This window comes from Plantibacter cousiniae (nom. nud.), assembly GCF_977070315.1.
Genome location: NZ_CDRVEU010000010.1, coordinates 229,807 through 272,915 on the forward strand (window position 1 = coordinate 229,807; position 43,109 = coordinate 272,915).

At 61.0% G+C, this 43,109-nt stretch carries 40 protein-coding genes and 2 riboswitches (1 of these 42 running past the window's edge); of the genes, 18 read left to right on the plus strand and 22 right to left on the minus strand.

All coding sequences use genetic code 11. The annotated features are described in order from the left end of the window. Together ACW55A_RS19605 and ACW55A_RS19610 are read left to right on the plus strand one after the other, a co-directional pair. Positions 1-799: the 3' portion of an MATE family efflux transporter gene (locus ACW55A_RS19605; protein WP_455808963.1), read on the plus strand. 563 nt of this gene lie to the left of the window's left edge; 799 of the gene's 1,362 nt are visible here — the last part of the coding sequence; the start codon falls outside the window, past its left edge; it ends in the stop codon at positions 797-799. 97 nt (positions 800-896) lie between these two features. Continuing rightward, on the plus strand, positions 897-1,472 hold the full coding sequence (locus ACW55A_RS19610; protein WP_498811147.1) for a TetR/AcrR family transcriptional regulator: 576 nt from the start codon (positions 897-899) through the stop codon (positions 1,470-1,472). Between the two features lie 16 nt (positions 1,473-1,488). Here the strand turns inward: ACW55A_RS19610 and ACW55A_RS19615 are convergent, their stop codons facing one another. The 4 genes from ACW55A_RS19615 to ACW55A_RS19630 all read right to left on the minus strand — a co-directional run bounded on the left by ACW55A_RS19615 (position 1,489) and on the right by ACW55A_RS19630 (position 6,883). Next, on the minus strand, positions 1,489-4,182 hold the full coding sequence (locus ACW55A_RS19615; RefSeq protein ID WP_498811148.1) for a glycoside hydrolase family 3 protein: 2,694 nt from the start codon (positions 4,180-4,182) through the stop codon (positions 1,489-1,491). Positions 4,183-4,226: 44 nt separating this feature from the next. Then, on the minus strand, positions 4,227-4,469 hold the full coding sequence (locus tag ACW55A_RS19620) for a hypothetical protein (protein ID WP_044309348.1): 243 nt from the start codon (positions 4,467-4,469) through the stop codon (positions 4,227-4,229). Between the two features lie 925 nt (positions 4,470-5,394). Then, positions 5,395-6,273 carry a glycoside hydrolase family protein gene (locus ACW55A_RS19625; RefSeq protein WP_248688337.1) on the minus strand — a complete coding sequence of 293 codons (879 nt, stop codon included), beginning with the start codon at positions 6,271-6,273 and terminating at the stop codon, positions 5,395-5,397. 130 nt (positions 6,274-6,403) lie between these two features. Then, positions 6,404-6,883: an LEA/WHy family protein gene (locus tag ACW55A_RS19630; RefSeq protein WP_455808966.1), complete on the minus strand. Its 480-nt coding sequence runs from the start codon at positions 6,881-6,883 to the stop codon at positions 6,404-6,406. Positions 6,884-7,073: 190 nt separating this feature from the next. Here ACW55A_RS19630 and ACW55A_RS19635 point away from each other — a divergent pair, with 190 nt between their 5' ends. Beyond that, positions 7,074-8,282, plus strand: coding sequence for an acetyl-CoA C-acyltransferase (locus ACW55A_RS19635; protein ID WP_004413828.1), 1,209 nt, complete (start codon positions 7,074-7,076; stop codon positions 8,280-8,282). Positions 8,283-8,371: 89 nt separating this feature from the next. Further along, positions 8,372-9,145: an enoyl-CoA hydratase gene (locus ACW55A_RS19640; protein WP_004413827.1), complete on the plus strand. Its 774-nt coding sequence runs from the start codon at positions 8,372-8,374 to the stop codon at positions 9,143-9,145. On the opposite strand, the gene tssI is transcribed toward ACW55A_RS19640, so the two are convergent. Continuing rightward, on the minus strand, positions 9,085-10,707 hold the full coding sequence (gene tssI, locus ACW55A_RS19645; protein ID WP_455808967.1) for a type VI secretion system tip protein TssI/VgrG: 1,623 nt from the start codon (positions 10,705-10,707) through the stop codon (positions 9,085-9,087). The two genes, ACW55A_RS19640 and tssI, sit on opposite strands and share 61 nt — an antisense overlap. A 326-nt stretch (positions 10,708-11,033) precedes the next feature. Between tssI and ACW55A_RS19650 the strand changes: the two genes are divergently transcribed. Beyond that, the gene (locus tag ACW55A_RS19650; protein WP_003364547.1) at positions 11,034-11,738 is read left to right on the plus strand and encodes a YebC/PmpR family DNA-binding transcriptional regulator; all 705 of its coding nucleotides are present in this window, start codon (positions 11,034-11,036) and stop codon (positions 11,736-11,738) included. Between the two features lie 20 nt (positions 11,739-11,758). Here ACW55A_RS19650 and ACW55A_RS19655 read toward each other — a convergent pair whose 3' ends face one another. Continuing rightward, the gene (locus ACW55A_RS19655; protein ID WP_498811149.1) at positions 11,759-13,063 is read right to left on the minus strand and encodes a leucine-rich repeat-containing protein kinase family protein; all 1,305 of its coding nucleotides are present in this window, start codon (positions 13,061-13,063) and stop codon (positions 11,759-11,761) included. Between the two features lie 78 nt (positions 13,064-13,141). After that, positions 13,142-13,687, minus strand: coding sequence for a TetR/AcrR family transcriptional regulator (locus ACW55A_RS19660; protein WP_003364542.1), 546 nt, complete (start codon positions 13,685-13,687; stop codon positions 13,142-13,144). 106 nt (positions 13,688-13,793) lie between these two features. On the opposite strand from ACW55A_RS19660, the gene ACW55A_RS19665 reads away from it, so the two are divergent. After that, a complete protein-coding gene (locus ACW55A_RS19665; RefSeq protein ID WP_042930247.1) occupies positions 13,794-15,023 on the plus strand; it encodes an MFS transporter in 1,230 nt (409 codons plus the stop codon). A 36-nt stretch (positions 15,024-15,059) separates the two neighbouring features. Here ACW55A_RS19665 and ACW55A_RS19670 read toward each other — a convergent pair whose 3' ends face one another. From ACW55A_RS19670 to ACW55A_RS19680, 3 genes are all read right to left on the minus strand, one after another. Beyond that, a complete protein-coding gene (locus ACW55A_RS19670; RefSeq protein ID WP_129485198.1) occupies positions 15,060-16,196 on the minus strand; it encodes a M14 family metallopeptidase in 1,137 nt (378 codons plus the stop codon). A 101-nt stretch (positions 16,197-16,297) separates the two neighbouring features. Beyond that, complete coding sequence (locus tag ACW55A_RS19675; RefSeq protein ID WP_455808968.1) at positions 16,298-16,849, minus strand: DUF4880 domain-containing protein; 552 nt, start codon at positions 16,847-16,849, stop codon at positions 16,298-16,300. Between the two features lie 492 nt (positions 16,850-17,341). Beyond that, positions 17,342-17,809, minus strand: coding sequence for an Lrp/AsnC family transcriptional regulator (locus ACW55A_RS19680; RefSeq protein WP_004413813.1), 468 nt, complete (start codon positions 17,807-17,809; stop codon positions 17,342-17,344). Between the two features lie 172 nt (positions 17,810-17,981). On the opposite strand from ACW55A_RS19680, the gene ACW55A_RS19685 reads away from it, so the two are divergent. Next, positions 17,982-21,464, plus strand: coding sequence for an indolepyruvate ferredoxin oxidoreductase family protein (locus ACW55A_RS19685; RefSeq protein ID WP_498811150.1), 3,483 nt, complete (start codon positions 17,982-17,984; stop codon positions 21,462-21,464). A gap of 87 nt (positions 21,465-21,551) precedes the next feature. On the opposite strand, the gene cobM is transcribed toward ACW55A_RS19685, so the two are convergent. Genes cobM through ACW55A_RS19705 form a run of 4 tightly spaced genes read right to left on the minus strand, consistent with a single transcriptional unit; the run spans position 21,552 to position 23,676 of the window. Then, a complete protein-coding gene (gene cobM / locus ACW55A_RS19690) occupies positions 21,552-22,301 on the minus strand; it encodes a precorrin-4 C(11)-methyltransferase (protein ID WP_455808970.1) in 750 nt (249 codons plus the stop codon). 32 nt (positions 22,302-22,333) lie between these two features. Next, a complete protein-coding gene (locus ACW55A_RS19695) occupies positions 22,334-22,783 on the minus strand; it encodes a cobalamin biosynthesis protein (protein ID WP_455808971.1) in 450 nt (149 codons plus the stop codon). Then, positions 22,761-23,483, minus strand: coding sequence for a CbtA family protein (locus ACW55A_RS19700; RefSeq protein ID WP_498811151.1), 723 nt, complete (start codon positions 23,481-23,483; stop codon positions 22,761-22,763). The genes ACW55A_RS19695 and ACW55A_RS19700 overlap by 23 nt, the downstream gene beginning before the upstream one ends. Positions 23,484-23,493: 10 nt before the next feature. Further along, positions 23,494-23,676: a CbtB domain-containing protein gene (locus ACW55A_RS19705; RefSeq protein WP_003342053.1), complete on the minus strand. Its 183-nt coding sequence runs from the start codon at positions 23,674-23,676 to the stop codon at positions 23,494-23,496. Positions 23,677-23,775: 99 nt separating this feature from the next. Beyond that, positions 23,776-23,990, minus strand: a riboswitch (cobalamin riboswitch). Between the two features lie 58 nt (positions 23,991-24,048). Beyond that, positions 24,049-24,270, plus strand: a riboswitch (cobalamin riboswitch). 119 nt (positions 24,271-24,389) lie between these two features. Between ACW55A_RS19705 and cobW the strand changes: the two genes are divergently transcribed. The 4 genes from cobW (at position 24,390) to ACW55A_RS19725 (ending at position 30,921) form a co-directional block, all read left to right on the plus strand. Beyond that, complete coding sequence (cobW, locus tag ACW55A_RS19710) at positions 24,390-25,454, plus strand: cobalamin biosynthesis protein CobW (protein WP_011268157.1); 1,065 nt, start codon at positions 24,390-24,392, stop codon at positions 25,452-25,454. Positions 25,455-25,457: 3 nt separating this feature from the next. Continuing rightward, positions 25,458-29,222 carry a cobaltochelatase subunit CobN gene (gene cobN, locus ACW55A_RS19715; RefSeq protein WP_498811152.1) on the plus strand — a complete coding sequence of 1,255 codons (3,765 nt, stop codon included), beginning with the start codon at positions 25,458-25,460 and terminating at the stop codon, positions 29,220-29,222. Then, positions 29,222-30,256 carry a magnesium chelatase ATPase subunit I gene (locus ACW55A_RS19720; protein ID WP_072366080.1) on the plus strand — a complete coding sequence of 345 codons (1,035 nt, stop codon included), beginning with the start codon at positions 29,222-29,224 and terminating at the stop codon, positions 30,254-30,256. The genes cobN and ACW55A_RS19720 overlap by 1 nt, the downstream gene beginning before the upstream one ends. A 77-nt stretch (positions 30,257-30,333) precedes the next feature. Continuing rightward, a complete protein-coding gene (locus tag ACW55A_RS19725) occupies positions 30,334-30,921 on the plus strand; it encodes a vWA domain-containing protein (protein WP_004413799.1) in 588 nt (195 codons plus the stop codon). 160 nt (positions 30,922-31,081) lie between these two features. Here the strand turns inward: ACW55A_RS19725 and ACW55A_RS19730 are convergent, their stop codons facing one another. After that, positions 31,082-31,348, minus strand: coding sequence for a hypothetical protein (locus ACW55A_RS19730; protein WP_003315350.1), 267 nt, complete (start codon positions 31,346-31,348; stop codon positions 31,082-31,084). Between the two features lie 328 nt (positions 31,349-31,676). Here ACW55A_RS19730 and ACW55A_RS19735 point away from each other — a divergent pair, with 328 nt between their 5' ends. Then, positions 31,677-33,002, plus strand: coding sequence for a sigma-54-dependent transcriptional regulator (locus tag ACW55A_RS19735; RefSeq protein ID WP_044309336.1), 1,326 nt, complete (start codon positions 31,677-31,679; stop codon positions 33,000-33,002). On the opposite strand, the gene ACW55A_RS19740 is transcribed toward ACW55A_RS19735, so the two are convergent. Then, positions 32,979-33,524: an AAA family ATPase gene (locus ACW55A_RS19740; protein ID WP_003364515.1), complete on the minus strand. Its 546-nt coding sequence runs from the start codon at positions 33,522-33,524 to the stop codon at positions 32,979-32,981. The genes ACW55A_RS19735 and ACW55A_RS19740 overlap by 24 nt on opposite strands. After that, the gene (pnuC, locus tag ACW55A_RS19745) at positions 33,521-34,084 is read right to left on the minus strand and encodes a nicotinamide riboside transporter PnuC (protein WP_248680761.1); all 564 of its coding nucleotides are present in this window, start codon (positions 34,082-34,084) and stop codon (positions 33,521-33,523) included. The genes ACW55A_RS19740 and pnuC overlap by 4 nt, the downstream gene beginning before the upstream one ends. 251 nt (positions 34,085-34,335) lie before the next feature. Here pnuC and ACW55A_RS19750 point away from each other — a divergent pair, with 251 nt between their 5' ends. Then, complete coding sequence (locus ACW55A_RS19750) at positions 34,336-35,166, plus strand: undecaprenyl-diphosphate phosphatase (RefSeq protein ID WP_004413791.1); 831 nt, start codon at positions 34,336-34,338, stop codon at positions 35,164-35,166. Continuing rightward, the gene (locus tag ACW55A_RS19755) at positions 35,163-35,597 is read left to right on the plus strand and encodes a DUF1294 domain-containing protein (protein WP_032609763.1); all 435 of its coding nucleotides are present in this window, start codon (positions 35,163-35,165) and stop codon (positions 35,595-35,597) included. The genes ACW55A_RS19750 and ACW55A_RS19755 overlap by 4 nt, the downstream gene beginning before the upstream one ends. On the opposite strand, the gene ACW55A_RS19760 is transcribed toward ACW55A_RS19755, so the two are convergent. Beyond that, positions 35,592-35,960, minus strand: a complete 369-nt coding sequence (locus tag ACW55A_RS19760; protein ID WP_003364507.1) for an MmcQ/YjbR family DNA-binding protein — start codon at positions 35,958-35,960, stop codon at positions 35,592-35,594. The genes ACW55A_RS19755 and ACW55A_RS19760 overlap by 6 nt on opposite strands. A 126-nt stretch (positions 35,961-36,086) precedes the next feature. Between ACW55A_RS19760 and pcaD the strand changes: the two genes are divergently transcribed. The 4 genes from pcaD (at position 36,087) to ACW55A_RS19780 (ending at position 40,190) form a co-directional block, all read left to right on the plus strand. Beyond that, a complete protein-coding gene (pcaD, locus tag ACW55A_RS19765) occupies positions 36,087-36,878 on the plus strand; it encodes a 3-oxoadipate enol-lactonase (protein ID WP_498811153.1) in 792 nt (263 codons plus the stop codon). A gap of 80 nt (positions 36,879-36,958) precedes the next feature. Further along, on the plus strand, positions 36,959-37,918 hold the full coding sequence (locus tag ACW55A_RS19770) for a LysR family transcriptional regulator (RefSeq protein WP_003364502.1): 960 nt from the start codon (positions 36,959-36,961) through the stop codon (positions 37,916-37,918). A 74-nt stretch (positions 37,919-37,992) separates the two neighbouring features. Beyond that, the gene (locus tag ACW55A_RS19775; RefSeq protein WP_455808974.1) at positions 37,993-38,601 is read left to right on the plus strand and encodes an FMN-dependent NADH-azoreductase; all 609 of its coding nucleotides are present in this window, start codon (positions 37,993-37,995) and stop codon (positions 38,599-38,601) included. A 548-nt stretch (positions 38,602-39,149) separates the two neighbouring features. Next, positions 39,150-40,190, plus strand: a complete 1,041-nt coding sequence (locus ACW55A_RS19780) for an alpha/beta hydrolase family protein (protein WP_004413784.1) — start codon at positions 39,150-39,152, stop codon at positions 40,188-40,190. Between the two features lie 9 nt (positions 40,191-40,199). On the opposite strand, the gene ACW55A_RS19785 is transcribed toward ACW55A_RS19780, so the two are convergent. The 4 genes from ACW55A_RS19785 to ACW55A_RS19800 form a co-directional block, all read right to left on the minus strand. Next, positions 40,200-40,853, minus strand: a complete 654-nt coding sequence (locus tag ACW55A_RS19785) for a glycosyltransferase family 2 protein (RefSeq protein WP_003364497.1) — start codon at positions 40,851-40,853, stop codon at positions 40,200-40,202. Beyond that, positions 40,822-41,448: a class I SAM-dependent methyltransferase gene (locus ACW55A_RS19790; protein ID WP_003364496.1), complete on the minus strand. Its 627-nt coding sequence runs from the start codon at positions 41,446-41,448 to the stop codon at positions 40,822-40,824. Before ACW55A_RS19790 ends, ACW55A_RS19785 begins: the two co-directional genes overlap by 32 nt. After that, entirely contained in the window at positions 41,445-42,218 is a 774-nt protein-coding gene (locus ACW55A_RS19795; protein ID WP_003364494.1) for a PIG-L deacetylase family protein, read from the minus strand. Before ACW55A_RS19795 ends, ACW55A_RS19790 begins: the two co-directional genes overlap by 4 nt. Positions 42,219-42,231: 13 nt before the next feature. Beyond that, positions 42,232-43,109, minus strand: an 878-nt coding sequence (locus tag ACW55A_RS19800) for an acyl-CoA dehydrogenase family protein (protein ID WP_499140611.1), incomplete at its 5' end; no start/stop codon positions are given.

Here is a 43,109-nt window from a genome sequence, read left to right on the forward strand (position 1 = left end):
GCTCGGCCTGGGGCTCGACGGTGCTGGTATCGCGTTTGCCGTGTCTGCAGCAGTTTCCGCGTCCACCGGTCTGTATTGGGTGCGCAGCCGAATAGGCATGGTGTTCACGCGTCATCTGAAACTGTTGCGCCTGCACGCGCGGCATACCTTCAGGCTGGCGCTCCCGGCGATGGCGGCAAATCTGGCGACGCCAGTCGGTTTGGCTTATCTTGTCGCCTCGCTTTCGGCATTCGGCACCTCGGCTCTGGCCGCGATGACCGTGCTGGATCGAGTCATACAGTTTTCGTACTGCGCTTTTTTTGCCTTGCCTGGCGCGCTGGCTCCGGTGCTGGGTCAGAACATTGGTGCGGGCCGCGATGATCGCGTGCGTTCCGCGGTCACTTTTACCCGGCGACTGGTGGTCTGCTACGGGCTGGCCGTGTGGATGGTGCTGATGCTTTGTGGAGGCATGATCGCCGACCTCTACCAACTGGGGGACGAAGCCCGCGCCGTGTTCATGGCCTTTTGTTTGTGGGGCGGCGGTCTCTGGGTTTTGATTGGTCTGGATTTTGTCGCCATCGCGGTATTCATCACCATGAACAGGTCGTGGTGGGTCGCGGTGTTTGCCTGGCTCAGGGCAACGGCGGGTACAGTGCCGTTCGTCTTCGCCGGGACCCATTGGTTCGGCAGCAGCGGCGCCTTGCCCGGCATGTTTACCGGCAATGCGCTCATCGCGCTGATCTCCATCACCACGGCGTCGCTGACGGCGAAACGGTTTTTTACCAGCAGGGCCCCGGTCATGAGCATCGGGGCACATTGAATCAAGGCGTTATCAGGTTTTTATGGTCATCGAAGAATCAGGGAATGAATCCGCAGAAACGGCTCCACCCAAGCGTCGCCGCGCACCCAAGGGAGACATGCGCCGAAAGGCCTTGCTGGACGCCGCTACTGTTGTTTTTGCCAGAGACGGCTATTCGAGTGCGTCGATGCGCGAGGTTGCACTGCTTGCCGGTATCACCACGGTCGGATTGCTTCACCATTTCCCCAACAAGGAAGCATTACTCGCGGCCTTGCTGGAGCGCAGGGACCAGCGGGTCACGTCGCGCTTTCAGGATCTGGTCACCGAGCCGACGCTCGAAGGGTTTCTGAAGTTTCTCAAGCTGAGCATGAGTTTCAGCATCGAGAATGCCGAGGAGTGTCAGGCAGCTTTGCTGATGAATACCGAGAGCCTGTCGAAGGCGCACCCGGCCTGGGCCTGGCACCTTGAACGATTCCAACTGACCCACGAACACGCACGCGGGCATTTGCAGGGGTTGATAGAGGCGGGGGAAGTGCGCAGCGATATCAATGTCAAAGCCCTGGCCCAGGAGATCTTCTCGGTCATGGACGGCTTGCAGATTCAGTGGCTGCGAAGCCCTCAGGGCGTGGATGTCATGGCGGTTTTCGATATCTACGTGCAGCGATTGGGAAGGGATATCAAGGCTCATCCATGAGCCTTGAAGGGGTCCATCAGTAGGTCTGTGCCGTGCTGACCTGGACTGCCTTGCGCAGTGGCAATGGCAGCGGGTTGCTGTCACGCGTGGTCAGTTTTTCCGGGTACAGGGTGATCAGCGTCCTGTTGAGTGTGAGGTTCTCCGAATCCGCACCGACGAGGATCTTGAACTTCCCGGCATCGACGTCCCAGCTTGCAGTCTTGTCGACGTAGTAAGCCAGGGAGCGCGAGTCTATCGGTACGCTGACGGTCTTGCTCTCGCCCGGCTGCAGGTACACCTTGGTGAAGCCCTTGAGCTCTTTCTCCGGACGGTCCACAGCAGGTTTGACCGGCTGCACATACAACTGCGCCACCTCGAAGCCTGCCTTGTCGCCGGTGTTGGTCACCGTGAATTTCACGTCGATCGTCGAGCCTGGCGTCAGCACGTTGGTCGACAGTTTCAGGTCGCTGTAGCTGAACGTGGTGTAGGACAGGCCATAACCGAACGGATAAAGCGGCTTGGCGTGTTTCTTGTCATACCCGCGATAACCCATGTACAGGCCTTCGCTGTAGGTCATCTCGGTCAGCGGGTTGCTGCCGCGATAGGCTGCCGGATCCGGATAGGAGGCATAGCTCGGGTTATCCTCGATCTTTTTGTCGATCGTGACCGGCAACTTGCCCGACGGGTTGACCTTGCCGTAGAGAATCTCGGCCAGTGCCTGACCGCCTTGCTGACCCGGGAACCAGGCTTGCAGCGTGGCGCCGACCTTGTTCGCCCATGGCTGCATGTTGGCCACGCCACCGCCGTGCATGACGACGATGGTGTTGGGGTTGGCCTTGGCGACGAAGCTGATCAGTTCAGCCTGTTGGTCCGGCAGATCGAAGCCATGGTCGGAACCTTCACCTTCGTTTTCAGACGTAGTCCCGGTCGCAACCACCACCGCATCGTACTTCGACAGGTCCTTTGGCGGACGCAACGCAGCCCAGCTCATCTGCACGCCTGTCAGGCCGCCCAGTACCGGAATGAAATTACCCTGCACGCGCTGGTATTCCAGTTTCACGGTGTAGGTCTTGCCGGCCGACAATGCTGCAGTTTTCCCCGACGTTGTCAGCGCATTCACCACATCGCCCGAGTAAGGCACACCGTCGCTCTGCACGATGAGCTCATCGTTGACCCAGAGCTTGTATGGGCCGTCCGCACGCACCTTGAACGCCTGGGCGCCCGAGATGGTGGGCTTGATGGTGGTGGTGAAACGTGCCGAGAAGGCGCCGGGTGTCGGGCTGAAGCCAGACACCGCAGTGCTGCCTGTGTTGGTCACGTTGCTGCCGGTGGTCCAGTTCAGGTTCACGCCGGGTTCGACACGCGTCAGCACCGGGTCACCGGAAAAGCTGGTGTTGGAGAAGTATTCGGCTTTTACCCCGGCGTTGCTGATCCCGTTATCGCCGGTTGCTGGCTGATACCACACCGAGCTCGCCGGATTCAGGCTCATCTCTGACAGATACGTGACATCGCTGCTGCTGGATGCCAGTTGCTGCAAACCGCTCAGCTCGGTCACGTAGCTGTTGGGCGGGGAATTGGCGGTGCCGAAAGGCGACGCCGGTACGTCGTGCGCCCAGTTGCCGATCACGGCGATTTTTGCCGAACGGTCCAGCGGCAGCAGTGGTTTGCCGGCAGCGGTGTTCTCGTTGCGCAGCAACACGATGGATTCGCGCGCGGTATTCAGCGCGGCACGCATGCCGTATTCCGGATGCTCGAGAGTCTTGGCGGTGTTGAGGTTGTTCTGGAGGTCGTAGCTGACGATGCCGCGCAGGTTGCGTTTGACCTTGTCGTCGATCACGTTCTGGGTCAGTTGCCCGCTCCACAGGTAGGGCAGGAGTTTGGCTTCGGTAAACTGCAGGCCGGAGGGCATGTCGATGTCCGTACCAGCCCATGCGCCCTTGAAGGCATCATGAATGGCGTTGAAGTCACTGATGACCATGCCCTGATAGCCCCATTCGCCCTTGAGCACTTCGGTGATCAGGTGATGGTTTTCACAGGCGTAGTCGCCGTTGACCTTGTTGAAGCCACACATGATCGAGGCGACATTGGCGTTCTTCACCATCGACTCGAAGCCTGGCAGGTACAGTTCGCGCAGGGTGCGCTCATCGACCTTGAAGTCGACCGCCTGACGATTGGCTTCCTGTTCGTTGGCCAGGTAGTGCTTGCCGCTGGCCTGGATACCTTGAGCCTGAATGCCGTTGACGATAGCGGGTGCCAGCACGGCGCCGAGGAACGGGTCTTCACCGCTGACGTATTCTGCCGAGCGGCCGTTGTAGGGTGTCCGGTACAGGTTCACGCCTGGCGAGAGCATCTGCTGACCGCCGGAAATGCGCGTTTCATAAGCGATGGCCAGTCCGAACTCCTTGGCCCGGTTGATGCTCCAGGTCGCTGCCAGCGCAGACTGCGAAGGGTATTGCGCGCCGAACGTGGCGTTGTTGACGTGTACCCCCATGGACGAGTCATACGCCACGGTGCCCTTGATGCCCCACTTGAGCAGGGACGGGATCATGTGGCCGTCGTCGACGCGGGTGAAGTTGATCTTTTCCGACTGGTTCATGTTGTCGAGAATCGAGCTGACGCGCGCTTCGACTTCGTTGCCGGTCGCCGGGGTCACGGCGGCGAGTGCCAGGTTGGCCTGCATGACGCTGAACGTCAGCAGACTCAGGCCCAGGGTCTGTTTGAAAGCTGACAAGGCAAGTGTCCTTCCGGTCGATGTGATCGGTTGATTGAGGTTGTTCATGGTCGTTGTGCCTGGGCAGGGGCGTCGTCGGTGTCCACCGGCGTTTCGAGCAGGGACGACGAACTCTGTTGTTGAGCCGGTTTGATCTTGTCGGCGCCTGATAACTGGTCGCGCTTGGCTTCCACCTGCGTCCGGATCTGTTGATCGGACCCGGTGGCAGGTGTGCTGGAAGTTGAGTCTGCGGCGAAAGTTAAGGCACTTTGCGCGCACAGAAGTACTGCACTGAAAACAGACAGCATTGATCTAGTCATCGATTGAATCTCGATTGATGGTTTGCAGGATAAAAACGGACGGCTGTTGCAATCGCCTATTGCTCGGCTGAACACTCAGTCCAGCGAGAGCGAAAAAAGTTCACCGGTCGCTAAAGTATGAGTAATGAAGATTTTAATAAATGATGTCATGTGGCTATCATCTGATTTTTCCAGATGAAGGCAGAGAATTTAAGCGCGTTTTAAAGAATAAATTAGATAAAATGGCTATTTTTCAGCTATAAAAATCCAAAATAACGAATAAAAATAGGGTTTTATTGTTTTTTGATAAACCTAATTGTCGTTAGGTTTAGAGGGCTGGTAAGCTTTGCATTCTCGCGGTTCGTGCGCGCTTTAAAAAGCCTGGTACGAGAGATAAAAGTATCGGGATGCGCCAGTTATTTAATTAACGTGTAAAGGAATTGTTCAGGGCTTACCGTGCGCGACTGATAATCGGCGTCATTAATTTTATTCGTGGCCATTTAAAAAATGGACGTGCAAGTGTGCATTGTCGATTGACCGAAGCTGTGTGTCGACGCAGAAAAACGACAGGCATATTCAGTCGGTCGCGCGTCAGGTTTCATTAAGTTAAAGGCAACAGTGGTGAGTGACGAAAAACAACGGCTGGACCTTGCAGTGCTGCACATCGTCAGTCGCCTGTGCTTCAGCAAACCGCAAAAACTGACATTCGGTCAGATCTACAGGGAGCTGGTGCGCGCGTATTCAAGCGCTCCGGCAATCCACGTCTGTGTGGCAACCGTCGACACGCTGGTCGGGGAAGGGCTGCTGATCTCGACAAGAGTCCTGGAGCCCGATCAATCATTTCCCTATACCCAGCACATCATCAGCGGTCTGACCGAGATCGGCGCGGCCTCGCTGAGAGGCTGCAAAGACGCGTTGGCCGAGCAGCGGGAGGTTACTCGCTGTGTGGCAGCGAGAGGTAATACTGGCCCAGTTCGGTCAGCTTGCCCTCAGCGTCCAGCAAGCTGGAAAAGTGCGGGTCAGGGTTCATCCGGCCCGTGAACCAAGCGTATCTGAACACGTCCTGGCGCTGCTCGAGAGTGGCGACCATTTCCGCCATCTGCTGCTTCTGCTTGTCGACTGAATCAATCTGCGCACCGTCATCCAGGGTGTGCCAATTGGCGAACTCGGTGACCCAGAAGGGTTTTCCGTACTTCGACAGCCGATCGAGCATTCCCGGCAAGCCATAGTCGTACCAGTGAAAAGCCAGGTAATCGATGCGCGGGTCCCGATTCTGATTCATCGATCGATAGGCTGTGTAAAAGGCATCGAGCCACACCACCGGGTCGCCGTAGCCCGGCATGGTTCCCCAGTTCATCGCTGGCCCCACCAGTTTTACGCCGGTCTGGGCGGCGATCTGCTCCAGCCTCGGCCAGAAGCTGGCTGCCGCTTCGGGCGTCATGTTGGCCTGGTCGAGCAGATTCGGCTCATTGATCACCAGCAAATAGCGGATGGCTGAATGAGCCAGCAGGTATTGCTTCAACTGCCCGTCGTCAACGTTGCCGTTCCATACCATCGGGATGAAATCCACGCCGTACATCGACGCATAATCGTACGACGCCAGACGGTCATGGGGTCTGGGGCTCCAGTTGTACCACCAGCTCACGCCCGAAGATAACGCACTCAGGTCGGCGGGCAGGGCGATGTCGTAGGCAATGCCACGCTTGGCGCTTTTTTCTGCAGCCCATGTCGGTGCCATGCACAGGCTGAGCATCAGCGTCACAAGGGCCAGAAAGGTCGGAGAAAAACGTGCTGACGGGTTCTGCGGAGTCATTGGCAAATCTTCCTTGAGGGTGGGGAGGCGCAGGGCATGCGCTGCAGTCAGCGAGCAGAAAGCATGCCACCTGTATCGTCTCGTTTACCCTGCCAGAACCCGGACAGGCATTGCCACCCATAATCACTTGTTACCAGGGATCTCCCTCGGCCTGGCGCAAATCCAGCGTGCCGCTGTCACTGAAGCGCATCGTGCCGAACAGGCCGCCAGCCAGTTTGCCGCGAAGCGTATAGGGCAGATTGTCCAGACGCTGGCTCTGACTGAGCCCCAGTGCCTGGCGCAAGGCAGCGAATGCCGACACGCTGACCGGCACCACCAGGACCGCCTCGGAGAAGCGTCCTACAGTGCCTTTCTGGTTGCTGACCCCGGAGGCCAATAGTCTGTCGTTCACCTCGAGGTCCAGCGCGACGCCGTTGTAGTTGATCTCGGTTTCGTTTGGGTTCTGCACCCGCAACGTGACCGCCATGCGCAGTTCCAGACCCTGGCCGGGGATGGGTTCGATACCCACGACGCTGATCGTCAGCGGGTCTCGATGGGGAATCAGCGCACAGGCGCTCAAGCCGAGGATAAGCAGCCCGGAGAGCAGGGCGCGGATCAGGCGTAGCGACATTCGTGTGCTCCAGCGTCAGGTTCAGTCATCTTCAGACCTCGCCAGTGGTGAGAGATTCGTCGCGTCGGGCACGATGCCGGGATAGCGGCTAATCTGCCTGCCTCAACCATTGCGTCTGCACGGCAGCAGGTTGATGATTCCCGCGTACCTATAGAAAACCGTACCTATAAAAACAAGACTGGAGATAGCCATGTCCATCGAAAGGACACCCCCTCATCAAGACCCCGTGGTCATTGTCAGTGCCCTGCGCACGCCCATGGGTGGTTTTCAGGGCGACCTGCAGAGCCTCAGCGCCACCGCGCTGGGATCTATCGCCATCCGTGCCGCTGTAGAACGCGCAGGCATCGAGCCTGCAGACGTGGAGCACGTGCTGTTTGGTTGTGTATTGCCGGCAGGCCTCGGCCAGGCACCCGCTCGACAGGCGGCGCTGGGTGCCGGGCTGAGCCATGCGACGCTGTGCAGCACGGTCAACAAAATGTGCGGTTCCGGCATGCAGGCCGCAATCATGGCCCATGACCTGTTGCTGGCAGACAGTACTGCGGTGGTGGTGGCTGGCGGCATGGAGAGCATGTCCAATGCGCCTTACCTGTTGGACCGCGCGCGCAGCGGTTATCGCATGGGGCATGGCAAAGTGCTCGATCACATGTTTCTCGACGGCCTTGAGGATGCCTATGAGCCAGGTCGGCTGATGGGCACCTTCGCTGAGGACTGCGCGCGGCTCAACGGTTTCACTCGCGAGGCGCAGGATGCCTTTGCGCTGGCGTCACTGGCTCGCGCGCAACAGGCCATTGCCGGAGGTCATTTCGACGCCGAGATCGTGCCGGTGCAGGTCACCGTAGGCAAAGAGTCGAAGCAAATCACCCACGACGAGCAGCCGCCCAAGGCGCGTCCGGACAAGGTTCCCACGCTCAAACCCGCGTTTCGCGAGGGCGGCACGGTCACCGCAGCCAACTCCAGCTCTATCTCCGATGGCGCGGCAGCGCTGCTGTTGATGCGCCAGTCCGAGGCTAGGCGGCGTGGCCTGCGGCCTCTGGCGGTGTTTCATGCGCACGCGGCGTTTGCCGATCAGCCGGGCCTGTTTCCAACGGCGCCGATAGGGGCCATTCAGCGCCTTCTGGGCAAGACAGGCTGGAGCCTGGACGACGTGGACCTGTTCGAGATCAATGAGGCGTTCGCCGTCGTGCCGCTGGTGGCGATGCGCGAGCTGGGGCTTGAGCACGAAAAGGTCAACGTCAATGGCGGTGCCTGCGCGCTGGGCCATCCGATCGGTGCCTCGGGTGCGCGGATCATCGTGACGCTGCTGGCGGCGTTGCAGCGTCGACAGCTCAAGCGCGGCATTGCGGCGATCTGCATCGGCGGCGGCGAGGCTACTGCAATCGCTGTCGAGATTTTGAATTAGCCTTATTAATCAATAACTTGATATAAGAATTGAATGTTGATTCTATAAAAAATATTAATTGACTAATTAAATAAAAAGGATATTTATCAATGCTTTACGAGACTATTCTCATAGAGGTTATAGATAGCGTAGGTCTGATCAAGCTGAACCGGCCCCAAGCGTTGAACGCCCTGAATGCGCGCCTGATCAACGAATTGAACCATGCCCTCGACCAGTTCGAGGCGGACAGCGCCATCGGCTGCATCGTACTGACCGGCTCGGAAAAAGCTTTCGCCGCCGGTGCGGACATCAAGGAAATGGTCGACCTGTCCTACCCGCAGATCTATCTCGATGACCTGTTTCGTGAAAGCGACCGGGTCGCCGCGCGACGCAAACCCGTGGTGGCTGCGGTGGCCGGTTTTGCCTTGGGGGGCGGCTGTGAGCTGGCATTGATGTGCGATTTCATTCTGGCTGCCGAAAACGCCAGGTTCGGACAGCCCGAGATCAATCTCGGCGTGTTGCCCGGCATGGGCGGTACGCAGCGACTGACACGCGCGGTCGGCAAGGCCAAGGCGATGGAAATGTGCCTGACCGGCCGATTGATCGATGCTCAAGAGGCCGAGCGCGCCGGTCTGGTGGCCCGCGTGCTGCCGCTCGATCAGTTGCTGCCGGAGGCGCTGGCAGTGGCAGCGGTGATCGCCAGTAAATCCCTGCCAGTGGCGATGATGGTCAAGGAGAGCGTCAATCGCGCATTCGAGGTCAGCCTGGCCGAAGGTATTCGCTTCGAGCGCCGGGTTTTTCACGCCGCCTTCGCCAGCCAGGATCAGAAAGAGGGCATGCGCGCCTTTATCGACAAACGCCAGCCCGACTTCAAGGACTGCTGATCTTCATGGCCCACGATCAGGATACGTTGCGCGTCGACCTGCAGCGCCGCGGTTTGCCCGCGTACCAGCAATCCGTCGTGGGCATTGATGTGCAAGTGCCGACCGCCCGCCACTCGAATACAGCCAGCCGGCTGTGCGGTCATCCCGTCCAGCTCATGACCCGGTGACAGTACAGCGCAAATCACAGGCCGTTCGGGATGATTGTCGAGGTAGCGCACCAACACACGTGCGCCCGGCGGTAGCCGATGAACCTCCGCGCAAGCGACCTCGGCCAACGGCCAGTGTTGTGCGGGTTCGTCTTCCAGATCCTGAACGTGCCAGTCGAGGCGGATTGAGCGATATCCGGGTGGGTCCGGCTGCATGCCGTTGCGCTGTAATGTGGCGAAATGCTCACCGGTGACCGCAGGTCGAGGGTGGCTGATCGAGGGGCGAAACGGCGTCGCCCAGGGTATTACCCTGAAACTGTTGCAGTAGCCGTTGCCTTGCAGCTGTTCAGCCTCGGCTGACGAACGTTGCGCTTCCACGAGGATGCGCAGGATTGCCAGCGCATCATGAGCGGCGACACCCTTCAGCACCTGTAACTGCCTGCCTGCGTGAGCGACTTCGGTCACTAGCCATTGGTCGTTGAGCAATGGCTCCGGGTGATCGAGCACCTGAATGACTTCACCACACTGTAAGGCGGTGTCGGTGCTTTGGCCTCTGACATCGCGCCGCTCGCAACGCAGGCGCTCCAGCCTGCGACTGCCACGCTGCCGACTCAGTGCCTCCTGGTGACTGATTGCTCCACGAACGCCTGGCGGTTGAAAGGCTTGATTGGCCGCTATCGTCAGAGGATGTTCATCGTGCAGCGATGAGGGTGCATGCGCAGGTTGCGGGTGCTCGGCGACTTGCTTTGAAACGTGCGCAAACGCCAGTCGCTCGGCCAGGTGCAACAGCGTATCTCGCAACGCGCCTGACGCTTGCGGGCGTTTGAAGCGCACCGGCAATGGCTGCGCCGGAAAGCTGGCTGGGTCGTCCGAGAACACCAGCCGGTGGCCGCTCCGTCGATGCTCGAAACGGAAATGCATGCCTTCTTCCTCACACAGGCGCTGCAACAGGTGCAGATCGCTTTCGTCGTACTGGGTGTGCAACGGTTTGGCAGGATAAAGGCCGTTCATGTGCTCGAAGCGGTAAGCGTTTGCTCCGATGCCGTGCGCTTCAAGCAATCGCATGATCAGTTGAGGGATCGCAAGGTCCTGATAGGTGCGGCGATGTCGATGCTGCGCCAGTTGTTGCAGATCAGGCATCAGGATCAGATGGTAAAGGCTCATTCGAGCCCCCCTGTGGAGCCGGGCCGCATGCTCGATACGGCCATGCCTGCCGCCGCCGGATTCGCCGAAGCTTAAAAACGCTTCGCGTTGCAGCAGGCTGTGCACATCCCACTGCGGGTCGCTGCCGATCATCCAGATGTCGAAGCGATACGTTTCGTTGAGGGCTTCATGGCCGGCGAAGCTGATGATATGCAGATCCGGCTGGCAGTCGGTGATCGCCAGCATGAAGGGCACTTGCAGGTCCTTGCGCATCCGCGGGGCTCTCTAGCTTCAAAAACGGGGCCGCGAAGGTTACGGAATACGGGGTTACAAAAGCATTGCTGCAAGGTTTTTCGGAAAGAGCCTACAAGCGTTGATGGAAAGACGATGAGTGCCGTTGGCCGGATTGATAGTCATCTTGGCCAGTTCGTCAGGCCAATCTGCCTGTCGGGGGTTTCATCTGCCGTGATCGCGTATAAAATGCGCCGCGCCGGACAGGGTATTTGCCGGTGACCCTTTTTCAGCGCCTTGCCTGCGCCGCGTTCTGTGAGTCATGCAGACGCAGGCGGCGAGGCGCCTAGCGAATCAAGAGAGCAGACATGGGCGCACAGTGGAAGGTCAAGCATAAAGAAGCGGCAGCCAATGCCAAGGGACGTACGTTTGGCAAGCTGTCCAAGGAAATCATGATCGCGGCTCGTGCTGGTGCAGACCCGGACATGAACTCGCGTCTGCGGCTGGTGGTCGAGCAGGCCAAGAAGGCCTCGATGCCGCGCGAGACTCTGGAACGCGCCATCAAGAAAGGCGCCGGCCTGCTGGGCGAAAGCGTCAACTTCGAGCGTCTGACCTATGAAGGTTTTGCGCCACACCGCGTGCCGGTGATCGTCGAGTGCCTGACCGATAACATCAACCGGACGGTCTCTGAAATTCGCGTGCTGTTCCGCAAGGGCCAGCTGGGTGCTGCGGGTTCGGTTTCGTGGGACTTTTTGTATCAGGGCATGATCGAGGCTGTTCCTGCAGCAGCGGATGCCGACCCGGAGCTGGCGGCAATCGAGGCCGGTGCCCAGGATTTCGAGCCAGGTGAAGAAGGCGCGACGCTGTTCCTCACCGAGTCCACCGACATGGACGCAGTCTGCAAGGCGCTTCCGGAATTCGGTTTCACCGTCCAGTCCGCGCAACTGGGCTACCGCCCGAAAAGCACCGTGGACGGCCTGACCGATGAGCAGATGGCCGAAGTCGAAGCGTTTCTCGAAGCCATCGACAACCATGATGACGTGCAGAACGTTTACGTGGGTTTGGCAGGCTGATCACTGCGCAATGGAGCGCTTTACGCGCTCCATGTTTTTTTCTGTAGAAGAATCTCTGCCAGCGACGGTCGTTGCTGGCAATCAGGCTGCACGCAGCTTGCCTGCAGCGCCGTTAGACCCGCCATGACGTCCTGATCCTGCGGATCTGCCTCGCAACGTTCCAGCAGTTCCCCCAGCAAGATACCGAATGCCCGCGTTTCGATGCGCTCCAGCGCCTCTCCCAACCCGGCTGACGGGTGAAAGGACGCCGCACCGAAGTCGCTCAGCAGGCAATTGCCATCCTCCTGCACAAGAATGTTGTGGCCATACAGGTCACCATGCGTGATCCCGCGGGCGTGCAGGTGCGCGGTGACCGATGCAATACCTTCAGCGAGGCGCAGCAGTACCGGCAGGGAAAAGCGCGTGTCACTGGCGTAGACATCGCGGCTACAGGATTCCAGGCTCGGCGGGCCGGCAAGATTGCCGAAATCGGGGGCTATCAGTGCCATGACCAAGCCGCGCTGCTGCTCGGGATGCCCGCTGATCTGTCCAAGCACCTCGATCAGCTGTACGTGGCGGCCTGCGGCGATGCAGGCCGCCATTTCATTGAGCGGCGAGCCATCGCTGGTGACCGCGCCCTTGTACAGCTTGACCGCTGCCATGTGCTCAGCGCCGGCGTCGTGCCAGACCGCCTGCTGAATGATCCCCGACGCACCTTCGCCCAAGCGTTGATGGAGGCTGAGGTGTTGCCAGGGGATTTCACGAATCGGTGCGGTGGGGCGTTCAGCGCACAGCGGGTTGTCGGCGAAGGCGAGCCATGCCAAGGCAGGCAGGCTCAGCAGCCAGTCCGGCAGCTCGGTCAGACGATTGGCCGCAATGCGGATCAGCTCCAGCTTGTGACACTGCGCGAGGGTCGCGGGCAGGGTGCGCAAGCGGTTGCCGGCGAGCATCAGCTTTTGCAGGTCCGGGCGGCGGCCCAGTTCGTCGGGCAGCGACTCGATGCGGTTGTCGGTGAGGATCAGCCAGCGCAGGCGCGGCGGCAGTGCTGCGGCGCTGACCTGTTCTATGCGATTGGCCTTGAGGCCGACAATCTGCAACTGTTGGCATTGGCCAATGCTTTCCGGCAGGTGCGTAAAGGCGTTATCTGACGCGAACAGCACGCGCAGGCGGGTCAGGCGACACAGGTCGTCAGGCAGTGAGTTCAGCCTGTTGCCACTGAGATTCAAGACTTCCAGCGTGTCGGCCAGGTCGAAGATTTCAACCGGGAATTCGCTCAGGTCACAGGAGAGGTCAAGCCGTTGGATGCCTGCCAGCTTGCCGGCGCGTAGATCTGCGAGGGTGTGCATGAATAGGTTCGGTCATTGATGTCGGACGAGGCGCGCATGATAATGGGAGTTGCGCCCGCTGACTCCCTGCAAAGCGGCTCAGCTTAGGCAGCGGTCGACCCATTGACGCACGCGTTCGGGCGTCGGCGCCGATTCGGCATACAGAATCCGGTAAATCATCGGCGCGATGACGGCATCAATCATGTCGTCGGCACTGGGGGAAACCTCGCCGCGAGCGATGGCGCGATCGATCATGACCTGCAGCTGCTCGCGAACCATTGCCGCACACTTGCCGACACAGCCGGAGGTACTGGCGGCGACATCGCGCATCAATGCCCGGCCAGGTGCCGAGGACATTTCGTCCAGATACATTTCACTCCAGGTCAGCAGGTCCTGATGCAGACTGCCCTGATCAATCGGTACGTCAGGGCGCAGACGCTCCAGGGCAGCGTCCGCCAGCAACGTGGTCAGATCACCCCAGCGGCGATAAATGGTCGACGGCGTAACGCCTGCGCGGGTCGCGATCATCGGCACGCTGAGTGCCGACCGATCGTGCTCCTGCAACAAATCGCGGACGGCGCGGTGGATGGATTCCTGCACACGGGCACTGCGGCCTCCGGTGCGAACTGCTTCTTTAATAGCCATACGGCGGACCTTAACACAAAGTATTTGCTTTAAGCGCTATCACGTCGCACACTCCGCAAAAGCTAATTTATGGCTTTAACAGGTTGCATTGGCGGAGAGCGTATCCATGTCCCTTTCTTCACACGATTCGACGTCGCCAGACGTGAAGTCTGACGGTCGGGCACGAAACCATCTCGGGTTTCTGGCGTTTACCACGTTATGCTTTTTTGCCGCGTCCAGCACGCCCACGCCGCTTTATCACCTTTATCAGGAAGCATGGGGATTCTCGGCGGGCGTGCTTACCCTGATTTTTGCAGTCTATGCATTCAGCCTGCTGGCTGCCTTGTTGATGGGCGGGTCGCTGTCTGACTATTTGGGGCGGCGCCCGGTGATTTTCGGCGCCTTGCTGCTGCAAAGCGTCTCGATGCTGCTGTTCATTCTGGCCAGTGACGTCAGCTGGCTGGTGGCTGCGCGCCTGCTGCAGGGTTTTGCAACAGGTCTGGCTGCCAGCGCACTGGGCGCAGCCTTGCTGGACAATGATTCGGTCAAGGGGCCGTTGATCAACAGCATTTCGCCGATGCTCGGCATGGCCGTTGGCGCTCTGGGGACGGCACTACTGGCGCAATTCGCGCCGTTGCCGTTGATACTCGGTTACTGCTTGCTGCTGGCCGCATTTCTGAGTCAGGCCCTGTACCTGGGACGCGTCGAAGAAACCGTCAGTCCTCAGCCCGGTGTCTGGCAATCCCTCAAGCCCTCGCTGCATGTACCGCAGCAGGCACGGCGCATGCTGTGGCTGGTTCTGCCGGTGGACATCGCCGCGTGGGCGCTGGGTGGCTTCTTTCTGTCGTTGAGCCCGTCCTTGCTGGTAGCGGCGACCGGCTCCACCTCACCGCTCAATGGCGGCCTGGCGGTTGCGGCGCTTACCCTCAGCGGCGCGGCGGCGATTCTGACGTTGCGTCAGCGCGAGCCGGTACTCGGCTTGTGGGTAGGTGCGAGCTTTCTGCCGCTGGGTGTCGCGGTGATCCTGCTTTCGATCAACCTGGGTTTGCTGTGGCTGTTTTTCGTCGGCGCAGTGGTCGCAGGTGTGGGTTTCGGGTCGAGCTTTCTGGGCGCGCTGCGCATGCTCATGCCCTTGGCGCATGCCCACGAGCGGGGCGGGCTGATGTCGGCTTTTCTGGTGCTCAGCTACCTGGCCTTCTGCATACCGGCACTGGTCGCCGGCTTCTTTGCCCACTCGGCGGGGCTGGTGATGACCAGCAATGTCTACGGGGCAGTGGTGATCACGCTGGCGCTGATCGCGCTGGCCAGTCTGATCGTACGCCGTGCCGCCAGCGCAAACAAAAATGCCCACGCATAGGTGGGCATTTCGGTTTGCCTGAAGGCAGGAGAGCCCTTAACGCAGCTCTTTTACCATCTCGGACAACACGGTCAGTATATCCCCGGCCAGTTGCGCGGAGCGCTTGCCTGACCAGCCGGTGACCGGGTCTGGCGCGTTGTCGTGATCCTTGAACGGCATTTCCAGGGTCAGTGACAGGCACTTGTAGCGTTCGCCCACAGCATTGGCGGCCAGGTTCATGTTGGCCTGACCGGGCGCGCTGCGTGGGTAGCCATGAGTCGTCTGGAAGTTGTCGCTGACCTCGCACAGGCGGCTGCGAAAGCGCTCTTCAAGCTGGCGTTGCTGTGCGCTATACCCCGGATTACCTTCGCAGGCGGCAGTGAATACGTAGGGGATTTCCTCGTCGCCGTGCACGTCGAGGAACATGTCCACGCCGTACTTTTCCATCTGCTGCCTGATGAAAGACACTTCCGGACTCAGCGCTTCGGTACTGTCCTGCCAGGCACGATTAAGGTCCTTGCCGTTGGCGTTGGTGCGCAAGTGGCCATGAAAGGCACCGTCCGGGTTGACGTTCGGTACCAGGTAAAGATCCGCTTCTGCCAGCAATTGCTGCAGCGCGGCGTCATCCTTTTGCTGGAGGCGTTCGATTACGCCCTCCATGAACCATTCGGCCATGTGTTCGCCAGGGTGCTGCTGAGCAATCATCCAGATCCTGCGTTTGCCTTCGGCACCGTCGCCTTTGCGCAGCAGTTGAATATCCCGACCCTCGACGCTTTTGCCGACAGCCAGCAACTGCGCACCGGCTTTTTCCTGCGCCTGTTCGATCAGCCACTCATGGCGTTCGCGGCTGTAGGGTTCGAAGTACGCAAACCAGACTTGCGGCTGGTCCGGGGCCAGGCTGAAATTCAGCGCCTTGCCGTCGAAATCCGACGCTACCCGAAACCAGTTCTCATGGTCGTAGGACGCCACGGCGTTGTAGCCGGTCCAGGCACTGTTGAACGTGGACTCGCTGGCATTGGTCAGGCTGAAGCCATAGGTCTGGCCGACGCTCAGGCCTTCTGCCTTGAAATGAAACCACTGGAAATGCGCGCTTTGCGTGTCGGGCCGAATCGCCAGCCTGATATGCGCCGGGTCGCTTGCGTCGAGAACCTGAATATTGCCGCTGTCGAAATCTGAACCAATAGTGAGAGTCAAGATAGGTGCCTGCTTGCGTAGATGCCTTTTCAGGCCACTACTGTACACCGATCAACATCGCGACCTGCGACGTAAACTTCACTGCAACGGTCATCTGCGCCTCAGGATATGGCTTCGGCGGTGACCATCAGGCTGCAGATGAAGGCGGTCAGCAGGCACCAGATCAGATACACACTGCGCTTGCGCCGATGCCAGCCGGATGCGCCGAGCAGCGAGGCGGGCGCCTGCAACTGACGCCACAGTCGCTCGCTGTTCTGGAAGGCCGAAAGGTGCGCGGCGTCGGCGTCCAGCCAGTGGCGAAATTCGATGCGTTCGCTGGCGGTTGCCGCTGGGCTCTGCAGGTGCACATACCAGCGACTGGCCTGATTCTGAATGGCAGCCTGAATGACAGCGCTTGGGGTGTCTGCCGCGCCAGGTACGTGGGCCTTGCCCAGCGCACGAAGCATCGCACGCTCTACCCGGGCGATATCGACGTTCATGAAGCGCGCGATGTCGGCATAGGCCAGTCCGTCGAGTCGGCTGAGCAGGAATATCTGCCGGGTCCGGCGCGAGAGCTTGCCCAGTCGGTGACCGAGTTCAATGGCCTGCAGCGTGGGTTGCGGCTCGGGCACGCGGACAGGGAGGTGCAGTAGAGACGAGAGCTGATTACTCATGATGTATAGCTCGCTGATCGTCCATGGGAGTCTTCCTTGTGATGTCGGGTAGCGTCCGTGACAAGAATAGACTAGTGAATACGAGAATCATTCTCAAGTGAAAAGTCGCAGCAATTACTTTTTATCTGCCGCATCGTGGCGTTTTTGCCCTAAAAGCATGGCCTTGATCGAGTGGCCTTTGCTATGATCCGCGTCATTGCAACACACCGCGCAACACCCAGACTTCATTAGCCTGAAGCAGCGAAACCATAAAGAAAGAACCAAAAAAAGACCCGGCAAAAAGCCGGGTCAAAAACCGTGATTAGCCTGATGAGGAGATAATCAGGAAGCCGACCTAAGACTTCCCGGTTATCCAGCGAGTCTCGCGACCCGCTGATGCAATAATAATCATTATCATTTGCAAGTCAAATGTTTTTATTGCCCTCATTGATACCGATAATCCGCCAGCGCTCGCTCGGCGGATTTTCTTTTCTGGCTTCTCCCCGATATCGCCTAGTCCAGCGGCAGCTCCGTGGTGCGCTTCACCGTGCTCATGGCGATGTTTGAATGGGCTTCGTGGACGTGGGGCAATTGCAGCAAATGATCGCGCAGAAAGCGCTCGTAGCTGGCGATGTCCTGAGCGACCACCTTGAGCATGAAATCCATCCCCCCGGCCATCGTGTAGCACTCCAGCACCTCGGGGTGGCCGATGATTGCCTCCTCGAACTCCGCCAGATAGCGACGGCCATGGCCTGACAGCTTGACCTCGACGAACACCGTCATGCTCAGTCCCAGCTTCTGGGTGCTGAGCAGGGCGACCGTGCGTTCGATCACCCCGTCTTCCTGAAGGCGGTGAATGCGTCTCCAGCAGGGCGATTGCGACAGCTCGACGCGTTCGGCGATTTCCGCTGCCGACAGGCTGGCGTCATGTTGCAGCAGACGAAGAATCCTGCGATCGATAGGGCTCAATTTTGGCTGCATGAATTGACCTTGTTTTTTGTTCTGGCCGAAAAAAGCATGCTGAATATCAGCAGATTTGCGCGCATTTAGAAAGAAAAAGCCTCTTTGCTGCTGGCAGTCTAGTTGCAAGGCTGCCGGGCAGGACCGTCCCGGTGCAAATGACCTGACTTATAAGAACAAGAGAGGTATGCGCATGTCCCTGGCTGATATTCGTCTGGATGATAAATACCGGCTTGCCACCGGCAATCTGTACCTGACCGGCACACAGGCCCTGACCCGCCTGCCGATGCTGCAAAAGCAGCGCGATGAGGCGCAGGGCCTGAACACTGCCGGGTTCATCTCTGGCTACCGCGGTTCGCCGCTGGGTAATCTGGACAAGAGCCTTTGGGACGCCAAGGACTACCTGCAACAAAACGCCATCCATTTTCAGCCGGGCATCAACGAAGAACTGGCCGCCACGGCGGTCTGGGGCAGTCAACAGGTCAACCTGTTCCCACATGGCAAGTACGATGGCGTGTTCGCCCTCTGGTACGGCAAGGGGCCGGGCGTAGATCGTTGCGGTGATGTGTTCAAGCACGGCAACTCGGCCGGTGTTGCGGCCAATGGCGGTGTGCTGATCCTGGCGGGCGACGACCACGGCTGCAAATCATCGACCATCGCTCACCAGAGTGAGCACGCGTTCATTGCCTCGATGATCCCCGTGCTCAACCCCAGTAATGTCCAGGAGATTCTCGACTACGGCATCATTGGCTGGGAGCTGTCGCGTTACAGTGGTTGCTGGGTGGCGATGAAGACCATTGCCGAGAACGTCGACTCTTCCGCGGTGGTCGAGGTCGATCCATTGCGGATCAAAACCCGTATCCCTGACGACTTCGACATACCCGAAGGCGGTTTGCACATCCGCTGGCCGGACCCGCCGCTGGCTCAGGAGGCCCGACTCAATACCTACAAGATCTACGCCGCCAGGGCCTTCGCGCGCGCCAACCAGTTGAACAAGGTGGTGATCGATTCTGCGCAACCCCGGCTGGGCATCATCACCACCGGCAAGTCCTATCTGGACGTGCGGCAGGCCCTCGAAGAGCTGGGTATCGATCAGGAGCTGTGCGAGAAGGTCGGGATTCGCGTGCTCAAGGTCGGCATGAGCTGGCCGCTGGAACCGGTGTCGGTGCACGATTTTGCCGAAGGGCTGGACGAAATTCTGGTGGTCGAGGAAAAACGCAGTGTCATTGAAGACCAGCTGACCGGTCAGCTCTACAACTGGCCTGTTGAACGGCGGCCAGTGGTGGTCGGCGAGTTCGATGAGCAGGGCCGTTCACTGCTGCCGAACCTCAGTGAGCTGACCCCGGCGATGATTGCCAGGGTGATCGCCAAACGCCTCGCGCCGTTCTATAGCAGCCCGCAGATCGACGCGCGCCTGCAGTTTCTCAGCGACAAGGAGCAAGCGTTGCAGGCGCCGCTGTTCACCACCCAGCGCACCCCGCATTTCTGCTCCGGCTGCCCGCATAACACCTCGACACGGGTTCCGGAGGGCAGTCGCGCCCTGGCCGGCATCGGCTGCCATTACATGACCATCTGGATGGATCGCGAAACCGATACGTTCACCCAGATGGGCGGCGAGGGCGTGACCTGGATCGGTCAGGCACCGTTCACCGAAACTCCGCACGTTTTCCAGAACCTGGGCGACGGTACCTATTTTCACTCGGGGCACCTGGCGCTGCGTGCGGCAGTGGCCTCCAAGGTCAACATTACTTACAAGATTCTCTACAACGATGCGGTGGCCATGACCGGTGGCCAGCCGATCGACGGCGTGCTGCGCGTCGATCAACTGAGCCGTCAGGTGTTCAACGAAGGCGTGCTGCGCATCGCGCTGGTTTCCGACGAGCCGGACAAGTACCCGAGTCGTGAGGACTTCGCGCCGATTACCACCTTTCATCATCGGCGCGACCTGGACAGCGTGCAGCGCGAGTTACGCGAGTTCAAAGGCGTGTCGGTCATTATCTACGACCAAACCTGCGCCACCGAAAAGCGCCGCCGTCGCAAACGCGGCACCATGCCTGACCTGGAAAAGCGCGCGTTGATCAACCCGGCGGTGTGCGAAGGCTGCGGCGATTGTGGGGTGAAATCCGGATGCCTGTCTGTGCTGCCCAAGGAAACGGCACAGGGGCGCAAGCGCGAAATCGATCAGAGCGCCTGCAATAAGGATTTCAGTTGCGTCGAGGGTTTCTGCCCAAGCTTCGTTACGGTGCATGGCGGCAAACTGCGCAAGCCTGTGTTGCCCAAGCAGGTCGAGGCGTTCGCGCGTCTGCCAGAACCGGCACTGCCGTCGCTCGACAGGCCGTTCAATATTCTCCTGCCGGGTGTCGGCGGCACAGGGGTGACCACCGTCGGCGCGATGCTGGGCTATGCCGCGAATCTGGAAGGCAAGGGCTGCAGCGTGCTTGATCAGGCCGGTCTGGCACAGAAATTCGGTCCGGTGGTCAGCCATATCCGCATTGCCGCGCGCCAGGAGGATCTGTTCGCCGTGCGTATCGCCGCCGGTGAAGCGCACCTGCTGCTCGGCTGTGACTTGCTGGTGGCTGCCGGCCCGGATGCGATCGCCAAGCTCGACAGCAAGATTTCCCATGCGGTGGTCAACAGCCAGCAAACACCGACCGCCGAGTTCACGCGCAATCCGGATGCCGTGTTCCCGGCCGAGGCCATGAAGCAGACCATCATCGAGGCGGTCGGCGCGGCGAAGACCCACTTTGTCGAAGCCACCTCGCTGGCCACCCGATTGATGGGCGACAGCATCGCCAGCAACCTGTTCATGCTCGGCTATGCGTTCCAGCTGGGCCTGATTCCATTGACCTCGGCGGCCATCGAGAAGGCCATCGAACTCAACGGCGTTGCGGTCAACCTGAATCAGCAGGCGTTTCTCTGGGGCCGTCGTACCGCGCATGATCCCGCCGCCGTGGAGGCCTTCGTCAATCCGCAAGACAAGGTCAGCGAGCCGCAACCGATGGACCTCGATCAGCGTATCCAGAGCAACGTCGATGCCTTGAAGCAGTATCAGAACGCGGCTTACGCCAAGCGCTATCTGGCGTTGGTGCAACGCGTACGCGACAGCGAATCGCGGGCGTTCCCCGGTCAGCAGCCGACGCTGACCGAGGCTGTGGCGTTCAATTACTTCAAATTGCTGGCGTACAAGGACGAATACGAAGTGGCGCGGCTGTACAGCAACGGCGAGTTTACCCGCCAGTTGCAGGCGCAGTTCGAAGGTGACTATCGACTGGAGTTTCATCTGGCACCGTCGTGGCTGGCCAAGCGCGACCCGCACACGGGCCTGCCACGCAAACGCAGCTTTGGCCCGTGGATGCTGCGCGCTTTCGATGTGCTGGCGGCGTTCAAATTTCTCCGTGGCACGGTGCTCGATCCGTTCGGTCGCAGCCTTGAGCGTCAGCAGGAGAGGGCGCTGATTGACCGCTATGTCAGCGATGTCGAACTGATCCTGCAGCACCTTCAGGCGCAGAATCGCCACACCGCCTTGAGTCTGGCACGCCTGCCGGAACGCATTCGCGGCTATGGCTACATCAAGGAAAGCGCCATGAAAGCAGCTGCCGTGCAGGCCGATATTCTGCGCAAGAGCCTGGAAAGCGGCGAAGTGGCTGCGCCGAAGCTGTATGAGGCGGCTGCCTGAGGAGGGCAATACCAATCAGCGTGCCAGCTCAGCGTTGGTACGCTTTTCATTACGCAATGCGATCGTCGTGCCGCGTAGAGGTACTGACTACACCGGCCTGAACAGGTGGGCATGCCCGGCGCGGTACAGCGAGGACTCGCTGAAGGTGTCATCGGCAAGCACACGTCCGACCAGAATCAGCGCAGTACGGCGAAAGCCCTTGGCCTGTACCTTTTCCTGAATATCCGTCAGCGTGCCAACGGCCCAGTCCTGATCCGGCCAGCTGGCGCGGTGCACCACGGCAGTCGGGCAGTCGGCGCCGTAATGTGGCACGAGCTCTTCGACGATCCGCTGCAGGTTGTTCACCCCCAGATGAATCGCCATCGTTGCCCGATGGCTGGCCAGACTGGCCAGTTCCTCGCCGCTGGGCATTGAGGTCTTGTCGGCATAGCGGGTCAGAATCACGCTTTGCGAAACGTCCGGCAGGGTCAGTTCGACGCCCAGCAATGCAGCGCAGGCAGCGGTCGCGGTCACCCCCGGAATGATTTCGAACGGAATGCCCAGTTCGCGCAGATGGCGGATCTGCTCACCGATAGCGCCATACAGGCTCGGGTCTCCGGAGTGCACGCGTGCGACATCCTGGCCCTGTGCGTGTGCGCGCTTGATCAGCTCGATGATCTGCTCCAGATGCAGCTCGGCGCTGTTGGTCACCTGCACGGCCTGATGACCTTCCAGCACAGCGAGGGGGACCAGCGAGCCTGCGTAGATAATGACCGGGCAGTTGCGAATCAGGCGTTGTCCCTTGACGGTGATCAGCTCCGGATCGCCAGGGCCTGCGCCGATGAAATAGACAGTCAATGAATTCTCCGGGGTGAATGAGCGCGGGGAGATTATCCGCTGTGCGCAGGGCTGATTGCCAAGGCAAATGTGGCCTGCGCGCTTTTCTGCCGTTCTATCAGCAGCGTGGCTGTACCGTCTCCCAGTTGCGCCGCCAGTGCCAGGGCCGAGCCTTCGGCGACGCCATGACAGCCAGTGCTCTGGAAGACCTGCGCAGAGCGGTGCGTGAGGTGCAGTTCCCACGCTACCAGTTGCGCGGCGTTGAAGCATACCAGTGGCACTGCCAGTTGCCCGGCCAGCTCAAGCAGACCGGCCTCGGTTTGTTTCAGGTCGATGGACGCCAGCGCGGTCACCCGGCCAATGTCCAGCTCAAGTGCCTGCAGGCTTTGCTCGAGCAGATCGCGCAACAGCGCAGCCGAGCAGCCGCGCCGACAGCCCAGCCCGGCGACCAGAGGTGCGCCGGGTTGAAGGGTAACTGGATCAGGCCTGATGCAGGTCGACATGGTCGGCGTGCACATCGTTTTTGCGGAACAGCCAGGCACTGATCAATCCCAGAGCGACCCAGAACAGCGCGTTGGTCAGCAGCGAGGCCATCATGAACTGCGATTCCAGAGCCTCGGGAGCCAGGCTTTCATGGACCAGCGGCTGTGGCGCGCCAAGCACATGCGGGACCAGCAGAATCGCCACACCCAGTGCTTTGAGCAGCCAGTTCTGGCCGAACACCAGTAAGGCCAGCCCGACGGCAGTCGACGCAGCAGCGCCGAGCCACCATAGCTGACGCTGACTCAACTCGGCGGCGGCCGTGCCTGGCAGTTCGGGTGGCAGGCCAAGGGTCGGGGCCAGCACGAACACGGCAAAACCGGCCAGCCCCCACCATGCGCCTTGCACGGTGCGACCCGGTGCCCGCAGGGTGTAAAGCCCGGCAAGCATCAGCGCAAAGCCCACCGCGACCACCAGGTTACCGCCGGTGGTGGACAGCACACGCTGCCAACCGTTTTCGGGCTCCCAGGCCGCTTCTTCATGGGCATGGCTGTGTTCGGCCAACGCGCCGCCCGTGTGCTGATGCAGTTGCTCGGCAGGCGCGTTTTCGTAGGTCTCGGCCTGCTGGATCAGCGGCACCACCCACAGGCTTTGCAGCAGGGTCAGCAGCAGGGCGGCGAGCAGGCCGGTGAAACCTGCGGTGTAGGCGATTCGCTTGAACATTGTGTGGCCCTCAATGGCAAGGAAAGGCAGCGCTGTGACGGGTGTCGTGTGCCGCGTTGTGCACGGCCGCGATGTGCGAGAAACCGGCGAAGTACACCAGACAGGCGCCGAGAAGCGCAGCGCTGATGGCGGCTGTCAGGCGTTGAGTGCGTGTGGAACTGGGCGCGGCGGCGTGGCTGCTGATGGTCGACATGGCGTTCCCTCTTGTTGGTAATCGGCAAGTGGGCCACGTGCAAAAGAACCTGCCGGCAGATGCCGGAGGTTTCAACTGCGCCCGCCCACCGCGGGTTTGTCATTGCAAGCATATCGGGCCGGTCTCCGGGCTCGCGAGGGGCCAGGACGTCAGTGCGTCAAAGCCTGCAAGGTCACCTTCCCATGCCAGCGGCACAGTGGATCAGACCTACTCTCGCTTACCGTTGCGGGGGCAGCACCGGACTTGCTCGACAACGCGAGCGCACCGGTTTCCCGTTTCACCCCGTGAGGGGCACCCGAAACAAGGCGCACAGGAGAGCATGGGCGGCGGGGCAGCGTCAATCTGAACGATTGACCTGTCTGCAGTCACTGCGTAGCCTTGCTGACTCGAGGTTCTCCCCGGGTAAAACATCACCCAGTGGAGCTAAGACGGGAATGCGGTACAAGCCGCAGCTGCCCCCGCAACTGTAAACGGTCATGTTCATTGCACAGCCACTGCTGCGGCGGGAAGGCGCGATGAATGCGTGTCGGCGTTTCTCACTGCCTGCCGCACGCCGCCGTGAGCCAGGAGACCTGCCTCGAACGGGCCGCACATGCTGCGGCCCTGGAGAATTCTCACTACAACCGGGCGGGGTGATCCGGTGGCGATCCGATCTGCGTGTCCTGCATGCGGTTCTCGTCCTGTTTGCCCGCCGCATTGCCAAAGGGCACCTGATGAAAACACTGGCCAAGCTTCCCGTCACCATCGTCACCGGCTTCCTCGGCTCGGGCAAGACCACCCTGTTGCGGCATATGCTCGACAACGCCGAAGGGCGGCGCATTGCGGTCATCGTCAATGAGTTCGGCGAGCTGGGCATCGACGGAGAAATCCTCAAGCAGTGCACGATCGGCTGCACCGAAGAAGAAGCCAACGGCCGGGTGTACGAACTGGCCAACGGCTGCCTGTGCTGCACCGTGCAGGAAGAGTTCTTCCCGGTCATGCGCGAACTGGTCGCGCGCCGTGGTGATCTGGACCATATCCTGATAGAAACCTCGGGGCTGGCGCTGCCCAAGCCGCTGGTCCAGGCTTTTCAATGGCCGGAAATCCGCAACGCCTGCACGGTCGATGCGGTGATCACGGTGGTCGACAGCCCGGCGGTACTGGCTGGTACTTTCGCTGCCTTCCCTGATCAGGTCGATGCGCAGCGCAAACTTGATCCCAACCTGGACCACGAGTCGCCCCTGCACGAACTGTTTGCCGATCAACTGGCCAGCGCTGATCTGGTGATCCTCAACAAGGCCGACATGATCGACGCCGAAGGTCTGGCGACGGTGCGTGCCGAAGTTGCCGAAGAGTTGCCGCCTGCCGTCAAGGTGATCGAAGCCAGCAGTGGTCGCCTGCCGATCAGCGTGTTGCTGGGTGTCGGTGCCGAGTCGGAACTGCATATCGATGCGCGCAAGACCCACCATGATCACCACGACGATGACGATCATGATGACCACGATCACGACGCGTTCGATTCGATATCCCTGAAACTGCCGCAAGCTGACGAGAAAGTCCTGCTCGATGCACTGAATCAGTTGGTGGTGCAGCACGGCATTCTTCGTGTGAAGGGCTTCGCGGCCATTCCCGGCAAGCCGATGCGCCTGCTGATTCAAGGTGTCGGGACGCGTTTCGACAAGCACTTCGACCGCGCCTGGCGGGCCGATGAAGAGCGTGCCACACACTTGGTGCTGATTGGTCAGGAGCTGGATGCCGCAGCCCTGCAAGCGCAACTCAACGCTGCGATTGCCGGCTGACCCATGCATTTACTGAGAACCCAGCCCGGCGGTTTCGTACCTGACGACAATATTGCCGATCTGGGCCAGACCCCGGCCGAGCTGGTGATTCTCTGCAGCGGCGACTCCAGCCTGGCGCTGCTGGCCGAGGCTGCCCGGCAGCTCCCCGAAGACTACCCCAGCCTGCGTCTGGCCAACCCGATGCAGGTCCAGAATCACGCCTCTGTCGACCTGTACGTCGATGAAGTGCTGCGTCACGCAAAGGTCATCCTGATTTCTCTGCACGGCGGTATTGGCTACTGGCGCTACGGCGTCGAGCGGCTGATGGAGCTCGCGGCACGCGGCGTTCAGGTCATTCTGGTGCCGGGTGATGACCGCCCTGATCCAGAGCTGAGTGATTTGAGCACCGTGCCTGCCGTAGAGCGCGACCGACTCTGGCAGTTTCTGCGTCAGGGCGGCCTGCAGAACGCGCTGCAACTGTACAACTGCATGGCCAGTCGCTGGCTGGACCGCGATTATTCCTGGGTCGAGCCCGCGCCGTTGCCGCGCACGGCGATCTACCATCCGCGTTTGGCAAGCGCGCAGCTTGCCGATTGGCAGGCAGACTGGCTTGCCGAGCAGCCGGTGGTAGCGCTGCTGTTCTATCGCTCGCACCTGCAGGCCGCCAATACCGGTTTCATCGATGAGTTCTGTGTGCGCTTGCAGGCGCAAGGCATCAACCCGTTGCCCATAGCCGTGGCCAGCCTCAAGGAGCCCGGCTGTTTCACTCAGGTGGAGGACTGGCTGGATGAGGCTGAAACCGAGCTGATCCTCAATACCACCGGTTTTGCCCAGTCGAGTCCGGAAGCGCCGCATCTGCGGCCGTTTCGGCGCAACGTGCCGGTCATTCAGGCCATCTGCGCGCAGGACAACGAGCCTGCCTGGCAGGCCAGGGAACAGGGCCTTGGCGCTCGTGATCTGGCGATGCACATTGCCTTGCCGGAGCTGGACGGACGGATCATCAGCCGGCCGATCAGCTTCAAGGACCTGGCCTGGCGCAGTGAGCGCAGCCAGTCGGACGTGGTCTGCTACCGCGCCCAGCCGGACCGGATGGATTTCGTCGCGCAACTGGCGCGGCGCTGGATCGAGCTTGCGCGCCTGCCCAATGGCGAAAAGCGCGTGGCGCTGATCCTCGCCAACTACCCGACTCGCGACGGGCGGATCGGCAATGGTGTGGGGCTCGATACGCCTGCTGCGGCGCTGAGTATCCTGCGCGCCATGCAGGCAGAGGGCTATCCGCTGGCGCCGTTGCCGGACACTGGCACTGAACTGATCCAGCAACTGCTGGGCGGCGTGACCAATGATCTGGACAGTATCGACCAACGCCCGTGTCACCAGAGCATGGCGCTGGAGGAATACCTGGCGGCGTTCAACGAACTGCCGCAGGAAAATCGCGACGCGGTGAACGCCCGTTGGGGCACGCCGGACACCGATCCGATGTTTCGCAGCGGCCGGATGATGATCGCCGGGCTGCGCTTTGGCCTCACCTTCATTGGCATTCAACCGGCGCGGGGTTATCAGGTCGACCCAAGCGCGGTGTATCACGACCCGGATCTGGTTCCACCCCATGGCTATCTGGCGTTCTACTTCTGGCTATGCAAGGCCTACGGCGCGCATGCGGTGGTGCATGTCGGCAAGCACGGCAACCTCGAATGGTTGCCCGGCAAGGGTGTGGGGTTGTCGCGAACCTGCTGGCCGGACGCGGTGCTGGGCGCCATGCCGAACATCTATCCGTTCATCGTCAACGATCCGGGCGAGGGCGCACAGGCCAAGCGGCGCACTCAGGCGGTCATCATCGATCACTTGATGCCGCCGCTGACCCGCGCGGAGACCTACGGCCCGTTACGCAATCTAGAACTGCTCGCCGACGAATTCTACGAAGCGCAATTGCTCGATCCGCGCCGCGCGCGCGAGCTGCAGCGTGACATTCTCGAGCTGGTCCGTGAAACCCATATCGACCGCGAACTGGCGCTTGGCGAGAACCTCGACAGCGATGCCGACGCGGCGCTCTGGCTGCCACGGCTGGACACTTACCTGTGTGACCTGAAGGAATCGCAGATTCGCGATGGTCTGCATATCTTCGGTCAATCGCCGCAAGGTCGTCTGCGCATCGATACCTTGCTGGCCCTGCTGCGTATTCCGCGTGGTGACGGGCGTGGCGCGCAGTCCAGTCTGTTGCGTGCGTTGAGCAAGGCGTTCGAGCTGGACTTCGACCCGCTGAACTGCGAATTGGCCGAACCCTGGACCGGCCCGCGTCCCGCTGCATTGCAGGCCCTGAGCAGCGATCCCTGGCGCAGTGCCGGCGATGCTCGCGAGCGGCTGGAGCTTTACGCCGCCATCCTTATCGAACGCGTCATCCAGGGCGAAGCGTTGACTGACTTGCCTGCACACGATGATCTGGCCCAGATCCTCGACAGCCTGCGTGACGTCGTCGCGCCGCGTCTGGATGCCTGCGGCCCCGGCGAAATGCAGGGCATGCTTGATGCCCTGAGTGGTCGTTTCGTGCCGGCAGGTCCCAGCGGCGCGCCGAGCCGGGGGCGTCTGGATGTGCTGCCCACCGGCCGCAACTTTTTTACCGTGGATGTGCGCAACCTGCCGACCACCACGGCCTGGCGAATCGGCTTCCAGTCCGCCAATCTGCTGCTGGAACGACACCTCCAGGACCATGGCGACCACCTGCGCCAGTTGGGCCTCTCGGTGTGGGGCACGGCGACCATGCGTACCGGCGGTGACGACATCGCTCAGGCCATGGCGCTGATGGGCGTGCGTCCGGTGTGGGCGACGGGCAGTCAGCGGGTCGATGACTTCGAGATTCTGCCGATCAGCCTGCTCGACCGCCCACGAGTGGACGTGACACTGCGGGTCTCCGGCTTTTTCCGCGACGCGTTCGCCAACCTCATCAAGCTGTTCGACGCTGCGGTGCAGGCCGTCGCGGCGCTTGACGAGCCCGACGACCTGAACCCGCTGGCGGCCAGGGTCCGTGAAGAACGGCAGGGCTTCATCGCAGAAGGTCTGAATGAAGACGAAGCGGCGCGTCAGGCTGGCTGGCGGATATTTGGTGCCAAACCCGGTGCCTATGGCGCTGGCGTGCAGGGTGCTATCGATGGCCGCCTGTGGCAGAGCCGCGATGACCTTGCCGAGGTTTACCTGAACTGGGGCGGTTACGCCTATGGCGCTGCCGATGAAGGTACGCCCGCACGCCAGCGCTTTGCCCAGCGGCTTTCTCAGGTGCAGGCGGTGCTGCAGAATCAGGACAATCGCGAACACGATCTGCTCGACTCAAACGACTACTACCAGTTTCAGGGCGGCATGCTCGCCGCTTCGGAAAGCCTCAGCGGGCAGAAGACCGCCAGTTACCACGGCGATCACAGCCAGCCCGACCTGCCGAAAATCCGTACCCTCAAGGAAGAGCTGAACCGGGTGATACGTTCGCGCGCAGCGAATCCGAAATGGATCGAAGGGGCCAAGCGCCATGGTTACAAGGGGGCGTTCGAGATGGCCGCGACCGTGGATTTCCTGTTCGCGTTCGATGCGACCACCGAGCTGATCGATGATCACCAGTACGCGCTGCTCGCCGACGCCTATCTGCTGGACCCGGCGACTCGCGATTTCATCGCTCAGCACAACCCTGATGCCTTGCGCGACATGACCGAGCGCATGCTCGAAGCCCAGCAGCGCGGCCTCTGGCAGGAGCCTGGCGAGTATCAGCAGGCGCTGGAAGACCTGCTCCTGGACATAGAAGAGAACTGATGACCGTGTCTGATTCAACGATGAGTGAAACTCCGCATTTTCCGCTGGCCGCTGTGGTCGGTGCTGATGACCTGAAACTGGCGTTATGCCTGACTGCCATCGACCCGCGCATCGGCGGCGTGTTGATCGAAGGGCCGCGGGGCATGGCCAAATCGACGCTGGCCCGCGGGCTGGCCGATGTGCTGGCCAGCGGTCAGTTCGTCACCTTGCCGCTGGGTGCTACCGAAGAGCGTCTGGTCGGCACGCTGGACCTTGACGCCGCGCTGAGCGAGGGCCGCGCGCGCTTCTCTCCAGGCGTGCTGGCCAAGGCCGACGGCGGCGTGCTGTATGTCGATGAGGTCAACCTGCTTGCCGACCATCTGGTTGACCTGCTGCTGGACGTCGCGGCCAGCGGCGTCAACCTGGTCGAGCGCGACGGTATCTCCCATCGTCATGCTGCGCGTTTCGTGCTGATCGGTACCATGAACCCCGAAGAAGGTGAATTGCGCCCGCAGTTGCTGGACCGCTTTGGCCTCAATGTGGCGCTGAGCGGTCATACACTGCCTGCCGAGCGCAGCCAGATCATCCGTCGCCGTCTGGATTTCGACACCGATCCGCAGGGCTTCTGCCAGCAGTGGCAAGCGCAGCAGGATGCCTTGAAGCTGCGCTGTGAACAGGCCCGTCAGCTATTGTCGAGCATCGAACTGGATGACCAGTCGCTGGCAATGATCACCGAGCGTTGCTTTGCCGCAGGTGTCGACGGCATGCGTGCCGATCTGGTCTGGCTGCGGGCTGCGCGTGCTCATGCGGCGTGGCGGGGTGCCGGGCACATTGAAGAGCAGGACATCGAAGCGGTTGCCGAATTTGCCTTGCGTCACCGGCGTCGCGAGCCCTCACCACCGCCGCAGAATTCCGAGGCGCCGCCACCACCACCGGGCTCGTCCAGCAAACAGGCCGAGCCTGACAGCGGGCAGGGCAGTTGGGGTGAGTTGCCCGCCCAGGCCGTCACGACCGGGTCACGCCGCGAAGTGCCGAGCTGGCCAAAAAAGCCCTAGGCATCCGTCCCCGCGCCATACAGGGGGCGGATGCCATTCCCCGTCCCGGTCGACTGGCCTGCGGCAGGCAGGGCGCTGTGCGTGTCGGTGCTGATGGCCCGGTGCAATGGCTACCGACCTTTCTGCGCGGTCAGCCGAAGAGCCACAAGGATCTGGTTCGCCAGCCGCGTAGCAGCCGGCCCAGCGAGTTATTGCTGGTGATTGTCGATGCTTCGGCGTCTACCCGCCGCCATCAGGCGTTGAGTCAGGCCAAGGGCCTGCTGTCGCAGATGTTCGACGATGCCTATCGACGCCGCGCGCGGCTGGCCTTGCTGACCGCCAGCGGCACTGCGCCACGCTGGCAACATCAGGGGCTGAAGGCCTCATCGGCGTTGACACCCTGGCTGGATGCGCTGGGCGCTGGCGGTGGTACGCCGTTGCCGGAAGCGCTGCAACAGGCAGCTGAATGGCTGGGGCAACGGCAAAAACGCTATCCGGCCGAACAGCAGCGGGTTCTGGTGCTGACCGATGGCCGGATCAAGTCGTTACCGGCACTCCCTGCGTTCGACTGCGCCAGTTTGCTGATCGATATCGAGAAAGGCCCGATCCGCCTGGGAAGGGCGCGGGAACTGGCATCGAGTCTGGGGGCTGAGTACCGGCACATCGATGAGTTGAAGCGGGTCTGAGGGTGGGGAACCCCTCAGGCCCGGCTCTCTTGCCGATGCTCTGCGGGGGTGGAGCGCGCGCAGAGCATGGCACTGAAAACACACCTCTGTGGGCGCGGCAAGGGCGGCGATCCCACAGGGTTTTCCATTACGCCAAGCGGGGAGCCCGCTCAGTCAGCCATCAAGCTGGCATGGTCCACGGCTCAAGGTCGTAGCCTTCGTTGCTGATTTCTGCACGGGCCTGTTCCAGAGCGCTGGCCAGTTGGCGCTTGTCGGAATAGGTGCTGCTCGGGATCTGCTTGCGACCGATACGGTTGCTGGTGCGGTCGATCACCGTCAGGCTCAGTTCGCCGTTACCGTCCTGTGGTGCCCAGGCAACACACTGGAAGGGTTCAAAAGCGTGTCCAGCGATCAGAAGTGCATCGTTGAAGCGCAGTGGGGCGTTCATGGTCGTTTCCTCAAGTGCCCATATCAATTCAGTCTCGGCGGCGGGCTGACCGTCCGGCTGGTTACTTGTGTTGATGAACGACAAGGGGGCATGAGTCACACCGTTCATTGAAAATATTTGCGAATTATTTTTGATGGGGCGCGTGGAAGGCTGCCTGTTGCCGCAAGAACCGGGCAGGTAGCGCACTAATGACAGCAGGTTATGAGCGTTAGACCCAAACGGTACAACGCTGCGTCAAATATTTGCTAGGGTGATGAGTGGGCTCGCCAACAGACTGTTTATAAAAAGCTTTTCAAATCTTCCATACGCCGGGCGCCAAGGAAACCTCATGCATGGATCGGCCCCAACACGACGTCTGTTAATGCTCGACGGCGGTGACGACTGTCATCCATTGATCCCCGTTCTGGTCGAGGCCGGATGGACGGTTCAGGAAAGCCCATCGGGTTCGGCAATCATTGCTGATTGTGACGTAGGCCTGATTCACCTGACCCCCGATCATTTTGAACACTTGCCCAGGCTCGAGGCGCTGTTCATTAATAGCCCGGTGCGCTGGATTGCAGTGCTGGCAGCCAGTGATTTGCGCCGCGAGAAAATCGGTGATTTCGTCTGCCGCTGGTTTTTCGACTTTCATACGCTGCCTTTCGACGCGGATCGGCTGCATGCCTCGCTGGACAGAGCGTTTACGGCCGGGCGGCCGCAATTGCAGGGCTCGCCTTCACAATTCAGCGTGGAACCCGAGTGGCTCGGCGACAGTCGGCCTGTCCGTGAATTGCGCAGGCTGCTGAGCAAACTGGCGCCCACCGATTCGCCGGTATTGATCAGGGGCGAACGGGGCACGGGCAAGGAACTGATCGCGCGCAGCCTGCATGTTCAGTCCTTGCGACGCGACAAACCCTTTATCGTGGTCGATTGCGCAGCGTCTGACGGGCAGTCGATCCACGCCGTGCTGTTCGGTCATGAGGACGGCGGGTTTGACGATGCTCAGGAGCGTAGGGTCGGGTTGCTTGAAGCCGCAGACGGCGGCACGCTGTTGCTCGACGAGGTCGGTGAGCTGCCGCTGGATACCCAGGCGAGCCTGCTGCGCTTTCTCGAAGACCGGCAGATCGAGCGCGCGGACGGTAGCGAACCGATTGCAGTGGATGTGCGGGTGCTGGCCGCGACCCGCGAGGATCTTGAAACGGCGGTGCGCAAAAAGCGCTTTCGCGAGGACCTGTATTACCAGCTCAATGTGCTGCAGGTCGGGGTGGCGCCATTGCGCGAGCGTCATGGCGATCTGGCGTTGCTGGCTAACCATTTCGCCCATTTGTACAGTCAGGAAACCGGCAGGCGGGCGCGCAGTTTCAGTCAGGATGCTTTGATTGCGCTGGGCAAGCACGATTGGCCGGGTAATGTGCGCGAGCTGGCCGGTCGCGTTCGGCGCGGGCTGGTGCTGGCCGAAGGCAGGCAGATAGAAGCGGCAAATCTCGGCCTGCTGGGTGAGGAGGACAGTGTTGGCAGCATGGGGACGCTGGAGGATTATAAGTCGCGGGCCGAGCGTCAGGCGTTGTGTGACGTGTTGACGCGCCACAGTGACAATTTGAGTGTGGCGGCCAGAGTGCTGGGTATTTCGCGGCCGACGTTTTACCGGCTGTTACACAAGCACCAGATCCGCTGAATCGCCCAGCAACTGCGAGACAGCGGTCAGCGCCTGTACGCGGCGCTGCTCCCAGTTACCGCCCACTACCCTGTAAGCCTGCCGGTGGTGTTCCAGCCATTCCCGACTGGCGTCGAAAAAGGCCTGGCGTTCACCCAATTGCGGCTGGCAGCGCTGGCCGTCGCTGATCCAGTCAACGCCTTCAGGCGACAGCAGCAGATGCAGGTCATAGGTACGCCTCAGCAGTTGCTGTTCGATCCATGCAGGGCAGTCGCCGAACAGCGTGCGGCTCCAGAGCATGTTGCTCAACAGGTGCGTGTCGAGTATCAGCAAGTCTGGCTCGGCGCCCCGCGCGGCGTCCTCCCAGGCCAGTTGGCCCTGGGCGATGGCCGGAATATCGGCGTAAACGGTATCGCGGCCCTGCTGATCGATGAACTGCCGGACATATTCGCCGACCAGCAGGCCGCCGAATCTGTGTTGTATTTCCGCCGACAGCCAGCTCTTGCCGCTCGACTCGGGGCCGGTGAGAACCAGAACTTTCATCGCGCCAGCGCCAGATCGTTGCGCCACTCGCGCCAGCCCTGTACCGCCAGCAGGGTGAACAAGCCATACAGCGCAGCCGTCAGGTACAACTCTTTGTAGATGAACAAGCCGACGAAAATCATATCGAGCAGGATCCACAGCGGCCAGCACTGAACGCGTTTTTGCGCCATCCAGACCTGCGCCACCAGACTGAACCCGGTCAGCGCGGCGTCCAGCCAGGGCTGTGCCGCATCGGTGAAATGCGCCATGCCTGCCCCCAGTGCGACGCTGACAAGTGCGCCGACCGCCAGCCCCTTGAGCACCGAACTGTTCTGCAAGGTGGTCACGGCTTTGACCGGCAGGCCGTCACCGTGCCGCGTCCATTGCAGCCAGCCATAGACCTGCAGGCCTGCGTAGATGACCTGCAGGAGCATGTCCGAATACAGCTTTACGTCGAAGAATATCCAGATGTAGATCACCACCATGACCAGGCCGATTGGCCAGCACCAGGGATTCTGCTTCACTGTCAGCCAGACCGCGATAACGCCGATGGCGGCAGCGAAGAGTTCAAGCCCGGACATGGCGGCTCCTTGGTGAGGGTAGTGAGGGGCGGGGCCGGCGATTGTATGCGCTTCTGCGCGCTGCGTGCAGCTTGTGTTGCGCCAGACCTTACGTCAGCAGGCTTTGTGCGTGCAGGTCTGCTAGCATTCCGCGCCTTGCATTTGCGCGAGTTTCTTCAAGCTTCGTTCAGGCATGTGGCGGCATAGTGGCAAGCATTTTTTACACGACAACATTAAACAGCGAGCCTGCGGCATCGCTTCATGGGGGAATGATGGATCTTTGGACCGCTGCTCAGGCGTTGATATTGGGTGTTGTAGAAGGGCTGACGGAGTTCCTGCCGATCTCCAGTACCGGGCACCAGATCATCGTCGCCGACCTGATCGATTTTGGCGGCGAACGTGCCATGGCCTTCAACATCATCATTCAGTTGGGGGCAATTCTGGCGGTGGTCTGGGAGTTTCGGCGCAAGATCCTCGACGTGGTCGTGGGGTTGCCGAAACAGCAACAGGCGCAGCGTTTCACCCTCAACCTGCTGATCGCCTTCATGCCGGCCGTGGTGCTGGGCGTGATTTTCGCCGATACCATCCACCACTACCTGTTCAATGCCATTACCGTGGCCACGGCACTGGTCGTTGGCGGGGTGATCATGCTTTGGGCCGAGCGCCGCGAACACACCGTGCGCACCGAAACCGTCGATGACATGAGCTGGAGCGATGCGCTCAAGGTAGGCTTGGTACAGTGCCTGGCGATGATTCCCGGCACCTCGCGTTCGGGTTCGACGATCATTGGTGGCCTGCTGTTCGGCCTGTCCCGCAAGGCGGCGACCGAATTCTCGTTCTTCCTGGCCATGCCGACGATGGTCGGTGCCGCAGTGTATTCGGGCTACAAGTACCGTGACATGTTTCGCCCTGACGACTTCGCGGTGTTTGCCATCGGCTTCATCACCTCGTTCATCTTCGCGATGATCGCAGTGCGCGGTTTGCTCAAGTTCATCGCCACTCACAGTTATGCGGTGTTCGCCTGGTATCGCATCGCCTTCGGCCTGCTGATCCTGGCGACCTGGCAGTTTGGCTGGATCGACTGGGCATCGGCCAAGGCATGACGGCGAGCCGCGGGTCGTCACGGCCAGCCAGCCTTGGCAGGCCGCCGGTCCGCCAATTGCGCTTGAAGATTCTGGTGCTGTTGCTGCTGTGTGCGTTGCCAGTCTACGGCTCGGCATCGCTATGGCTGAGGCAGGTCACGCCGATCCCGGCGCTGGTCCTGATCGTCATGAGCCTGCTGGCGTTCGTGCTTTACCGGCATGACAAGCGACAGGCCGGCAGTGCTGGCCAGCGCACCCCGGAGAACGTCCTGCATGGTGTCGAGCTGCTCGGCGGCTGGCCCGGCGCGCTGCTCGCGCAACAGGTGTTCCGGCACAAGACCCGCAAGGTGTCTTTTCAGGTCGTATTCTGGCTGATCGTGCTGGTGCATCAGGCGTTGTGGATTGACTGGCTGTTTTTGGGCAAGCGGCTTGTGCAGCTGTTGCCGTTATAGCGTCAGGCCGATCTGTTGCCGTTTCGGCAGCCTGCCGACCACCAACTGGTGCGAGCGGGTCAGCAGGTCGCGCAACTCATCGGCGCTCAGCGTCTGCAGGTCTGCCACGCTGATCCAGTGCGCACGCGCCAGGTAGGGCGCAGGTCGTATGCCGGGGCGATCCACGTAACCCAGAAACAACTCTGGGTGGACCTTGAACGCGAGGTCCTCGCCGACCAGGTCCATGACCGCGAACATTTTCTTTTCGGCGACGGAAAAAACCCGTACGCCGCCCCACTTGTAGTCTTCACGCGCGCCCGGCAGGTCGAGGCAGAATCTGGCGATGTCTTCCTTGTGCAGGGTCTTTTGCGGGCTCTTTGGCATGGATGCTCCCTGGGGTCTGACGGCGCACGGTAAGCTGTTCGATAGCCGCACGGATATTCGATCAGCGGATTGTATGCTGCTGCGACACTCATTAGTGTGCAGCTTTGCCTTTATCCGGAGTCTCGAATGTCTGCCGTGCAACTTGCTGATGGTCAACTGAACTACCTGCTCGAAGGCCCGGCGGGCGCGCCGGTGCTGGTCTTGTCCAATTCCCTGGGCACTGATCTGCACATGTGGGACAACCAGGTGCCTGCATTCACCCGTCACTTTCAGGTATTGCGTTACGACACCCGCGGTCATGGCAAATCGCTGGTCAGCGAGGGCAGTTACAGCATCGAGCAAAACGCTCGCGATGTGTTGGCGCTGCTCGACGCGCTGGACATCGACAAGGCTTTTTTCTGCGGCCTGTCCATGGGCGGGCTGATCGGCCAATGGCTGGCAATCAATGCGCCGCAGCGCCTGCACAAGGTCGTGCTGTGCAATACGGCCGATAAAATCGGCAATCCCGATGTCTGGAACCCTCGCATCGAAACCGTTCTGCGTGACGGCCAGTCAGCCATGATCGCGTTGCGCGATGCCTCGATTGCGCGCTGGTTCACGCCTTCCTTCGCGGTCGCCGAACCTGCTGCGGTCGACACGGTTGTCGGCATGCTGGCACGCACCTCGCCACAGGGTTACGCGGCCAATTGCGCGGCCGTGCGCGATGCGGATTTCCGTGAACAGATCGCGTCCATCGAGCTGCCGGTGCTGGTGGTCTGTGGCACGGAGGATGCTGTAACGACCCCGGCGGACGGGCGTTTCATGGTCGACCGGATTCAGGGCTCGCAGATCATCGAGCTGCACGCGGCCCACCTGTCCAGTGTCGAGGCGGGTGAGGCATTCACTGTGCCGGTACTGGCATTTCTGACTGCCGAATAGCCGGGCGCGGTCCTAAGTCCCGGTCTTGAGACACGGGGCACGGCGTTGCATACTCCCGGCTCTGAAAACGAGGTGGCCGGGTGTTTGATCTCAACGATCTGTTTTATTTCGTCCAGGTGGTCGAGTGCCTGGGCTTTGCGCCGGCAAGCCGCAAGCTGGGGATCCCCAAGTCCAAACTCAGCCGGCGCATTGCCGGGCTTGAGGAGCGCCTGGGTGTTCGGCTGATTCACCGCTCGACCCGCACCTTCGCGGTGACCGAAAGCGGGCGTGACTATTACGCGCACTGCGTGGCCATGCTGGTCGAGGCCGAGGCTGCCGAAGAGGCCATCCTGCGTTCCAAATCCGAACCGCAGGGCAGGGTGGTGATCAGTTGTCCTCCGGCGTTGGCAGCGATGGGCTTCAACGAGACCATCGCCCGCTTCGCGGCCGAGCACCCCAAGGTTCAGATCCAGGTCGAAAGTACCAACCGACGCGTCGACCCGCTGACCGAGAACATCGACATTGCGCTGCGTGTGCGTTTTCCACCACTGGAGGACGACGGCCTGGTGGTCAAGAAGCTCGGGCACAGCGCTCAGCGTCTGGTGGCACGCGCGGACCTGGCGGCCAGGCTGTCGGCAACGCCTTCTCTAGAGGCGCTGTCGACACTGCCCAGCCTCGATATGCCCTCTTCGAATCACGAGCATCGCTGGTTGCTGGAGACGCAGCCCGGCCACTATGCCGAAATACGCCACACGCCGCGGCTCATCAGCTCGGACCTGGACATGATGCTGCAGGCCGCCTTGCAGGGAGTCGGCGTGGCACAGCTTCCCGAGCTGATTGTCAGGGAAGCCTTGCAGGACGGACGCCTGGTAGAGCTGTTCAGCGAGCATCGACCCAAGTGCGGCATCGTGCATGCTGTGTTCGCCTCGCGCCGTGGCCTGCTTCCCGCCGTCAGGGGCCTGCTGGATGCGTTCGAGACCTCGTTCAAAGAACTTAGCCTCAGTCCGGACTCACTCTATTGTTCTCTTAATAGAACGAACAGTCGCATTCAAGACCACTAATCATCTATTGCGATCAAGGATAGGATGCTCGCCACTTCATCGCTCAGTGGCGATTTTCTTAAGGGAGCTACGTTATGAAACTATTGCACCTCGACTCCAGCATCCTCGGCGATCACTCCGCTTCGCGTCAGCTGACCCATGAGGTTGTCCAGTCCTACCTGAATGCGCACGCCGACAGCCAGGTCACCTATCGCGATCTTGCCAGTGACGCGCTTGGGCATTTCTCTGCTGCCAGCCTCGCTGCGGCGGGCACGCCGGTAGAAGTCCGTGACGCCGCCCAGCAGCAGGAAGTGGCAGGCAACGAAGCCACTTTGCAGCAGTTTCTCGATTCGGACGTGCTGGTCATCGGCGCACCCATGTACAACTTCACCATTCCGACCCAGCTGAAAGCCTGGTTTGACCGGATTCTGATCGCGGGTCGCACGTTCCGTTATTCCGAAGCCGGCCCTGAAGGCCTGTGTGGCGGCAAGAAAGTCATTATCGTTTCCACCTCGGGCGGTCTGCACGCCGGACAACCCACTGGCACCGGTCACGAAGAGCTGCTCAAGACGCTGTTCGCCTTCATCGGCATCACCGACCTGCAATTCGTCCGCGCCCACGGCCTGGCGTATGGCGAAGAGCCGCGTGCCAGCGCCATGAGTGCTGCCCAGCAATACATTCAGAACGAGCTGTTCGCGGCCTGATCAAAAGCCGTCTTCACGAAACTCTACAACCTGCGCGGGGTTTTCCTGCCGGGTTGTGGAGTTTTTTTGTTTCTGATGCATGGCGATGGGCTGCGCTGAACGGCGCGTTAACGGGATACAACCTTGACAGCTTTCTTACAGGTAACGGGGTTCTTACGGGACTAGACTGGGTTTGTACGAAAAGTCGGCGAGCGAAGGTCAGGCAAGGCAAAAACAGGCGAGGAACGGCCGGGGTCGCGTTCAACTCTACGTGTTGTAAATGAGCATTCCGATTGGACTCGCATCCGAGCCTGTTTTTAACGCAGCATCACCGAGCGCAGCCACTTTACGTACAGAGCCTAGGGTTTTCGAGCATCGCCTTGTCAGGCTGGCGGGAGTATTCGCCCTCGAGAAAAAACAACGGGCAGTTTATGGCCCGGCTTGTGCACTATCTCTGTTTTCAACACTCATATCTGGGTGGGAACGGCGCGCTGGAGCATGATGCTCGACACAAGCGCTTGATGGATTGTCCGGGCGAAGTTCCGGATTTGCAAAGGTTGGGCCTTGCCATGGTACGTCTTTGTGCAGTGATGCTGGTTTTCCTGCTCGATAGTCTTGTTTCGGTGCACGCTCAGGCGGATGAAGCCTGGAGCGCGGGCTACCACCAGTTGAGTTTTCCTGATCCGCTGGATTCCCAGCCGGTGCAGGCCATCGCTTTTTACCCCTCCACTGCCGCCGAGCAGGTGAGCACCCTTCACGGCTATCGTGTCGAAGCCGGTGAAGAGGCGCCTATCGCAATGGGCCGCTTCCCCCTGTTGTTGCTGTCACACGGCAACACAGGCACTCCGCTTGCGCTGCATGACCTGGCCACTTCGCTGGCGCGTCAGGGATTTGTGGTGGTTGCCGTGGTTCATCCTGGCGACAATGATCGCGATCACAGCCGTCTTGGCAGCCTGAGCAACCTGTACGGCCGCCCGCTGCAGATTTCCGAAGCGATCAGCACGGCCTTGCTCGACCCCTTGCTGGCCCCCTATCTCAATGCCCGGCAAGTGGGCGTGATCGGTTATTCGGCCGGTGGCGAAACCGCGCTGATTCTCGCTGGCGCGCAACCTGATCTGCAGCGTCTGCGTCAGTACTGCGCCGAGCGCCCGACAGACCGCGATGCATGCAAGACGCAGGGCGAGCTTGTCGCAGACCGTGATGACCTTCACGCTCAGGCTGATCCACGGGTTGGCGCGCTGATGTTAATGGCCCCGCTGAGCCTGATGTTCGGCCGTCACACGCTGGGTGATGTGCACGTGCCGGTGCTGATGTACGCGGGGGATGACGATCAGTTGCTGGCGATCGACCGAAACGCAGAAGCACTGGCGCGCAAGCTGCCGCAGCCGCCCGACTACAAGTTGCTGGCCGGGGCAGGGCATTTTGTCTTCATGGCACCGTGCAGTGACGAACAACGCGCGACTGCGCCGTTGCTGTGCAATGACCCTGATGGCGTGGACCGCGAGGATATCCATCGTAACCTGAGTGCCGAAGCGGTGCGTTTCTTCAGCGCCGCGCTCAATTCGGCCGACGATGACCGTTCAGGCATGCAGACAGCGCATCACCAGTAAGCACGCCCTTCAGGCGTTCAGCGAACTCAGAAAATCACCGAACCCGCCCCTGGCTTTCGAGTCGAGGCGGGTGCTGGTGGTGACCCTGGGGCGGCAGCTCCAGGCGATCCGTGCTCCGATCAATTCCAGCTGCCGGACCAGATGCACGTCTTCATGGCAGGTCAGGGCAGGAAATCCACCGGCGCTGATATAAGCAATCGAGCTGACACCCAGGTTGGCACCATGAATGTGTCGGTGACCGTCACGGTGCTGGTAATGCTGCAGATAAGCAGCCTGCGCAGCAGCCGAGATGTCCTTGCTCCAGTCGCCGGGCGTCACCGTTCCGCACACTGCGTCGGCATCCAGCGCCAGCTGTTCGGCAAGCCAATCACTGGCCACGGTACTGTCGCCATCGGTACACGCCAGCCAGCGTGCGCCTCGGTCGAGGAGAAACGCCGCACCCTGTGCGCGTGCCTGCCCCACGTTGCGCGCCGAGACTTCAAGAATCATCACGCCATGGGCTCGTGCGATCTCCGCCGAGCGGTCAGTGCAGCTGTCGAGCACCACCAGCACTTCCACGCATTCGCCCTTGAGGTCGGGGTGGGCAGCCGCCTGCTTTATCGTTTCGAGACACAAGTCGAGTAACTGCTCTTCATTGTGCACCGGGATCAGAATGCCGATCATCGGAGAATTCCTGTTCTGCTACGGAGGTTCCATCACGACTCCACAGGTCCAGCAGGAAATCCTGTTCGTGATGACTGAAAAGTCGGTGCATGGACAATCGTGCAGCAAGGATGTCGTGGACCGCCTGGGCGTTCAGCGGGCAGCCTTCGATATCGGGCCGCCAGTGACAGGCGAGCAACTGGCCGTCCGGTGACAGGGCCGCCAGTGCGCGGTCGATCAGGCCGTGCAGGTCGTCGGCGTCCAGGTAATAACCCATCTCGCTGAAGACGATCAGGTCGAATTCGCCTTGCGGCCATTGCTGTGGCAAACGCGCCTGTAACACTCTGGCATGGGGCAAGTCGGCCAGACGCTTGCGTGCCAGGTCCACAGCCAGGTTAGAGGTGTCGCAGCACACCAGCGCGTCGCAGCGCCCGGCAAGATCGGCACTGAGTTCGCCATTGGCGCAGCCGGGTTCGAATATCGAACGGTAGCGCTCGCGGGGCAGGGCGGCCAGGGTCAGTGCGCGCTTGCGCCGTTCGTACCAGCGTTGCTTGAATGCCCACGGGTCATCGTTGTTGAGAAACAGCTCATTGAAATAACTGTCCTCGACGCTCATGTGAACACCACTTCAAAGGGGCGCAGCAGTCTTTCCAACACTGCAGCCGGCAAAACCGGCGAAAGACCGATGGCCGGATCACCCTGCAGCTGGCTGGTGAACGCTTGGGCGGCGTTACGTTTGTGGGCCAGGGTCACCGGATCGAGCAGCAGCTTGCGCGCTCTGTCCCATGGCAGACGTTCATCTTCGGGGTCGGCCCAGTGCCAGGCCCAGACCGGTACTTCGTAAAACTGTGCTCCGGTCGTCGCGCAGGCTTTTGCACTGGCTCTGCCGACCGCTTCATGGTCGCTGTGGCCATCTTCTGCCCAGGTGGCGAACACCACGTCCGCAGGGCCCAGATGCTGTTCGAGAAAGGCCACCAGCCGTTCCTCCGACTCGGCCACGGCGCCGTCCTGAAAGCCGCAACGCAACCATTCGAGGCCCTCGGCAGGTATACCGAGGCGATTCAGGGCTTCGGCACTTTCCTCGGGCCGGGCTCTGGACAGACGATCGACAGGCCACAGCGTGGAGCCTGGATGGCTGGCTGTACCATCGGTGACCGAGATCAGTAACAGGCTGCGCTCCAGTTGTGCCAGTTGGCTCATCAGTCCGCCACAGGCCAGTACTTCATCATCCGGATGCGGGGCGATGATCACGGCTCGGCAATTGGTCGGTACCAGCAAGTCGGCAGTGATCGCTGGCAAGCCGTTCAGCCTGACCGAAGCATTCCAGGCAGCAAGGGATGTCCCTTGGCCGGACTCGTCATCACTCACTACGAACCCTTCGCTCATGCTCTATACGCTCTCATAGTGACCACGTCCGTGCAGCGGGCAACGCCTTGCCGACTGATTGGCCCAATGCTGCCAGGTCCTGTTCGGCGTGGCTCTGACGCAGGAAAACCGGCAGGTCGGTGATCAACCGGGCAAAGTGAGGGTCTTTGCAATAAGGCCCGGCGCCGACGGCCCGGCCCACATGCTGGATGACCAGATCGGCAGCTTGTTCGACATAGGAGCGGCAACGTCTGGCAAGCATCTCTGCATCGTCGGCTGGCGCTTGATCCAGGTGCGCGGCAGCTGCGCGCAGCACCTCGATTGCGGCATGCAGCGCCACGTCCGCAGCGCCAAGGTGCGCGAGGGCGTGCGGCTCTTCGCGCTTGCCGACATGGGCCAGCAGGCGCTGCGCGATGGCGCGGGATGCGCCGTACCAGCAGGCCGCAATGCCGATGCCGCCCTGCCAGAAGCCAGCTCTGTCGAGATAGCCACCCGGCGCACCGATCGCTTGACCGACGGCATTGTCGAAAACCACATCGATGCTGCCGGTAGCACCCATGCCCACTGCGCGCCAGCCATCGCCGGTCATATGTACGCCGGGCTGGTCAAGGCGCACTGCAATCAGTTGCTGCCGATGCTCGGCGTCCCATGCCGTTATCAATGCATGGCTCAACGCCGAAGCGCCCGAGCACCATGCCTTGCGGCCGTGCAGGCGAAGTGCATCACCAGCGCCGCTGATATTCACCCGTGCCTGTGGCGGCTCTGCCGCCCACATGCCCCAGGTGCTGAATTGTTCGGGGGGCGGGGCACCCAGTTCCGCCATGATCGCCAAGGCGTCCGTGTGCCCCTCGTACAACTTGCACAACCCCAGGTCGTGGGGGGATTCGGGTTCTTGATCACGAAGCGCGACCC

Coding starts and splice junctions, on each gene's coding strand:
- ACW55A_RS19655 (WP_498811149.1), bottom strand. CDS start 13,063: ATGCACACCCTCGCAGATCTACGCGCCGGCAAGCTGGCAGGCATCCAA.
- ACW55A_RS19760 (WP_003364507.1), bottom strand. CDS start 35,960: ATGCCAAAGAGCCCGCAAAAGACCCTGCACAAGGAAGACATCGCCAGA.
- cobW (WP_011268157.1), top strand. CDS start 24,390: ATGAAAACACTGGCCAAGCTTCCCGTCACCATCGTCACCGGCTTCCTC.
- ACW55A_RS19740 (WP_003364515.1), bottom strand. CDS start 33,524: ATGAAAGTTCTGGTTCTCACCGGCCCCGAGTCGAGCGGCAAGAGCTGG.
- ACW55A_RS19705 (WP_003342053.1), bottom strand. CDS start 23,676: ATGTCGACCATCAGCAGCCACGCCGCCGCGCCCAGTTCCACACGCACT.
- ACW55A_RS19620 (WP_044309348.1), bottom strand. CDS start 4,469: ATGCTGTCTGTTTTCAGTGCAGTACTTCTGTGCGCGCAAAGTGCCTTA.
- ACW55A_RS19625 (WP_248688337.1), bottom strand. CDS start 6,273: ATGACTCCGCAGAACCCGTCAGCACGTTTTTCTCCGACCTTTCTGGCC.
- ACW55A_RS19795 (WP_003364494.1), bottom strand. CDS start 42,218: ATGAGCGAAGGGTTCGTAGTGAGTGATGACGAGTCCGGCCAAGGGACA.
- ACW55A_RS19750 (WP_004413791.1), top strand. CDS start 34,336: ATGGATCTTTGGACCGCTGCTCAGGCGTTGATATTGGGTGTTGTAGAA.
- ACW55A_RS19610 (WP_498811147.1), top strand. CDS start 897: ATGCGCCGAAAGGCCTTGCTGGACGCCGCTACTGTTGTTTTTGCCAGA.
- ACW55A_RS19695 (WP_455808971.1), bottom strand. CDS start 22,783: ATGTCGACCTGCATCAGGCCTGATCCAGTTACCCTTCAACCCGGCGCA.
- ACW55A_RS19780 (WP_004413784.1), top strand. CDS start 39,150: ATGGTACGTCTTTGTGCAGTGATGCTGGTTTTCCTGCTCGATAGTCTT.
- ACW55A_RS19650 (WP_003364547.1), top strand. CDS start 11,034: ATGGGCGCACAGTGGAAGGTCAAGCATAAAGAAGCGGCAGCCAATGCC.
- ACW55A_RS19720 (WP_072366080.1), top strand. CDS start 29,222: ATGACCGTGTCTGATTCAACGATGAGTGAAACTCCGCATTTTCCGCTG.
- ACW55A_RS19640 (WP_004413827.1), top strand. CDS start 8,372: ATGCTTTACGAGACTATTCTCATAGAGGTTATAGATAGCGTAGGTCTG.
- ACW55A_RS19660 (WP_003364542.1), bottom strand. CDS start 13,687: ATGGCTATTAAAGAAGCAGTTCGCACCGGAGGCCGCAGTGCCCGTGTG.
- cobN (WP_498811152.1), top strand. CDS start 25,458: ATGCATTTACTGAGAACCCAGCCCGGCGGTTTCGTACCTGACGACAAT.
- tssI (WP_455808967.1), bottom strand. CDS start 10,707: ATGCGCAAGGACCTGCAAGTGCCCTTCATGCTGGCGATCACCGACTGC.
- ACW55A_RS19755 (WP_032609763.1), top strand. CDS start 35,163: ATGACGGCGAGCCGCGGGTCGTCACGGCCAGCCAGCCTTGGCAGGCCG.
- ACW55A_RS19630 (WP_455808966.1), bottom strand. CDS start 6,883: ATGTCGCTACGCCTGATCCGCGCCCTGCTCTCCGGGCTGCTTATCCTC.
- ACW55A_RS19785 (WP_003364497.1), bottom strand. CDS start 40,853: ATGATCGGCATTCTGATCCCGGTGCACAATGAAGAGCAGTTACTCGAC.
- pnuC (WP_248680761.1), bottom strand. CDS start 34,084: ATGTCCGGGCTTGAACTCTTCGCTGCCGCCATCGGCGTTATCGCGGTC.
- ACW55A_RS19775 (WP_455808974.1), top strand. CDS start 37,993: ATGAAACTATTGCACCTCGACTCCAGCATCCTCGGCGATCACTCCGCT.
- ACW55A_RS19700 (WP_498811151.1), bottom strand. CDS start 23,483: ATGTTCAAGCGAATCGCCTACACCGCAGGTTTCACCGGCCTGCTCGCC.
- ACW55A_RS19685 (WP_498811150.1), top strand. CDS start 17,982: ATGTCCCTGGCTGATATTCGTCTGGATGATAAATACCGGCTTGCCACC.
- ACW55A_RS19790 (WP_003364496.1), bottom strand. CDS start 41,448: ATGAGCGTCGAGGACAGTTATTTCAATGAGCTGTTTCTCAACAACGAT.
- ACW55A_RS19675 (WP_455808968.1), bottom strand. CDS start 16,849: ATGAGTAATCAGCTCTCGTCTCTACTGCACCTCCCTGTCCGCGTGCCC.
- pcaD (WP_498811153.1), top strand. CDS start 36,087: ATGTCTGCCGTGCAACTTGCTGATGGTCAACTGAACTACCTGCTCGAA.
- ACW55A_RS19635 (WP_004413828.1), top strand. CDS start 7,074: ATGTCCATCGAAAGGACACCCCCTCATCAAGACCCCGTGGTCATTGTC.
- ACW55A_RS19730 (WP_003315350.1), bottom strand. CDS start 31,348: ATGAACGCCCCACTGCGCTTCAACGATGCACTTCTGATCGCTGGACAC.
- ACW55A_RS19665 (WP_042930247.1), top strand. CDS start 13,794: ATGTCCCTTTCTTCACACGATTCGACGTCGCCAGACGTGAAGTCTGAC.
- ACW55A_RS19735 (WP_044309336.1), top strand. CDS start 31,677: ATGCATGGATCGGCCCCAACACGACGTCTGTTAATGCTCGACGGCGGT.
- ACW55A_RS19680 (WP_004413813.1), bottom strand. CDS start 17,809: ATGCAGCCAAAATTGAGCCCTATCGATCGCAGGATTCTTCGTCTGCTG.